At 44.3% G+C, this 57,671-nt stretch carries 38 protein-coding genes, 3 pseudogenes and 1 riboswitch (1 of these 42 running past the window's edge); of the genes and pseudogenes, 27 read left to right on the forward strand and 14 right to left on the reverse strand.

Annotated features, from left to right (window positions below):
* Positions 1-401 precede the first annotated feature (401 nt).
* Positions 402-2,138, reverse strand: coding sequence for an EAL domain-containing response regulator (locus F6K63_RS26025; protein WP_287313490.1), 1,737 nt, complete (start codon positions 2,136-2,138; stop codon positions 402-404).
* A 2,045-nt stretch (positions 2,139-4,183) separates the two neighbouring features.
* On the opposite strand from F6K63_RS26025, the gene F6K63_RS26030 reads away from it, so the two are divergent.
* The 6 genes and pseudogenes from F6K63_RS26030 to F6K63_RS26055 all read left to right on the forward strand — a co-directional run bounded on the left by F6K63_RS26030 (position 4,184) and on the right by F6K63_RS26055 (position 23,563).
* Entirely contained in the window at positions 4,184-6,739 is a 2,556-nt protein-coding gene (locus tag F6K63_RS26030; RefSeq protein WP_008182442.1) for a DUF7925 domain-containing protein, read from the forward strand.
* 1,079 nt (positions 6,740-7,818) lie between these two features.
* Positions 7,819-8,382 (forward strand): DUF11 domain-containing protein, encoded by a 564-nt coding sequence (locus F6K63_RS26035; RefSeq protein ID WP_044492655.1) that lies wholly within the window; start codon positions 7,819-7,821, stop codon positions 8,380-8,382.
* 790 nt (positions 8,383-9,172) lie between these two features.
* Positions 9,173-11,665 carry a hypothetical protein gene (locus tag F6K63_RS26040; protein ID WP_287313491.1) on the forward strand — a complete coding sequence of 831 codons (2,493 nt, stop codon included), beginning with the start codon at positions 9,173-9,175 and terminating at the stop codon, positions 11,663-11,665.
* A 3,029-nt stretch (positions 11,666-14,694) separates the two neighbouring features.
* A pseudogene (locus F6K63_RS38010) lies at positions 14,695-18,156 on the forward strand (TonB-dependent receptor); the annotation flags it as partial.
* Positions 18,157-18,317: 161 nt separating this feature from the next.
* On the forward strand, positions 18,318-20,231 hold the full coding sequence (locus F6K63_RS26050) for a right-handed parallel beta-helix repeat-containing protein (protein ID WP_287313493.1): 1,914 nt from the start codon (positions 18,318-18,320) through the stop codon (positions 20,229-20,231).
* Between the two features lie 584 nt (positions 20,232-20,815).
* On the forward strand, positions 20,816-23,563 hold the full coding sequence (locus F6K63_RS26055) for a DEAD/DEAH box helicase (RefSeq protein ID WP_044492656.1): 2,748 nt from the start codon (positions 20,816-20,818) through the stop codon (positions 23,561-23,563).
* A 12-nt stretch (positions 23,564-23,575) separates the two neighbouring features.
* Here the strand turns inward: F6K63_RS26055 and F6K63_RS26060 are convergent.
* The 3 genes and pseudogenes from F6K63_RS26060 to iscB form a co-directional block, all read right to left on the reverse strand.
* Positions 23,576-23,932, reverse strand: a pseudogene (locus F6K63_RS26060) (RNA-guided endonuclease InsQ/TnpB family protein); the annotation flags it as partial.
* Between the two features lie 115 nt (positions 23,933-24,047).
* Positions 24,048-24,230 (reverse strand): hypothetical protein, encoded by a 183-nt coding sequence (locus F6K63_RS26065; protein ID WP_008182453.1) that lies wholly within the window; start codon positions 24,228-24,230, stop codon positions 24,048-24,050.
* Between the two features lie 1,016 nt (positions 24,231-25,246).
* A pseudogene (iscB, locus tag F6K63_RS26070) lies at positions 25,247-25,855 on the reverse strand (RNA-guided endonuclease IscB); the annotation flags it as partial.
* A 405-nt stretch (positions 25,856-26,260) separates the two neighbouring features.
* On the opposite strand from iscB, the gene F6K63_RS26075 reads away from it, so the two are divergent.
* Both F6K63_RS26075 and F6K63_RS26080 read left to right on the forward strand, forming a co-directional pair.
* A complete protein-coding gene (locus tag F6K63_RS26075; protein ID WP_044492687.1) occupies positions 26,261-27,007 on the forward strand; it encodes a 2-phosphosulfolactate phosphatase family protein in 747 nt (248 codons plus the stop codon).
* A 102-nt stretch (positions 27,008-27,109) separates the two neighbouring features.
* Positions 27,110-27,325: a hypothetical protein gene (locus F6K63_RS26080; protein ID WP_008182463.1), complete on the forward strand. Its 216-nt coding sequence runs from the start codon at positions 27,110-27,112 to the stop codon at positions 27,323-27,325.
* Positions 27,326-27,403: 78 nt separating this feature from the next.
* On the opposite strand, the gene pheS is transcribed toward F6K63_RS26080, so the two are convergent.
* Positions 27,404-28,405, reverse strand: coding sequence for a phenylalanine--tRNA ligase subunit alpha (pheS, locus tag F6K63_RS26085; RefSeq protein WP_324293468.1), 1,002 nt, complete (start codon positions 28,403-28,405; stop codon positions 27,404-27,406).
* Positions 28,406-28,576: 171 nt separating this feature from the next.
* Here pheS and surE point away from each other — a divergent pair, with 171 nt between their 5' ends.
* On the forward strand, positions 28,577-29,389 hold the full coding sequence (gene surE / locus F6K63_RS26090) for a 5'/3'-nucleotidase SurE (protein WP_287313494.1): 813 nt from the start codon (positions 28,577-28,579) through the stop codon (positions 29,387-29,389).
* Positions 29,390-29,707: 318 nt separating this feature from the next.
* Positions 29,708-29,908: a hypothetical protein gene (locus F6K63_RS26095; RefSeq protein WP_287256739.1), complete on the forward strand. Its 201-nt coding sequence runs from the start codon at positions 29,708-29,710 to the stop codon at positions 29,906-29,908.
* Here the strand turns inward: F6K63_RS26095 and F6K63_RS26100 are convergent.
* The 4 genes from F6K63_RS26100 to F6K63_RS26115 form a co-directional block, all read right to left on the reverse strand.
* The gene (locus tag F6K63_RS26100; RefSeq protein ID WP_287256738.1) at positions 29,890-30,495 is read right to left on the reverse strand and encodes an HD-GYP domain-containing protein; all 606 of its coding nucleotides are present in this window, start codon (positions 30,493-30,495) and stop codon (positions 29,890-29,892) included. The two genes, F6K63_RS26095 and F6K63_RS26100, sit on opposite strands and share 19 nt — an antisense overlap.
* Positions 30,496-30,924: 429 nt before the next feature.
* Positions 30,925-32,646: a GTPase HflX gene (gene hflX / locus F6K63_RS26105; protein WP_287313507.1), complete on the reverse strand. Its 1,722-nt coding sequence runs from the start codon at positions 32,644-32,646 to the stop codon at positions 30,925-30,927.
* 97 nt (positions 32,647-32,743) lie between these two features.
* Positions 32,744-34,015, reverse strand: coding sequence for an RNA-guided endonuclease InsQ/TnpB family protein (locus F6K63_RS26110; RefSeq protein ID WP_287313495.1), 1,272 nt, complete (start codon positions 34,013-34,015; stop codon positions 32,744-32,746).
* Between the two features lie 234 nt (positions 34,016-34,249).
* Entirely contained in the window at positions 34,250-35,581 is a 1,332-nt protein-coding gene (locus F6K63_RS26115; RefSeq protein WP_287313496.1) for a molybdopterin molybdotransferase MoeA, read from the reverse strand.
* A 205-nt stretch (positions 35,582-35,786) separates the two neighbouring features.
* Here F6K63_RS26115 and F6K63_RS26120 point away from each other — a divergent pair, with 205 nt between their 5' ends.
* From F6K63_RS26120 to F6K63_RS26160, 9 genes are all read left to right on the forward strand, one after another.
* On the forward strand, positions 35,787-37,178 hold the full coding sequence (locus tag F6K63_RS26120; protein WP_287249995.1) for a Mur ligase family protein: 1,392 nt from the start codon (positions 35,787-35,789) through the stop codon (positions 37,176-37,178).
* A gap of 101 nt (positions 37,179-37,279) precedes the next feature.
* Positions 37,280-38,191: a Uma2 family endonuclease gene (locus F6K63_RS26125; protein ID WP_287313497.1), complete on the forward strand. Its 912-nt coding sequence runs from the start codon at positions 37,280-37,282 to the stop codon at positions 38,189-38,191.
* A gap of 16 nt (positions 38,192-38,207) precedes the next feature.
* On the forward strand, positions 38,208-39,377 hold the full coding sequence (locus F6K63_RS26130) for a DUF58 domain-containing protein (RefSeq protein WP_287313498.1): 1,170 nt from the start codon (positions 38,208-38,210) through the stop codon (positions 39,375-39,377).
* Positions 39,378-39,550: 173 nt separating this feature from the next.
* Positions 39,551-39,949: a ferredoxin thioredoxin reductase catalytic beta subunit gene (locus F6K63_RS26135; RefSeq protein ID WP_071106444.1), complete on the forward strand. Its 399-nt coding sequence runs from the start codon at positions 39,551-39,553 to the stop codon at positions 39,947-39,949.
* A complete protein-coding gene (locus F6K63_RS26140) occupies positions 39,946-40,377 on the forward strand; it encodes a DUF309 domain-containing protein (RefSeq protein ID WP_287313499.1) in 432 nt (143 codons plus the stop codon). The genes F6K63_RS26135 and F6K63_RS26140 overlap by 4 nt, the downstream gene beginning before the upstream one ends.
* 213 nt (positions 40,378-40,590) lie before the next feature.
* Positions 40,591-41,073: an LptA/OstA family protein gene (locus F6K63_RS26145; protein ID WP_287313500.1), complete on the forward strand. Its 483-nt coding sequence runs from the start codon at positions 40,591-40,593 to the stop codon at positions 41,071-41,073.
* A gap of 159 nt (positions 41,074-41,232) precedes the next feature.
* On the forward strand, positions 41,233-41,961 hold the full coding sequence (gene lptB / locus F6K63_RS26150) for an LPS export ABC transporter ATP-binding protein (RefSeq protein ID WP_071106446.1): 729 nt from the start codon (positions 41,233-41,235) through the stop codon (positions 41,959-41,961).
* A gap of 41 nt (positions 41,962-42,002) precedes the next feature.
* Positions 42,003-43,169, forward strand: a complete 1,167-nt coding sequence (locus F6K63_RS26155; RefSeq protein ID WP_008182489.1) for an LptF/LptG family permease — start codon at positions 42,003-42,005, stop codon at positions 43,167-43,169.
* 142 nt (positions 43,170-43,311) lie between these two features.
* Entirely contained in the window at positions 43,312-44,556 is a 1,245-nt protein-coding gene (locus tag F6K63_RS26160; RefSeq protein ID WP_287313501.1) for a hypothetical protein, read from the forward strand.
* 369 nt (positions 44,557-44,925) lie between these two features.
* Here F6K63_RS26160 and F6K63_RS26165 read toward each other — a convergent pair whose 3' ends face one another.
* Positions 44,926-46,350: an NADP-dependent isocitrate dehydrogenase gene (locus F6K63_RS26165; RefSeq protein WP_287313502.1), complete on the reverse strand. Its 1,425-nt coding sequence runs from the start codon at positions 46,348-46,350 to the stop codon at positions 44,926-44,928.
* 681 nt (positions 46,351-47,031) lie between these two features.
* Here F6K63_RS26165 and F6K63_RS26170 point away from each other — a divergent pair.
* The 6 genes from F6K63_RS26170 to F6K63_RS26195 all read left to right on the forward strand — a co-directional run bounded on the left by F6K63_RS26170 (position 47,032) and on the right by F6K63_RS26195 (position 54,082).
* Positions 47,032-47,742, forward strand: a complete 711-nt coding sequence (locus tag F6K63_RS26170; RefSeq protein ID WP_071106451.1) for a response regulator transcription factor — start codon at positions 47,032-47,034, stop codon at positions 47,740-47,742.
* 931 nt (positions 47,743-48,673) lie between these two features.
* Positions 48,674-49,162: an adenylyltransferase/cytidyltransferase family protein gene (locus F6K63_RS26175; RefSeq protein WP_008182497.1), complete on the forward strand. Its 489-nt coding sequence runs from the start codon at positions 48,674-48,676 to the stop codon at positions 49,160-49,162.
* Positions 49,163-49,677: 515 nt separating this feature from the next.
* The gene (locus F6K63_RS26180) at positions 49,678-50,415 is read left to right on the forward strand and encodes a GUN4 domain-containing protein (RefSeq protein ID WP_287313503.1); all 738 of its coding nucleotides are present in this window, start codon (positions 49,678-49,680) and stop codon (positions 50,413-50,415) included.
* A gap of 189 nt (positions 50,416-50,604) precedes the next feature.
* On the forward strand, positions 50,605-52,191 hold the full coding sequence (locus F6K63_RS26185; RefSeq protein WP_287313504.1) for a GAF domain-containing sensor histidine kinase: 1,587 nt from the start codon (positions 50,605-50,607) through the stop codon (positions 52,189-52,191).
* Positions 52,192-52,511: 320 nt separating this feature from the next.
* Positions 52,512-53,894, forward strand: a complete 1,383-nt coding sequence (locus F6K63_RS26190; protein ID WP_008182505.1) for an IctB family putative bicarbonate transporter — start codon at positions 52,512-52,514, stop codon at positions 53,892-53,894.
* Between the two features lie 62 nt (positions 53,895-53,956).
* On the forward strand, positions 53,957-54,082 hold the full coding sequence (locus F6K63_RS26195) for a hypothetical protein (RefSeq protein ID WP_267872018.1): 126 nt from the start codon (positions 53,957-53,959) through the stop codon (positions 54,080-54,082).
* Positions 54,083-54,121: 39 nt separating this feature from the next.
* Here F6K63_RS26195 and smpB read toward each other — a convergent pair whose 3' ends face one another.
* A complete protein-coding gene (smpB, locus tag F6K63_RS26200; RefSeq protein WP_008182507.1) occupies positions 54,122-54,589 on the reverse strand; it encodes an SsrA-binding protein SmpB in 468 nt (155 codons plus the stop codon).
* Positions 54,590-54,729: 140 nt separating this feature from the next.
* Positions 54,730-54,814: riboswitch (Glutamine riboswitch) on the forward strand.
* 35 nt (positions 54,815-54,849) lie between these two features.
* On the opposite strand from smpB, the gene F6K63_RS26205 reads away from it, so the two are divergent.
* Together F6K63_RS26205 and F6K63_RS26210 are read left to right on the forward strand one after the other, a co-directional pair.
* Entirely contained in the window at positions 54,850-55,023 is a 174-nt protein-coding gene (locus tag F6K63_RS26205; RefSeq protein WP_287249983.1) for a DUF4278 domain-containing protein, read from the forward strand.
* A 371-nt stretch (positions 55,024-55,394) separates the two neighbouring features.
* Positions 55,395-55,799 carry a hypothetical protein gene (locus F6K63_RS26210; RefSeq protein WP_287313505.1) on the forward strand — a complete coding sequence of 135 codons (405 nt, stop codon included), beginning with the start codon at positions 55,395-55,397 and terminating at the stop codon, positions 55,797-55,799.
* 41 nt (positions 55,800-55,840) lie between these two features.
* On the opposite strand, the gene F6K63_RS26215 is transcribed toward F6K63_RS26210, so the two are convergent.
* The 3 genes in view from F6K63_RS26215 to F6K63_RS26225 are tightly spaced (at most 45 nt apart) and all read right to left on the reverse strand, a layout consistent with a single transcriptional unit that may run on beyond the window.
* Positions 55,841-57,031: a TRC40/GET3/ArsA family transport-energizing ATPase gene (locus tag F6K63_RS26215; RefSeq protein ID WP_071106457.1), complete on the reverse strand. Its 1,191-nt coding sequence runs from the start codon at positions 57,029-57,031 to the stop codon at positions 55,841-55,843.
* A 38-nt stretch (positions 57,032-57,069) separates the two neighbouring features.
* The gene (locus F6K63_RS26220) at positions 57,070-57,510 is read right to left on the reverse strand and encodes a C6orf136 family protein (RefSeq protein WP_071106458.1); all 441 of its coding nucleotides are present in this window, start codon (positions 57,508-57,510) and stop codon (positions 57,070-57,072) included.
* A gap of 45 nt (positions 57,511-57,555) precedes the next feature.
* On the reverse strand, positions 57,556-57,671 hold the 3' portion of the coding sequence (locus tag F6K63_RS26225; protein WP_071106459.1) for a DUF928 domain-containing protein. The gene runs 700 nt beyond the window's last position; the window shows 116 of its 816 coding nt (coding positions 701-816); its start codon lies beyond the right edge, outside the window; its stop codon occupies positions 57,556-57,558.

Raw genomic sequence — 57,671 nt, forward strand, 5'->3', positions numbered from 1 at the left:
AGGCACGTAAGTGGCTGACTTGCCCAGCATTTAAGGCCGTAGGCCACGCTACGCGAACGGCTTTGTTTATCAGTACATATATTATAGCAATTTTATAATACCCTGTGCAAAATTCATCCCACACCTATGCTACGCATTAGGTGTGGGGCTTCTTTTGCCGGACAGCTAAACCATTGCTAATGGCTATAGCACTTACATTTTAGTTGTTAACATAATCCCTGAGGGAAAAGCTTCCAGGCAAAAGGCAAGAGGCCAAATAAATATAATAAAGTATATAGGGATTTTGGGTAATTTCAAAAAACTGTAACTATTTTTTACAATGAATTGTCAAATCTGATCAGATGTCTTAATAATGACTAACTAATAAAATAATTAAATAATTAAATTAATAAACCAATAAATTATCCCAGAGAAGAGAGTGAAAGCCTTTTACCAGTACTAAGCCATTCTGTGAAGGTTGGAGCCGATAATGGAGGACTGAAGCAATAACCCTGAATTTCATCACACTTATGACCACACAGGAACGCCAGTTGGCTAGCTGTCTCCACCCCTTCCGCTACCACCTTCAAGTTGAGACTGTGAGCCATTTGCAAAATCGCAGTCGTAATGGCTTCGTTTTTTACATCCTCTGTAAGTTGGCAAACGAAAGAACGGTCAATTTTTAACACATCAAAGGGAAATAGTCTCAGATAGCTCAGAGAACAGTAACCGGTTCCAAAATCATCAATCGAGATCTGAATACCAAAGGACTTTAACTCTTTTAAGGTAGCGATCGCATGGTTGGGATTGTCCATGAGGGTACTTTCGGTTAATTCCAATTGCAAATATCTCGGGTCAAGTTCGGTTTCTTCAAGAATTGCTAGGATTGAGTTACTGAGATTGGGTTGATTAAACTGATGTCCCGATAAATTTACAGCGATTTGTACTGGGGACAACCCTTGAGTTTGCCAGAGTTTGGCTTGGGTACAGGCTTTTCGCAGTACCCACTCTCCTAGAGGCACAATCAAACCAGTTTTCTCAGCTAGGGGAATGAATTTAGCTGGAGAGATTGCTCCCAATGCTCGATGATGCCAACGGATTAAGGCTTCTGCTCCCTCGATTTCTCCAGTTCTCAGATTTACTTTGGGCTGATAGTAAACTTGAAGTTCATCCTTTGGCAATGCTTGGCGCAATTGTAATTCTAGCCATAGGGCTTGTTGGGATTTGTCACCAATCGAAGCAATATAAAATTCGTAAGCCTTCTGTCCTTTTTGTCCAGCATTTTCTCTGGCTCCGTTGGCATGGGTGATCAGGGTATTTAGATCAAGAGCATCCCTACCAAAGCAGGCGATGCCGATTCTAGGGGTCAGGACAATCTCATATTCTCCTATAGTAAAGGGTAAGGATAAAGCATCGATCAGTGTTTCCGCCATTTGCCCTATCTCTGTCTGGTTAATTGTAGTAGCTAGCAAGATCACAAATTGATCTATCCCTAACTGAGCCACTGTATCCAAAGGTCCAACCCTACCAAGAAGTCGTTTGGCCACGGCCTGAAGTAACAAATCACCACTAACAGGGCCTAGGGTATTGTTGATCTGGTTGAGTTGGTCAAAGCTTAAAGACAGCACTGGCAGACGACGATAACGTCCCTGTCGTTGGAGCAGTAGTTGATTAAATCGCTCTTCTAGCAAGAGTCGGTTCGGCAAGTTAGTAACCTGGTCATAACGGAGTAGGTAGTTCAGTTGAGCTTGGACTTTTTTCAGTTCAAGATGATGGCGCTTGGTTTGATAAAGTCGTTTTTGTAGTCGAGTAGCGATCGCATCTAGCAATTCTTCGCGCTTAACAGGCTTGATCAGATAATCATCAGCCCCTAACCTCATCACCATACGCCAATCCGACCAGTCAGCTTTGGAGCTGAGGAAAATAAAGGGAATCGCAGCAGTGACGGGATCTTGCTGTAGAGTCTTTAAAACACCATAACCATCTAGCTGAGGTATGATTATATCACAAATAATTAAATCTGGCTGCTGGTTTTGAGCAAGCTTGACCCCACTGTTACCGTTGTCACTACTAATCGTCTCGAACCCTTCTGCTCTGAGCAGCGTGAGTAGCTTCTTCCGAATTATTGGCTCGTCTTCAATTACTAGAATCTTATTCATAGTTCTTTGGACTTAAATCAAGTGTAGTGGACATAGAAGGTGATCTTGAACAAGGTTTTGCGAAGGAACAGGGTAAAGATCTAACCAGGGATTTCAATACTGCAAGGGATCCCCCACAGTCGGATCACAGTAGCGAAACCCGATTTCCTTGGTGTAGCTGAATTTCGGTACGGGTGTCGGCTACTAACTCAGTAGTATTGGGAGGTATGTGACCTAGACTTGGTATCAGTATAGCGGTTTTTAATCTAGTAAGGTACAAGTTTTTGGGTTTTAGGGAGCAGGGACTTCGGAAGAGGGAGGGTGCATCTCATATTTGTAAAAAAGATCTCAAGTGTGGGGCCCGGGCGCGGGGCCCGGGCGCGGGGAGTGTGGGAATTTTCTCCCGAATTTTTGCCTAATTGCAAAACTGAGATGCACCCAAGAGGGAAGAGGGAAGAGGGAAGAGGAACCCACCCCTAACCCCTCCCAGGAGGGGAAGAGGGAAGAGGGAAAAAAATATGTGTACCTCATGAGGATAAAAAGCGCTATGCTGAGGTCAGCAGATACTTCATCATTGTTTTCTGTTGGTAGTTGCTTTCAAATATTAACTGAGTATCTTGGTATCTTAATTCCCTGTGAAATTTTATTTCTTAAAATCAAAAAAAAACCATGCTTGATTTTGATTAATTAGGGTAAATATAGCAGTCGCCAGGGCAGTTATGACATGACAAAAGTCTCAAACCTAAGTAAGCGCAAGAGTTTGACTTCTGGCTTCTGACTTCTGACTTCTGACTTCTGACTTCTGCTATATAATTCCACATTTGTATAAGAGATTACACGTTTAATATTATTCACCAAACCTTCACATTATTACGATTAAATTATTTGATCCTAATTTAATCGTAATAATTATCGTTACCATGGCATTTATTCCACCCTTTTTAAAAAGTAAATATTCTCAGTACCTTATGTCAATAAACATCTCTATACAATTTGTTAAAGCACTTGTAATTAGTTTAATAAAATTCGATTATTATTAATCAGCCGTCAAAATTTATGAGCTATCCATCCGGTTTTTTTTATCAAAACCTATTTTTGTAATAATTGGACTGTAATTTAGCGTAATTTGGCTGAATTGGGTATATAAATAAGATAATAGTCATTCAAATGGCACATTTAAATTGATACTTTTTGATGTAAAGGTTGATTAATAAGCTTTAACACTGAGCAGAGATCCATCATGATTGCCCCGCACCCAAGTTCGGGACGCGGTCAACCGTTAACCCTCAGTCAACCCTCAACATCACCCTGTAACTTTTCCTGTGCCAATTAATTAGATGGTTAACAACTTACTAAGCTTACAAGCGGGTTTATAAACGAGTTGTAAACACCCAGAAGCCCAAAAGTTATTGTATTGCCGGTCTCTTGTCCGCCTGCTCGTTCACCACCTATTTATTATTGCTATATAATTATTTAATTTTAAGTAATTTTTATCCCAATAACTCATAGAGTTAATCATTATAATTTTCCTCACATCTAAAACACTAGATCAGTTATTAATTAATCTATTGTCCCCGAAGCGGGGGATTAGCGCATCAACCGTATGACTAAATAAGTATGAGCATAATCACTTAATTTAGCTTAGATAGGTTATAGTTATTTTACTTATGCCCTTCGATCTAGCTAACATCACCGACATTGACCCTGAAGTCATACCTATAAGTCATACCTATCTGCTGCTGTAACCCCCTTTGCCTAGCTAGTTATAGCAATGACTCCAGTACTATAACCTGCTACTAGAAAAAAAAAGCAACTAAAGGAAATATTTAGTACTTATGGCTGATAGTTTACGACCTATTACGTATTTTTACATATGGACTTCAAAGTGACTACTATAGAAAATCCGTTAAATCTCCAATGCCTAAAGCACCTTAGGTGAGTTTTCCTAGATATGGAAGGCTAGCCTAGCTTGATAACAAGCTACTAGTTAACAACCAGGGTCAGTATCATCCTAGACCCCGGGAGTATTTATATATCTTTGTGTTCTCAATTAGGGAAAATCCTCCATGGCTCAACGAAAGTCAATCAAGCTTCGTCGTAGATACTTACGACCATTAGTCAGTGCTTCCCTCATTCTCGGTAGTTTGTTTCAGCTGGCAGTACCTGTATTTGCGGATGGAACTACTGCTGGTGTACAGATTATTAACCAGTCGGAAGCTACCTATGAAGACCCCAACAATCCAGAGGTTGAAATCAACGCGACCTCAAACACTGTGATCGTTAAGGTGGCTGAAGTTGCTGGTTTGCTGGTTCAACCTGATGGTGTTAATGACGTCAACCTAGGTAGTATTGCTACTGGTGATATCCTGCAATTTGACTTCGTGATTACCAACATTGGTAACGAAGAAACCAATATTGTTATCCCTGGTCTTGATAACATCGCCATCACTGGTTTAGATCCCGATCCTGCTGCTCCTACTCCTATTACAGTGACAGCTGACTTGGATGGGGATGGCACTTTCGAGACAACTATTCCAGGAACTGGTTTGACTACACCCGATCCCATTCCTGCTGATCAGAGCATTAAGGTACGGGTTGAAGGTACGGTGATTGTAGATGAAGCAGGAGCTCCGATTAATGTCCAGTTAGGTGATACCGAACCTAACGACAACAGTCCTGCTACTGATAACCAGCCGGATGCTGATGATGGTTCCAATCCTAACGAGGTTCGTACCCAAGATGCTGATCCTACCGAAGCTCCGGTCAATGGTGAGCGTGAGGGTTCTGCGTTCCAAGAGGTCTTACTCTCTACGGAGATTAAGGAACTAGCAACCATCACTGTTCTCAAGCGAATCATAGGTCCAAATAATATTGAGCTAGTTGATAAGGGTGATAACCCTGAAGATGCTAGCGATGACAAAATTACCTATCGCTTAGACTTCCGGGTTGAGTCCTCTAACCCAGCGATTAATTTCCAAGCTGCAGATCTCGAAGGAACTAGCATTACCCTTGATGGTGCGCCAGTCCAGCGTGTCTTGGTCTCTGATGTCATTCCCGAAGGTACAGTATTTGACCCTGACGCAACGGCTAATCCACCAGCAGGCTGGACAGTGGTCTACTCTGATGATGACCCAGCGGTGACTGGTCGTGACGCCCTGAGCGTAGACTGGTCTATTACCCCGCCAGCTGCTAGTGAGGTTAAGCGCATTGGTTTCATTTTTGACGGTCATATTGATGCAGGAACCTCCACTGAAGGTGATGGCAATGGCTTCACTTTTGGTGTGATTACCAGTGGCTTACCCACTGCTGGTGGTGAAGTCGCTAACATTGCTCAGGCATTTGGTGAAACTGTCGGTGACCCAACGGATGAAGTGGTCTACGATGAATCCGGTGACCAAAATCCCAACAACTACAATGATGATGGTACACCACCCGATGAGACAGGTACCGACTTCAACCCAGCTACAGACCTTGGTATTGCCAATCCCAGTGCTGATGGTGTTGATGAAGACAATAACAATACAGGTGAAGGACCTAAGGGTGAAGACACTGTAGTTACCATTACTGCAGAGATTGAGACTAAGAGTCAAATCCTCAATGGTCCGGAGGATCGACCCAACGCCATTGGTCCAACCAATGACAATGATGACTTCACTAACCAGTCCACAACTATTCCAGCTGGATTAGCTCAGGGTCAGCCCATTCCAGATCCAGGTGAGGTCATCTTCAACAATACTGTTGAGAACCCCAATACTACTAATTTGGATAACGTAACCTTGTTGCCAATTGCCCCTTCACTGGGTACTGCGGCGACTAATGACCCTCAAGTTAATCCTCAATTCACCACTCCAGTAGAGTTTGGACCAAATAACCAGATTCCTGATGGTACTACGGTCAGGATCAGGTACACCCCAGATACAGGTACGCCTCTTGAGGCGACCTACACCTACACTGAAGATGGTGGTTTTACCACTACTGATCCAGCGGTTAATGTTGGTACTCTCACACCAGGTCAGCAATTGGATTACGAGGTAATTGTTGACTTACCTGCTAATACGCCTCAAGTTCAAGGTTACGGGATTCCGATTGTTTCCTTCGTGGACAACAACCCGAACGGAGACTTTGATGTCACTCAGGAAACCGTCTTCAACATCACTGTTGACCGGGTCTACACTGGCTACATGCAGATGGTGAAAGAAGCTCGAATTCTCGATACTGATGGTGTAACAGTGATTGAGGAATTCACCACCGGAACTCCCACAGGTGATCCTGAGGAGGGTGGCCTCACTGAACGAGCTAAGCCTGGTCAGTTTATCGAGTACCGAATCACCTACACCAATATCTCTGAACCACTAGTGGGTGCTGGTAACGTAATTTTGGATGCTAACAACTTCACCATTACTGAGGATGGCGAACAAGCTCCTAACAACTGGGTTACTGTCACCACTCACGAGCAGGGAACTGAGCCATCTCAGGGTACTGTGGAGTACTTTAATAAAACCTTATCCTTTGGAAATAGTGACCCAGCTAGCGGTGAAGAGGTAACTAAGTACGTCAATGAGGTTGGTACTGTTGCTCCTGGGGACAATGGTTCCTTTGTCTTCCGTCGTAAGGTTGACTAATCCTTGATGCTCTGAAGTAGGAAGTATAGCGCTACGCGCAAGGCAAGAGGAATCCCCCCTAACTCATAAGGGTAGGTTTTTAACAAAGACGTGAGCTGTGGGGTGTGGGGTGTGGGGTGTGGGGTGTGGGGTGGGGTGTGGGTTGACCGGGTGTGGGGTGTGGGGTTTGTCGTTCAAAATCATCATTTCTTCGTTGTTTTCCTTTTCCTCTCCCTCTGGGTCGCCCCATGTTTGACCCTAATGTAAAAAACCTACCCCTGTGAGCCTTAAGAAGGGGGGCAGGCAAGAGGCAAAAGTTGACTACAAAAGCGCAGGTGCGCTCTTACCATTAAGAATTAATTCGCCACGGGTCGCACCTTTTTCAGCTTTGATCAATGTCAAACACCTGAATGCTTAGTGCTATATGAAGTAGGGGCGCTGCTGAATTGAAGTATGAATGCGCGATTGTTTAGTTTTCGCCAAGCCCCTGTGGGTTCCCCGAGCGAGCAATCCCTCGCTCGGGGGACGCAAGAGAGTTTTGTTCCCCCCAAGCGAGCAATCCCTCGCTTGGGGGGCTAGGGGGGCAAAATCATACCCAGAATCAGCAACGCCGAAGTAGGAATTATGAAGTAGGAAGTATGAAGTATAGCAGTCGCCAGGGCAGTTAGGACATGACAAAAGTCTCACACCCTTTGTAAGCGATGCAGAGGTGCGACCCGTGGCGAATTTAATTCGCCAACGGAAAGCGCACCTAAGCGGTCTTGGGGGTTTCCCCCACTCGCTATTGCATCAAGAAGCGCAAGAGTTTGACTTCTGACAAATGACTTCTGACAAATGACTTCTGCTATATGAAGTAGGAATTATGACATGATACGTGTAACTCCTGGTTGTTGACCACGTTTTGAGTCAATCTTTAGTGAGCCACTAATCAAGTCATTTCAGGCTACCCTACCGGAACGCTATCCGGCCAACAGCCTTCATACTTCAGCCTTCATACTTCAGCCTCCATACTTCAGCCTTCATACTTCAGCCCCCATACTTCAGTCTTCAAGCTTCAGCGTTCTATAAAATTGTTGTAATTCTCAAGAGGTTTATTGCAAATGAAACGTTCATCAATTCTAGGTCTGGGTGCGATCGCATTCATGGTTGCTGTCCCTTTTGTAGGTAAGACTCCTGTATTAGCTGGTTTACAGGAAGCTGGGGAAGTGATTGTCCAAAACATCATGCGCCCGAAAGTGCAGTTGAAATTAGTGGCTCAGAAGAAGATAGTAGAAGTTGATAGTGAAGGTAAAGAAAATATTACTTGGCAAGCCCTAGAGAACAAAGCCGTTGTCAAACCAGGAGATACCCTTCGTTACACTGTCAAAGGTGAAAATGCTGGGGAAGTGGAAGCTGACAATCTGATGGTTACCCAACCTATTCCTCGCGCTACCATGTATATTCTTGATTCTGCTAGCAACAGCAATGGAGCAACGATAACTTACAGCATTGATAATGGAGAGACTTTTATAGAACAACCTACTATTGAAGTCACCCTTGAAGATGGCACGGTAGAAACTAGACCTGCCCCTGCTTCAGCTTACACTCACGTTCGCTTTGAGTTTCCAGAAGCTCTCGATCCCAAAGCAGTTTTAGAAGCATCTTATGATGTGAATGTTCGCTAGTAATTAGTGATTAGTGATTAGTGATTAGTGATTAGTGATTAGTGATTAGTGATTAGTTGCTAGTTAGTACTTAGAAGTCATTTGTAAATACCAATAAAATCTTGTTAATTACAAATAACTTATAAATCAGGACTCATAAATCGTCAGCATATGCGCTACTTGAGGTGCTACTTGAGGTTCGGTCAGCGGTCAGCGGTCGGTGGTCAGCCGTGAGCTAAAAGCTCACGCTACTTGAGGTGCCGTCAGCTGTTGGCCACAGGCCCAAAGCTGATCGCTGATAGCTTACTAAAAATCCTAACTAATGACTAATCACTTAAGCTTATAATTTTGTTATTTTTAGAACATAATTACAGGTAATTAAATAATTTATTTAGTAGTCACTATTACTCATTCAGTTGTAACAGTTTTTATCTGGCTAAATAAAACTCCGTAGTAATAAATTCATAACCATAAATAATTTAATTATAAGTATTAGGCGTTGGGTATTAGGCGTTAAGTATTATGTAAAATTAAAGCAGTTTACAGCCTCGTTGCTGTAGCCGGTTCGCTTCATAATCAGAAGACTACAGCCTAAAACCTAAAGCCTAGAGCAGAATAATTCTATTTTAAAAAAAAAGCCAGCATAAGTACTGCCTAAAAAGATCAGCGCAACCCGCGCTATTTTTTGATTATTTTTGCCTGATTTTTATAATTTTGCTTAATTTTTATAAAACTTATAAAACCTAAATTTTAATTTTTATAAAAACACCCAATTTCAATCAACAAAAATATCCAGTGATTTACTATCAAAATGTGCAAATCAACCCCTGACTGGAAAAAACGTTTACCAAAGCTGCTAGCAACAGTTTTGATAGGAGGTGTCTTACCAACATCTCCACCAGTACTGTCGCAAACTCAGCCAGCAGAAATTTCAGCAACAACCGGTAAGACACCGCTACAGTGTACAGCTCCTGAAACAGTAGGAGCAACTGTGATCAATCAAGTCACTTATCGGTACCAAATGCCTCGTGGTCCAAGGGGAAGATTCTCTCGACCTAGTGAGTTATTCATTACTGGTACTTCTAGCAAAGTTAAGAGTGAAACCTCTAAACAAGGAACTCTCAATCTGGTATCTCAGGGGATTAAAGATGGGGAAGGCCAGTTGGTGTTTGGCTTAGGTGCTATGACTGATGCCCTGGAGGATGAACTAGTAACCTTGGGCTTTACTTCAGAGGAAGCTAGCAATGCCAGTATCAAAGCAGTAATGAGTTTTGCTAATTCATCCACTGACACTACCGCTGATCAAGTCATCACTGCTGCCAAAACCGCTATTGAGGAAGCAATACCGAATAAAGCTGCCGTCTTAAATGGGGAGAATAGTCAGGCCGATCAAGTCATGGCTCTAGTCTTTACTGGACTAGCTCAACAGGGCTTAGAATCCATTGGTATTGCTGAAGCCGATGCCACAACTGCCCAAAATACCGCAGCTGGTTTAATCCCAACTGACTTGAGTAGTACTACTTTTACCGATATTCGCCAGCAAGCATTTGATGAAGCGCTCAATGCTATCCCTGAACAACAACAACTCCTGATCCAAGCTAAAGACTCTCTTGAGCAAGACCTAGTAAACATTCAGTCTGGTCAAGGGTCGCGGGTGCAATCGGGAGATATTGTGAGTTTCCGTTATGCCTTGCTTAACACCGGAGATGCAGCGATTGAGATACAAACTCCCCAAGCCAGCGTTATTGCTCAAAGTGGCTTAGTCGGTTCAGCTTCGATTGGCAATGTTACTGTTGAGGGTTTGGAGGAAACCCCGGAAACACTGAAAATCGAGCCTGGGCAGGAGGTGGTGCTGAATGTGCAAGTGGCACTTAACGCTGCTGCTGAAGACAATGATCAGCAAACTATAGCCTTAGGGTTTAGCAGTAATTGTGGTCAAGACAATACCTCCCAAGAAACAGCACAACAGACCATAGCTACTATAGCTCCTACACCTGACCCCAGGTTGGAACTGATTGACCCGTTTGGAGAAATCCGGGGTTGTAACAATGAACTGTTGGATGACTATACCGGATTTAGCGTTGGCTTATTTGAACCAGACCCCAATGACCCCACAGGATTCTTGAGTGCTGTAGAACTGACCACCACTGAAGTTCCCGATGACCCCAATAACACCATTCCGGAAGGGATTGAACCTAATACTACCAATGCCAATCCCTTTTTCCTTAACAATGACGACAATGAAAACCGAGGTAGATACAGCTTTCTGTTTGATCGAGACCGAGGTCAGTTAGAGCAAGGTCGAAGCTACATTTTGGTGGTTAATCCACCCGATAATAGCAACTTCCTACAACGGCGCATTCGCTTGACCATCAATAATGTTGATGAAGCCCAAGGTATAGTTTCCTATACTGCTACGTCTTTAGATGGTCTACCGATTACTACGGATGCCAATCCCACAGAGGTACAGGGTGAATTCCTGATTCGGAATGCCAAACGGGAAGGTCTGGTTTTGGGATTGTTGAATGTAGATACGGGTATTTGTGACCTTGAATCGATTCGGATTACCAAGAGCGCAGACCGAGCTACCGCTGAACCAGGAGATACTATCATCTACCGCCTCTCTTTGCGCAATCTAGCCCGTAGTGCTGTGGTTGACATTGTAGTGACTGACGACTTACCCCTAGGATTCACATTGGTTGAAGATTCTCTCCGGGGCGAGTTACAGCAAGAATCAATGGAGATTGAAACCACACGAGATGGGGCAAGAATTACTTTCAGGGTAGCAGAGCCAATTCCAGAAGGTGGAGTATTGAACATTGCTTATGGGGTGCAAGTCACCCCAGATGGCATCCGGGGTGACGGGGAGAACTCAGCAATTGTTGCTGCGGAACGGGATGACAACGGCTGGGATATCAAAGATGGTCCAGTGGTTCATCGAGTACGAATTGATCCCGGCATTATTTCCGATTGCGGCACTTTACTAGGTCGAGTATTTGTAGACAAAAACTTTGATGGTCATCAGCAACCAGGAGAACCGGGCGTTCCTAATGCGGTGATCTTTATGGAAAACGGTAACCGAATTACCACTGATGCCAATGGTCTGTTCTCGGTTAAGAACGTTCTACCGGGATACCACACTGGAGCTTTAGACCTGACTAGCCTTCCAGGTTACACCCTAGCTCCCAATACCCATTTCAATGAGGGCAACAGCCAATCCCGACTCGTGCGTTTAGAACCTGGTGGTATGGCACGCATGAACTTTGCAGTCACTCCGACCTTCAACGAAGAGGATCAGCAATGAAATTAACTAACAATTATAACACATCTTGTAAACTACAGCTAATGGGAGCGATCGCTGGTAGCGTCACCATGGTGCTGTATCCTGCGATCGCTGAAGCTGAATCAACCCAAGCAGCAGAGGATAAATTACCAGTCATTGACCTGAAGCCAAGTCAACTACCTAGCCTTGATCTCAAACAAGAACCGATCCTCAGCTTCAATCCCGGTCTGGTTCCCTCCCTAAACCAAAATGAGCAATCAACAACAATTGCTCTGAGACAGTCTTCCAGTTTTAACATCAACGATGGACAATTTCCTAGGTTTGATGTGAGGTCAGATCAAGTCCCTAGACTGAACTTGAAACGAGAACCTATCGTTAGTTTCAACTCGACTCTGACTCCCTCACCAATCCAACAGACAGAGCCATCCTCAGACATCGCCCTTGCACCTGTAGTGGACTTGAGTACAAGTCGGCTACCTAGTTTTGACCTACTGCCTGGTCAACTACCTCAGCTAAATTCACCAAAAGCTCTACTTGCTAATCTAGACCTGAAACAACAGCAAAGGGTTAGTCTCAATCGTGTTAATACTGAAGCTAGACAAACTATACCGATCGCAGCAACTAGCTCAGATACTGAAATTACAATCGCACCTGATATCGATATCCAAGTCGGAGACTTACCTGAGTTTGCGGTTAATGGTGAATTACCTAACTTAGATTTAAGTAACGCTCAATTAGACCACCTTCAACTGCGTACGCAACAAACTGTTAGTCTCAATCCTACGGTTAATAATGAAGCTAGACAAACTATACCGATTCCAGAAACTCAGTTAGACCAAGAGATTGCTTATGCACCTGATATCGATATCCAAGTCGGAGACTTACCTGAGTTTGCGGTTAATGGTGAATTACCTAACTTAGATTTAAGTAACGCTCAATTGGACAACCTTCAACTGCGTACGCAACAAACTGTTAGTCTCAATCCTACGGTTAATAATGAAGCTAGACAAACTATACCGATTCCAGAAACTCAGTTAGACCAAGAGATTGCTTATGCACCTGGTATCGATATCCAAGTCGGAGACTTACCTGAGTTTGCGGTTAATGGTGAGCAATTACCTAACTTAGATTTAAGTAACGCTCAATTGGACAACCTTCAACTGCGTTCGCGTAGCGTGACCTACGGTCAATCGCAGCAAAGGGTTAGTCTCAATCCTACGGTTAATCCTCAAGCAGGAGAAACTATACCGAACGCGGAAAGTCAGTCACCTCAAGACATTGCTTATGCACCTGGTATCGATATCCAAGTCGGAGAATTACCTAACTTTGAGCTCAATGGTGAGCAATTCCCTAACTTAGATTTAACTAACGATAAATTGGACAACCTTCAACTGCGTTCGCGTAGCGTGACCTACGGTCAATCGCAGCAAAGGGTTAGTCTCAATCCTACGGTTAATCCTCAAGCAGGAGAAACTATACCGAACGCGGAAAGTCAGTCACCTCAAGACATTGCTTATGCACCTGGTATCGATATCCAAGTCGGAGAATTACCTAACTTTGAGCTCAATGGTGAGCAATTCCCTAACTTAGATTTAACTAACGCTCAATTGGACAACCTTCAACTGCGTTCGCGTAGCGTGACCTACGGTCAATCGCAGCAAAGGGTTAGTCTCAATCCTACGGTTAATCCATTAGCTAGACAAACTATACCGTACCCAGAAACTCAGTTAGACCAAGACATTGCTTATGCACCTGATATTGATATCCAAGTTGGAGACTTACCTGAGTTTACTGTTAATGGTGAGCAATTCCCTAACCTAGATTTAACTAACGATAAATTAGACAACCTTCAACTGCGTACGCAGCAAACCGTTAGTCTCAATCGTGTTAATACTGAAGCTAGACAAACTATACCGTACCCAGAAACTCAGTCAAATCAAGAGATTGCTTACGCACCTGATATCGATATCCAAGTCGGAGACTTACCTGAGTTTGCTGTTAATGGTGAGCAATTCCCTAACTTAGATTTAACTAACGATAAATTAGACAACCTTCAACTGCGTACGCAGCAAACCGTTAGTCTCAATCGTGTTAATACTGAAGCTAGACAAACTATACCGTACCCAGAAACTCAGTCATATCAAGAGATTGCTTACGCACCTGATATTGATATCCAAGTTGGAGACTTACCTGAGTTTGCTGTTAATGGTGAGCAATTCCCTAACCTAGATTTAACTAACGATAAATTAGACAACCTTCAACTGCGTACGCAGCAAACCGTTAGTCTCAATCGTGTTAATACTGAAGCTAGACAAACTATACCGTACCCAGAAACTCAGTCAAATCAAGAGATTGCTTACGCACCTGATATTGATATCCAAGTTGGAGACTTACCTGAGTTTACTGTTAATGGTGAGCAATTCCCTAACCTAGATTTAACTAACGATAAATTAGACAATCTGGAGTTGCCATCCCAGCAAAGCATTAGTCTCAATCGTGTTAATCCTGAAGGTAGACAAACTATACCGTACCCAGAAACTCAGTCATATCAAGAGATTGCTTACGCACCTGATATTGATATCCAAGTTGGAGACTTACCTGAGTTTGCTGTTAATAGTGAATTACCTAACCTAGATTTAAATCAAGCTCAATTAGACAAGCTGGAGGTGCGTTCGCGTAGCGTGACCTACGGTCAATCGCAACAAACCGTTAGTTTCAATCCTACTGTTAATCCTGAACCAATCCAGCAGATAGAAGCATCACCAGAAGTAATTGAACCGAGTCAAGAGCAACTAATCAGCTTTAACCTAAGACAGGAGCAACTAGCAAGCTTTGACCTAACACAGGAACAACTCTTAAGCCTGGATTTGACACAGCGGGCATCACTTAACCTTGACCTAAAACCAGTTGAACTTCCAACCATTGCTTTTGCAGAATTGGGAGAAGAGTACCAAGACACTCTCGAAATCGCCAACTACTGGATACGGCAAAGAAGACGCAACCGCCGACAAAGACGCCAACAACCCAGAAGAGAATCGACTCCATCTTCTAGCTCTAAACCCAAATCATCCTATTTAAAAGTACTTGCCCCTACTTCGGATAAGGTATTAGATATTCCAGCAACTAGTATTATTTTACAATATGCTTTGGGAGCTGAGGTGGAACTTCGGGTCAATGGCAAACTGGTAGACCCCTCCTTCATTGGACGCACAGAAACAGATACACTAACTAATCTTATAACTCGGACTTGGTATGGTATTGTCCTTAGGGAAGGGGAAAACACGATCACTGCCACTATCGATGGGTCAGATAACGTAATTTCTATACCGGTACAAGTAAGGGGAACACCCGATAAACTGGTTGTGGAAACGCGCGAGGCTCGTATCCCAGCGGATGGACGTTCTCTAGCAACGGTTCAGGGTCGGTTATTGGATAAATTCGGTAATGTCTCTCACCGCGATACCATTGTTACCTTATACGCCAGTGACGGTGAGTTCGTTGGTGTAGACCAAAACCCAGACCACCCGGGATTTCAGGTAGAAGCTCGAAAGGGGCAATTTACTACTGAACTGCGCTCAGGCTTAGACGCTAAAACCATTCGGATTAGTGCTGCTACTAGTGATTTAGAAGCCTTTACCCAAATGCAGTTTGACACTGCACTGCGCCCGAGTTTAATCACCGGTGTGATCGATATGCGTTTGGGAACTGAAGGGACAGACTTTTTCAAGAGCTTTCGGGACTTTTTACCAGAAGATGAAGATGATGACACTAAATTTGACATCCGATCCGCTGCTTTCTTCACCGGAAGCCTTGGGAATTGGTTAATCACTGGGTCATTTAATACTGACCATGCTTTGAACAAAGGCTGTGATTGTAATGACAGTAATCGGTTATTTCGCGAGTACCAATCCTCTGAACAAGACTATCCCGTTTACGGTGATAGTTCGACAGTGGATGTAACCACTCCTTCTATAGATAATCTCTATCTGAGGCTAGAACGCTCTGGTACAAAAGTAGGAATAGAAGCGGACTATTTGATGTGGGGGGATTACAACACTGACGAGTTTTCTAGACGCTCTCAGCTATTTACCTCCACGAGGCGCAAACTCCACGGCTTCAAGACTAACTACAACTTTGGTAAGTTTCAAATTACTGGATTGTTCGCCAATAACGTGGAAGGCTTCCAGCGGGATACGATTGCCCCTGATGGTACTAGTGGTTTTTACTTTCTTTCCCGGCGACTATTGGTTGCTGGTTCAGAAGAGGTTTACATCGAGTTAGAAGAACTACAGCGACCTGGTACTGTAATTAAACGAGAACGTCTCAGTCGGGTCAGTGACTATGAAATTGACTATGACCGTGGCACTTTATTGTTCAACCAACCAATGTTACGTACTGACTTGGATCAGGAAGGACGAGTCTTAGTGCGACGGATTGTTGTTACCTATCAATTTGATGGGGATAGCGAAGATACTAATATTTACGCAGGTCGGTTTCAATACAACTTTTCTCGGGAACTTAATCAAGAGAGTTGGCTCGGCGCTAGCTATCTGCGGGAAAATCAGGGAGCTAGAGACTTTGAACTTTATGGTGTGGATGCTTTGTTCTCCTTCGGGGAGGATGTTCAATTAATCACAGAATACGCTCACTCTACCAATGATTCTGACGAATTAGGCTTAGTAAGCGGTTCAGCCTACCGCGTCCAACTAGACGCTAAATTTGGTGATGGTTTCTCCGGTAAGGCTTATTTGCGCTCCACTGAAACCGGCTTTGCCAATAACGCTACCGTTAGCTTTGTTCCTGGTCAAACCCGTTATGGTGCTCAGTTTCTGGCCAAACTGACTGATACGACTAATTTTCGGGTACAGGTAGACCGGGAAACTAACCGAGGTATAGCCCCCCGAGTTGTTACTAGCTTTGGTGATTTATTCGACCCCCGTACCGAACCCCAGGCTGGTAATCGAGTGGATAATTCCCTGACTACTGTAATTGCAGGGATTAAGCAACGTATTGGTCCGGGTAGCCTCCAACTCGACTGGGTATTTCGCGATCGCGAAGACCGTAAAGATGACTCTAGAAGTCGTACATCCAATCAGTTGCGATCGCGTTTTAAGATGCCCTTAACTGATAACCTCACTTTCCAGGCTCTCAATGAACTAACCCTATCCAGCGAAACCGATTCAGTGTATTCAGACCGGACTGCGATCGGATTAGACTGGCGAGTGTATCGAGGAATTACCATCAATATCGGACAACAATGGTTTACCCGAGGGCAATTTGAGGGCCAGGAAATTACCCATCTTGGTATCAGTGGCGATTACAATCTTGGCTCTGATACCACCATCTCTGGACGTTACTCTATTGTCGGGGGATTAGATGAGATGACCGGTCAGGGCGCTATCGGATTGAAGCACGGCTGGACGATTTTCCCTGGTATGCGACTAAACCTTGCTTATGAGCGGGTATTAGGTAACTTCCTTGGAGAAAATGCTGCTGCTGATCAGTTCAGTCAACCCTACGCTTTTGGTCAAGGAGCCTCTGCCCTTGGATTTGAGAGTGGAGAAAGCTACAGTATCGGATTTGAATACACTGACAGTCCTGATTTCAAAGCGAGCTTCAAATGGGAGCATCGTTCTTCTAATCGTGGCAACAACACTGTAATCACTGGTGCCGCCTCTGGGAAATTGTCTCCTGCGATAACTGCTTTGTTTAGTTATCGGCAGGCGAATGGTGCTAATCAAAGGCTTAGGAGCCGATTAGGAAATTCGATCAATCTCAGGGTAGGTGTTGCTTACCGCAATCCCGAGAGCGATAACTTTAACGCTTTAATGCGCTATGAATTTCGCCAGAATCCCGCTACTATTCCCGACACGATTTTATTGGGCAGTGGTAGTGGTTATAACGAACATCTATTTTCCGGCGAAATGATATATGCTCCCAACTGGCGATGGGAATTCTACGGTAAATATGCTTTGCGTTATAGTAAATCCTATTTATCCAATGATTTAATCGGAGATAGCACCATTCATCTCGGTCAACTCAGAGCATCCTATCGTTTAGGCTACAACTGGGATATAGTCGGTGAAGGTCGCTTTATCTCTCAACCTTCAGCAGACTACTTTGAAAATGGCTTCCTGATTGAAACTGGCTACTACCTGAGTCCGAGTCTGCGCCTTGCGGCTGGATACGCTTTTGGTAATATTGACGACTACGACTTCCGTGGCTCTCGTTCCGCCAGTGGTCCGTATTTAGGACTTACTGTCAAACTTGATGGGCTGATTGGTAATCTATTTGGCGGCTTTGGCAATCAAAAGGTAGCACCACCCCAGCAGCAGGAATCTCAAACTGAATCGATTGTTGAAGATAACCAAAACCAAGACAATCCCAAGAAAACTAACCAACCTGTGGTTGAAGAAGGGCTAGAAGACAACAGCAAACCCCTTTCTAACGACAAATCCGAAGACGACAACACACAAGCAATAAGAATAGAAAAAAATAGTGTGTTCCGGTAATTGATGATTGGTGATTTGAGTATAACAACCAATTAATGAGTTTTTTACTATTATTAATTACCAGAAATATCTAGTTTATCTTTAACTATAAATGGTGTCAGACCATAAACCAGTAAAAAATTACTATTTATCAGTATATTCATCTTTAAAAGGAAGCAGCTATGACTCCAAATATAATTACTTCGGATTTAAAGTCAGAAGTCTACCTCAAACTCTCAAAAAAAAATCCTTACTATTCTAGTTTAATTTCAGGTTGTATTAATAAAAAAGAAAACCCTAGACTTATCAAAACAAACCAGTATATACCTAGTTTATTATCAACCCTAGACTCAAAAGAGTTCATCCATACTGTTACCGTTTGCCTTTTGCCTTTTGCCTTTTGCCTTTTGCCTTTTGCCTTGATTAAGCCAGCCCTAGCCCAACCAAAACCATCACCCCTAAAAGTAGTCGTCAATAGCAACCAAGATGGTTCAGTAAAACCAGACAATAACTTAACCCTGAGGGAAGCTATTAACCTGATCAACGGCACATTAACCCTAGACCAACTTAGTCCCACAGAAAAAGCTCAAGTAGAATCCCTAAGTTCCCCAGCACGGTCAAAAATAGAGTTTAATTTACCTGGCCAGCAAACCACTATTCGTTTGGTAGAACACTTGCCGCCCATCGCGACTGCTGGAGTAATCGTAGATGGCACTACCCAACCTGGCTATAACCGAGATCAATCAGCTACTGCTGAGATTGAAATCCCGATTCCATTGGTGGCAATTACTCCAGCGGAAACAGTAGAAATTTTTCAAGGTTTGACAATTATTAATGATGATGTTATTATAAAAGGTTTAAGTATATATGGATTTAACGGTGAGCACCAAGCAACTGTCATCTCAACACCAGCAGACATATTGATTTCCCATCGGCTGCCACCCGACTACGACAGTAAATTTTACAAGAGTCAGTTTGCTGCCGACAAACCTCCCCAATCGGTGATTATAGAAAACACTTGGCTAGGTATACCCCCCGATGAGAGTATGCCATCAACCATGTCAGCTTTTGGGGTATGGGTGTTTAACGGGACAGGAGTTACGATCCGGCGTAATCGAATTGCTTATCACGACGGTAGCGGGATTATTACCTCCAAGCAGGCGAGGGATCTAACGATTACCGAGAATATCATCGTTGGTAACGGGATGGCTGGGATGCCAGATGCTATTCGTCTAGATGGTACTATCGACAACACCACTATTGACTCTAACTTAATTTGCGGCAACGACGGCAGCGCTGTGTACCTATTTAAACCTATGGGTGCTGTCAGCATTCGGAATAACCAAATTAAGTATAATGGACACCGTTTACGTCGGGCTGCCATATATTTGATGGGAGATGACCATCAAGTCATTGGTAACCAAATCACTCACCAAGCAGGACCAGGAGTGGTGGTTGCTGCTTATCCAGAAAGCGATCGCAATATCATCCAAGATAATCAATTTGCGGCTCTAGAAGGGCTGAGCATTGACCTAGTAACTAGAAACCACACCGGAGCAAGGCATTATCAAGTGGGTGATGGACCAAACCCCAAGCGAGACTCTCCTAACCGTAGGCGAGACACTGGCAATAATGCTGTGAATACACCTCGGTGGTTAGCGGTAGAGTTTTTTCAACGGGATGGTCAGGTCAGTTTGGATGGGTTAGCTGACCCTGGTTCTGAGGTAGATATCTATGTTGTAGACCAGGTTTCCCCAAAAACCCCTGGTTATGGTGCCTTGAGCAAAAAGATTGCTACAGCCGAAGCAGATCAAGAAGGGAAGTTTGGGATTAGTCTTAGTAATGTCCAGCCTGGGGATTACTTGAGTGCGATCGCAACTCACCCAGACTACGGTACCTCGGAACCAGCTGTGACTGTGGTAGTGCGTTCTCTTGATGATCCAGGGAATAGTATCGAGACCCGGTCAGCAACAACTCTACCGAACACAGCAAAGCCCCAGTGTACCAGCCGTCCAGTGGCCAGGGTTCCGGTACAACCACAGTCCCCACAAATACCTGAACCGATACTTTTTAGCTACCAAAGTCTACCAAGATAGACCAAGGCTCGCCAATGCAAGATGCAATAGCATCCAGGGGGTATCTCCCAAAGCTCTCGGGAATATCCCGCGAGCGCCATAAAAATGTCAAAAAAGTTTAACACCGGGATGTAACCGCAACTATTAAAGCCTTGGTTTTCGGCTTTAATTTAAGTTACATAATAATCCCTGTCGGTGTTACCCTAATTTAAGTCTAACAAATAATAAGAGTTTTTGGTAGACTCTGCGACATTTTATCTAGCTGTTTACTAACCCTGAATATCAATGGTCATGAAGGTTTGGACGTTATCTTGATAGAACAGGAGGAAGACTTACAAGTAGAGTAGGATACGGATTTCTATGGATAATCCCCGATCGGAATAGTTTTTGGGAATAGCCTCAAACCCTTGTTCTACAACACTTCAAGTTTGTCTCGCCCTTTGTTATAGTAAACAACTACCTATAAATACACCAGGGGTATCTTGAGTAAAATGGTGTACACCCTCTCAATTAATTAACTAACATACAATCAAGATATACAACCAATGGACTACGTAATTACAAGCAACACCTAACGATCATATACCTTATTGGAAAAACCTTGTGTGAATATTGCTACTTCATCAGTAGACCTTGACCCGAACAACCTATTTCCCTTTGAACTCGATGAGTTCCAAAAACAGGCAATTGAGGCTCTCAATCATAGTCAGTCAGTAGTTGTCTGTGCTCCGACTGGTTCTGGGAAAACCCTGATTGGAGAATATACCATTTATCGTGCTTTGTCTCAAGGGGGACGTGTTTTCTACACCACCCCCCTCAAAGCGCTCTCCAACCAGAAACTAAGGGATTTTCGGGCAAAATTTGGCGCAGACAAAGTCGGTCTAGTTACCGGTGATTCCTCGGTCAACCGGGAAGCTTCTGTCTTAGTGATGACTACGGAAATCTTCCGTAATATGCTCTATGGTACCCCAATTGGTCAAGTGGGAGCCTCTATGCTAGGGGTTGAGGCGGTCATCCTAGACGAATGTCACTACATGAATGACCGACAACGAGGCACGGTTTGGGAAGAATCAATTATCTATTGTCCGCCAGATATCCAAATTGTTGCCCTCTCTGCCACTGTTGCCAATTCTGACCAGCTGACCGACTGGCTCAATCAAGTTCATGGCTCCACTCAGCTAATTTACTCTGACTTCCGACCTGTTCCCCTAGAGTTTTACTTTGCCCATCCCAAGGGAATTGTCTCCCTGCTGAATGACGACCAAACCAAGATTAACAACTCCCTCAAAACCAGGCGTCCTAAAAGCAAGGACAAACATGGACGTCCGGAGGGCCCCAGCATTAGCTCTGTGGTGAGCAAACTAAAAAAACGGGAGATGTTACCAGCTATTTACTTTATCTTTAGCCGCCGAGGCTGTGATAAGGCAGTAGATGAGATGGGTCCAATATCCCTGGTCAATGAACAAGAAGCAGCTCGACTCAAGAAACGGATTGATGAATTTATCACTAAGAATCCAGAAGCAGCTCGAACCAAACAAATTGACCCCCTCTACCGAGGTATAGCTGCCCATCATGCTGGAATTTTACCTGCTTGGAAAGGTCTAGTAGAAGAACTATTCCAACAAGGACTAGTGAAGGTGGTATTTGCGACAGAAACCCTAGCAGCAGGAATTAATATGCCTGCTCGTACCACGGTTATTTCCAGTCTATCTAAGCGTACTGACCGAGGACACCGGCTACTCACTGCCTCTGAATTTTTGCAGATGGCTGGACGAGCAGGACGGCGAGGGATGGATACCAATGGCTATGTGGTGACCGTGCAAACCCCCTTTGAAGGGGCTAAGGAGGCGGCTTATCTAGCAACTGCTGGTGCTGATCCCCTAGTTAGTCAGTTTACCCCTACCTATGGTATGGTACTGAATTTGTTGCAAACTCACTCTCTGCCTCAAGCCAAGGAGTTAGTTGAACGCAGCTTTGCTCAGTACCTAGCTACTTTGTACCTAAAACCTCAACAACAGGCAATTACTGAACTGACTGCGGAACTGACCAGAATTGATTTTCAACTGGCACCGGTAGATGTGGCAGTAATGGAAGGCTATCAAAAACTGAAGGAACACCTGAAAGTAGAGCGCCGCATTCTTAAAGACCTGCAACACCAAGCAGAGGTATCTGTTTCTAAAGCCGTATCCCAAGTGTTACAACAGGTGGAATCGGGAGCCATTCTCTATCTCAAGGGCAAGCATGTGCCAGTGTCTTCTCCTGTTCCAGCTGTTTTAGTGTCTAAACAAAAGGGTTCCGGTCAATTCCCCTATCTGGTGTGCTTAAGTGCTGCTAACCGATGGTATGTGGCAACAACTGCTGATGTGATGGGGTTAGATGGCTTTCCTGAAGTGGCCGATGACCAAGTATCCAATGGCTCTACGGAAGATTACTCAACCGGCTCAACTCAAGGTGAATCCTCTGACATTATCACTCTTCGATACCTTGATATTGGAACTCTCCAGCCTCTAGAGGGACTTGAGATTAAGCCAGGTCAAGTCAAAGGCGGAAATGAAGATACTGAAGCCTTGGCTAACCAAGTCCCCACTATTGCTCAACTCTGGGTTGCTCCAGAAGTGAGGGAGCAACAAGGTGTTGTTGCTGATCTAGAGGGTCAAATGGAAACCCATGCTCTTCGTCAGTGGGGTAATCCCTCTCAACTGATCAAACGCCACAAAAAACGGTTGTTTTTGCAGGAGCAAATTAACCAACGTCAAACTAAATTCCGAGAATACCAGGCTCAGCATTGGCACGAATTTCTGAACCTGATTGAAATTTTAAAGGAATCTGGCTCTTTGGAGGACTTAACTCCCACTGTTCTGGGGCAAGTGGCTGCTTCGGTTCGGGGAGAAAATGAGTTGTGGCTAGCTTTAGCCATGCTGTCGGGAGAATTAGATGACTTAGACCCCCACCAACTGGCAGCAGCTTGCTCTGCTATAGTTACCGAAACCCCTAGACCGGATAGTTGGACAAACTATAAACCAAGTGAGGAAGTGCTAGAAGCATTGGGAAACCTCAGGAGGATTCGGCGTCAAGTATTTCAGCTACAGCGTCGATATCATGTCGCCTTACCGGTTTGGTCAGAGGATAGGTTAATTGGTCTAATAGAACAGTGGTCATTAGGCAAATCCTGGCGGGAGCTATGCGGAAATAGCAGTTTAGATGAAGGGGATGTGGTGCGAATCTTACGTCGAACCTTAGATATATTATCCCAAATTCCCCATGTGTTGCCTCTACCAGAGTCTTTAAAAGCTAATGCGATTCGTGCTGCTCAGTTACTTGACCGCTTTCCGGTTAATGAGCGAGTCAATTGACACTCCCCGCGCCTATTGAAGCGGGGATTCTTCGCTCAACGATTCGACTTGCTGAACCTGGCCGGAACCAAGAACAGTAGAGGTTAAATCTCCCGAAGTGTTCGGATCGATGATCCAGGTTCCGGTGTGCCCCACCGTACCCAAGGCTTTTTTCAGGATGTTGACTGCGGCGTTGTGGTCTCGGTCTAATTTACAACCACATTTGCAGACGTGAGTCCTAGTTGATAGCGACTTCTTGACTACCTCGCCGCATTCTGAGCAATTTTGACTCGTATAGGCAGGATTCACTGCAACCGTGACTCTACCAAACTTCTTGCCAAAATGCTCTAACCATTTCCTAAACTGATACCAACCTGCATTGTTAATAGCTGAGGGGGCGACGAAATAAGCTAAAACGCAGACTCTATAAGTAATCTAGCCCTTAGACCTCGTTGATAATACTTTCGCTTATTAGGATTTAATTTCATTAATTCGGTTACTAATTCTAGACAAACATCCTTGATTGCTGATTCTCGACTACGATCTCCAAGATAAAATCCAACAATTTCTTTAGTTTCTTGTTCGCGTAGCGTGGCCAACGGCCATCGTTCGCGTAGCGTGGCCAACGGCCAATGGCCAACCAAATCCATTGTTTATTATCTTTTTTTGTCTTGATGCAGTCGCTCATGGTTTGAAGTTACCGTAAGACAGGCTCGCCTTAATCAATGGAGGCGCGCTTTCCTATGGCGAATTAAATTACGGGGTCGCGCCTCAAGTTTTAACCCTTTTTTGCATAACCTACCAACCATAAAGGCTCAACGTAATCAGGTTTCGTCTCCGGGGGAACCCCCAAGACCGCGCTGCATCGCTTTAACAAAAGACCACATTTCATCACATTCAGCGGTGCGACCCCGGTCGGGAAACCCGACCTAGGGAACGCGCACCAAGAGAATGGACATCTTACATGCACGGTTTTTCTGAAACCTTTATTTTTCGGGGGGTTTCCGCATATTTCTTATTAACATAATTCTGGAGCCATGTTTTTGAAACTCCAACTGTTCGAGCAATACCGGCTTGCATATATTTTCTCAAGTAATAGGTAATCGATTCTCTTTTTGATCGACAAGGATATCGTTTTTTTTGTCGGATTTTTTACAAACTGTCTCTTACAGTTTTTGCGGTGCGACCCCGGTCGGGTTCCCCGAAAAGCGTGAATGCGCACCAAGAGAAACAGAGATATTTTTGCTTTTTATTATGAGTGCTTCCATGTCTTGATGCAGTCGCTCATGGGGGAAACCACGCCAGTTGCTCATGGGGGGAACCCCCAAGACCGCACTGGCTCCCCAAGACCGTAATGGTGCGTTTGACCCGTAATTAAATTCGCCACGGGTCGCACCTCTGCATCGCTTTTTCACTGTTCGCTCACAATTGCAGTAAGGGCAATTGGGTCGCGTTATTAAATCTGAGACTGTATTCATTCTTACGATGGTGTATTGATAACTTGATAACGTTTTTTATAACAAAAGTTTAGCAGTTTTTTAAAGATTTTTTAATTAAGATTTATTATTTAAACAATAAAAGCTACTAATTAATGATATCAAAATTACTATTTTTCCATAAAAAAATGCATTATTTAAGGTCAATATAATATTCTATCACTACTTATTTATCACTACCGGACTGCTTACCACAATAAGTGCATTATCTCCCCCATTTTTCAAGTAAGTACTCCCTAACTTCATAACCAGCTAGTTCCCCTTGCTGGTACTCAGTGCCATTGATTTCAGGATTTTGCATCTTTTGGGTGTCAAACTTGACTTTTTCGACCCAAATCTCATTGACAGGACAAAATTTAATTAGTCGTTTTACCCAAGTTTCAATAGTCAACACCCTGTGCTCTAGGCTAGGTGAAAGCCATCCCTCTGGACATCTACGGTTAAGAAATCGTGGCTTTCTGTATCGGGTATGACGGTTACGTCTTCCACGTCTTGCAGCTCTTCTAGACTCTAGTTTTTTCTTGATTAATCCTCCTCTGTGTTCTAATTCCATACCCTAAATAACTTGGTTGTTTTGAACTAGGGCAAATCCAGTTACCTTACTACCAGGGTCAATCTTTATTTGACAAGATGAGATAACTGGATTATCGTTCGCGCAGCGTCGGCTTTGCCGAATCGCAGTCTTTAAGATGATCGTGAAAGGATACATCCTGAAAACCGCAGCTTTACCTTTGTCTAACAACCGGCGTGCTTTCTTCGGGTAAATTGGGTTTAGTGGTTGTTTGTTTGTGTCAATAACAAATACATAATTTGGCATTTTTAGTGCATCTCAATTTGGTAATGTGTTCCGGACTTCGTCCCGCTACGCGAACGACAATGTTATAATGGCTTGTTAGGCTAACCACACATTTTGCCTTTCCTTAGTAGCTAGCGATAGAGCCGGGAGCTGGAGGTCACCCCCGGGGATCCTGACCAAACCAACGTAGGAAATCAATCCTGAGTCTGCATCTTCGCGGTTGTAATCCGGGAAATTGCCGGGAATTACCAGGCTTTAACGAAGAGGCACCTTGATTTAACCGACTAACTAATATACTATAATTTGTGGCTGTCGTGCCCGATAAATTGGGATGCCATTAGGCTGACTGGTTTAATCTTCAAGATTAATGAGGCTGGTTATGTCAACGAAAATTTCAGCAGTCCAAAAAACAACTATATCCAAGCCGTGAAGCTATCTATCTACCACACCCCGGAAGAAACTCCCACAGACACCTTGCCAGACTGTGCGATCGCAATTGATGTCCTGCGAGCCACGACTACCATGGCTACAGCTTTGAATGCTGGTGCTGAAGCCGTTCAAGTGTTCAGTGATATTGACCAGTTAATGGAAATCAGTGAACAATGGCCCACTGACAAACGGCTAAGAGCTGGGGAAAGGGGTGGTAAAATGGTAGAGGGCTGTGATCTGGGTAACTCGCCCTTGATTTGCACACCTGAGCGAGTACAGGGCAGGAGACTATTCATCAGTACCACCAACGGTACCCGTGCCTTACAGCGTGTCCAAAATTCCCCGGTAGTCCTAGCCGCCGCCTTAGTGAATCGTGTGGCAGCGGTGGAGTATTTACTGACCCACAAACCAGATAGTATTTGGCTAGTGGGGTCAGGTTGGGAAGGAGCCTACTCCCTAGAAGACACGGTTTGTGCTGGGGCGATTAGTCAAAGACTTATGGAAGAAACCGGAGACTCAGTGGATGACATTGCTGGTAATGATGAAGTAATTGGTGCGATCGCACTTTACTCCCAGTGGCAAGATAAATTACTAGAGATGTTCTATCACGCTAGTCACGGAAAACGCCTGCTGCGGCTGAATGGTCATGAAGATTTAAAGTATTGCGCTCAAACTGATGTATTAGACGCTTTACCGATTCAGAAAGAACCAGGAGTTTTGGTTAAAAACCCAGTTAACAGGTAAAATCTAGCAGATAACGAGAGCTTTTTTCTGTTTTAATTTGGGTACGGCATTATTTTTGATTTTTCAGCTAACCTCTAATGTGTTGGAATTTAATGTTTTGGCATGAGCTCACCAGAATTTAATTCTCTTAGCGAATTTTTTCAAGGACTAAGTGAACAAGACTTAGCTCAACGATTAGGAGTAGCACCAGCAACACTCCAAGAATTAAGAGATCAACCTGATTTTAAGCAGTGGAGTCAGGATAAAGACCCAGAATCAGTTTCGTGGCGATATCAGAAGGATAAGCAACGCTATATAGCAAACTTATCCTTTGGATAAGTTTGGTTTACTTTGTCATGGTTTGTTTTGATTAATAATTTATAGTTTCGTCGAATCTACCAGTAACGCTAATCAACACTAAAACTGCTTCAAAAAGCGCAGATCACTGTTGTACAAGCGACGAATATCATCAATCTGGTGCAGCACCATGGCAAAACGTTCTACTCCAAAACCAGCAGCAAAACCTGTATAAATTTCAGGATCATAGCCTACAGCCTTGAGTACATTGGGGTCAACCATCCCGCAACCCATCACTTCTAACCATTTCCCCTTCCACTGCACATCCACCTCTGCTGAAGGTTCAGTGAAAGGAAAATAACTGGCACGGAAACGCACTTCTAACTCTTCCCCAAACATTGCCTCCAAAAATTCCCTAAGGGTACCTTTGAGGTCGGTAAAGGTTATCCCTTCATCCACTGCCAACAGTTCTATCTGATGGAACACTGCCGAGTGGGTAGCATCTACCGTATCCCGTCGATAAACTCGACCAGGTGCCACAATCCGAATCGGTGGCTCATGGTTTTCCATGTAGCGAATCTGTACCGAAGAGGTATGGGTACGCAGCAAATTACCATCCGGCAAGTAGAAGGTATCTTGCATATCCCGCGCCGGATGGTCAGGGGGAGTATTAAGGGCCTCAAAGTTATAGTAATCTGTCTCCATCTCTGGGCCAGTAGCAATGGTGTAGCCTAAACCAACAAAAATATCTAATGCCCGATCAATGGTGCTATTGAGAGGGTGAATGCGACCTTGGGGACGATATACCCCTGGCATAGTCACATCCAGGGTTTCTGAGCGCAATTTTGCCTGAATTTCAGCTGCTTTCAGGTCTTGGAGCCTCTGCTCTAGGTTATGCTGGAGGGTTTCTTTGACAACATTTGCGATCGCACCAATCTTAGGTCGGTCTGCTGGTGCTAACTTACCCATTCCCCGCAATATCTGAGACAGTTGCCCTTTCTTGCCTAGGTAATTAATGCGCAACTGTTCCAATTGTTCCAAGGTATCAGTAGAAGCGATCGCAATGGTTGCTTCTTCTTTGAGTGTAGCTAGTTGGGTCTCAATCTCGTTGAGGCTTGTCATCAGTAATTTTAGGTTAGTAAGAGAAGAACCGGAAACCCCTGTCATTTATGCAGGACTGTTTCATTTTACTGAAAAAATGGTCAGGTGAGTGGGGTAGATGGTCTTAGAATATATCAATTTCAGATTAGAATCGAACAGCGACTTTTATCTTTAGCTGTAGCCTCATATCCTATGGAATTGCTGATCAGCAACGATGATGGTATCTTCGCCCTTGGTGTACGTACCCTTGCCAACACCCTCGCTGAAGCGGGGCACAATGTTACCGTAGTATGTCCTGACCGAGAGCGCTCAGCAACTGGTCACGGTTTGACCCTTCATGAGCCCATCCGTGCTGAAGTTATAGATAACATCTTCCATCCCAAGGTTACTGCTTGGTCTTGTTCTGGAACCCCTTCAGACTGTGTAAAGCTGGCTTTGTGGGCATTAATGGATAGCGCACCAGATTTAGTGCTTTCTGGGATTAACCACGGCTCTAACCTGGGTACGGATGTCCTCTACTCTGGCACTGTCTCAGCTGCTATGGAAGGGTTAATCGGAGGGATTCCCAGCATTGCCTTCAGTCTAGTCACCTACACCTCAAAGGAGTTTCAAGTAGCGGCTTCATTTGCGAAAACTCTCCTAAATCAGCTGTCAGAGCAACCTTTACCAAAAACAACATTACTCAATGTCAACGTGCCACCTGTTAAGGTCTCAGACATAGCTGGTATTGCCATCACCCGTCAAGGAATTCGTCGTTACATCGAGAATTTTGAGAAACGAGTTGATCCCCGAGGCAAAATCTATTACTGGTTAGCTGGTGAAGTTATTGAGGATGTTGAACAACCCGATCATATTCACTTACCTCAAGATATCCCTACTGATGTTCAGGCAATTCGCGACAACTACATTAGCATCACCCCTTTACAATATAACCTAACTGATACTGCTAGGGTGTATCACTTGCAACAGTTGAAACTGTCTCAGGATGAAGGATGTTCGCCCTAGGCGTCCCTTTTAGGGTAGGATCAAGGATGAAAGATGAAGGATAAGGAATAAAGTTTTGAAAAATTTTTCTTAATTTCTATTGACAAATTAGCAACTTTACTGTTTTTACACAGAAATGCAAATGACCGTTTAACCCTCAAAAATAAGGTAAAAAGCTCCCATGCTGCGACAACTTTAGTCAGCGGATTTATATAACCCTTAAAATAGGTATTGATGAGATGCTTGGTAATTGTAAGACCTGTTGGCAATAGCTTAAGAAATAAAAAGGTGAAACCAACTAGTAAACTCTTTTTTTATTAAACTTTAAACCTTGGCCTTTTGGCCTTTTGGCCACGCTACGCGAACGGCCACGCTACGCGAACAACTTTAAACCTTGGCCTTTTGGCCTTTTGGCCACGCTACGCGAACGGCCACGCTACGCGAACAATTTTAAACCTTGGCCTTTTGGCCTTTTGGCCACGCTACGCGAACGGCCACGCTACGCGAACAACCTTTAACCTTCAACCACCGCCTCGATAGTACAGTTCAAGAAAACGAAAAAACTTTTCACAGAGTTCTGGATCTCTTGCACCAAGGTTTATTTCTTTGGTAATTTCTGCTACCGCCTGTTTCCAGTAGGGGCGAATGCCTGGGGGGTCACTACGGTTACGATATAGCCGCTTGCTGATGATAGCATCTGCCGCATTCACCAGCTGAAAGACCTGAACAATGTAAGGAATTTTTTCACCACGCAACCCATCCGGATAACCAGTGCCATTCAGCCTCTCTTGGTGGGTACGCACTAAGAATGCAAACTCCTTCAAGAGCGGATGCTGGTTACAAATCAGTTCTGAAACTTCAGGATACTCCTTAACTTTTGTCCACTCCTTTTCTGTCAGCGGTCCTGTTTTGAACAGGATCTGATCGGGAATGCTAATTTTCCCTAAACCGTGGCAATAGCACAAAAAAACCAGCTGACGCATTGCTTCTGGCTCTAAGTTTAACCAGCGCCCAAAATGCATACACATAGTTCGCAGACGATAGCACCTTAAGCCAATCGGGACGTTGCGAGCCAACTGGATTTGTTCAAGGAAATTTAGGATATCGGCGTCCCCAGAACGAAGCATCAAACTTTGAAGTTGCTTTTGGTTTTAACAATTAAATTATCCCTATCTATTAGCTGACACTTGTGAATTTTTTATGAAGCTAATCCAGTTTATTAAGTCATTATATCATAATTTTAGTCCTCTAGAAGTAGTAAGAGACGTTGGTAAAATCGACTCCTAGCAAGAAATAAAACTGCAAAAATCACTACTTGTTTAGAACTAGCGAACTCCCGATTTTGGGGAATTTTTTATGAGAGGATATCTCCCAAGTTTTTTGATACTGAATTTTGCCCCCCTAGCCCCCCTAGCGAGCAATCCCTCGCTTGGGGGGAACAAGAATCCATTTGCTGGTAAAAGTCCCCCAAGCGAGCAATCCCTCGCTTGGGGGACCAATGGGGGCTTTGATGTAGCAAATGAGACTTCTCAGACAACCTCTGAAGCTGATTCACTTTATTGAGTTGCGATCGCATAGTGAACTAACTCAACTAGTTTCTGACGCAATGTCTCCAGTCCAAAACGTTTACTAGCAGAAATAAACACTCCTTGAGGAAATTCTTCTTTCGCTAACCCTAGGGTATCACTGTCTACTTGGTCAATTTTATTAAATGCCACTAAAATCGGTCCTGGTGTAATGGGCATATCCCTTAGAATTCCCATTACAGAACGAATGTGACTAGCCCACGCTGAATGGGATAAATCCACTACGTGCAGCAAAGCATCTGCTTCTGTTACTTCTTCGAGGGTAGCCCGAAATGAATCTACTAAGGGTGGGGGCAACTCGTGAATAAACCCTACCGTATCGATCAATAGCATAGCGCTAGATTTACCCGTTACTGAGTCAACAATAGGTAAGCGTCGGGTGGTGGGGTCAAGAGTAGCAAATAACTGGTCAGCGGTATAAACCTCAGCATTGGTTAGGGTATTCAACAGGGTAGATTTGCCGGCATTTGTATAACCAACGACCGCCACTGTCGGAACGTCCTGTTGCTGACGCCGCTGCCTTAACCTTGACCGATGAGCCTGTAATTGGTTTACTTCTTGTTGAAGTCGGGCAATTCGACGCTGAATGGAGCGACGTTCGGTTTCCAGTTTGGTTTCACCCGGACCACGAGTACCAATGCCACCTCCTAACCGGGACATTGCCTGACCCCGACCAGTAAGGCGAGGCAACATATATTCTAGTTGTGCCAGTTCCACCTGCAATTTACCAGCACGGGATTGAGCTCTTTGGGCGAAAATATCGAGAATCACTTCAGTACGGTCTACAACCCGAACACCAATTTGGGATTCTAGGTTGCGAGCTTGTGCTGGTGATAGTTCACGGTCAAATACTACCAGATTAGCGGCTAGAGTTTGGGTAGTCAGGGCAATTTCCTCTACCTTACCGCTACCAACTACTGTTTGGGGATGGGGATGCGATCGCTTTTGCTGGATTACCCCTAATACTTCTCCACCAGCGGTTTCCACCAACCGCCCAATTTCTGCTAAGCCATCTTCAAATCGCTCTGGGCTGATTTTTTCAGTCATTAATCCTATAATCAGCACCCTATCTTGGTCAACATCGACTTGCTGAGCCACAAATTGCCTTCGAAACTCAGCTTCTAGCTCTTCGACCAATTCCTGGAAATCCTGCTTGGTCAGAATATCCAGACTCATGGGTGATGATACACTCCAATTTAGGAGTTGAGAGTCTACCTGATTGTTTCCTTCTGAGTTACTAGGAGGGAGTAAATGTGCGAGATAGGTTTCTTTGATATAACCTGTTGCTCCACCACCCCGCCTTATCATACCTGAGCCAGTAATCGTAAGTACCACCAATGCATCCAATCGCTGAATTGCCATAGCCGTGAGGGTAGATTCTCTGGGGATTTCTGATTTGAGCTGAGTGGCGATACAGCGAATCCCGCACAATCGTTCAGCACCGTAACGGGGCAATTCCAGGGGAGGAATTTTGGTCTGAGTAGGGGTACCTACAGCCACACGAATCACTTGTCCCCGCCGATTGATGTAGGTGCATAGGGGCTGTTGGATGTCTGTGCTAATGGCCGCAACACGTTGAGCAAACTCCGGCGTAGTCAAGTTATCGCTGGGTAAGCGTTGGTGATACAACCGTTTGAGTTGCTTGAGCTGGCTAGGCTTAAGACCTTGAAGATTACCGTAGATAGTATCGATAGGCGCTACTGACCAGTAACCTGGTTTCCAAGACTACTCTATCTATTGTGACATCCTCCCGACGCTGACCTGACGGTACAGCGCGGGCTTCCAAACCTCACAGTTTGGCATTCCTAGTTTTTCTCTTGCGAGGTTTTGCCTCTGACCTAGACGGAGTTTCCTCCGTCCCCGGCAGACCGACTGCATAGGCGTTTTCTATTCCCCAGAGTCCCTGGGTACTCAGTTGTTCTAGACCACGCAGCCGGATTACTTCTGATGCTGCATGATCTCTGTCCGTCTCGTATCCACATTCACCACATCTATGCATCCTTTCGGAGAGTTCTTTCTTGCCCGTATGTGTTCCACATTTAGGACAAGTTTGAGATGTTCGATCAGGGTTGACACGGGCAAAATAAACTTGATGTTTTTTCGCCACCCATTCGAGCAAGTTGAGGAACTGACCGAAAGCTGCATCTTGAGTGTGTTTTCTCAACATCCCTCTGGACATAGCTTTCAAGTTCAAATCCTCAACCAACACTATCCCAATACCCTCCTTGGTACAAAGATGGTTAGCCAGTTTGAACTGCCAATCTTTCCGAACATTTGCAATGTGATTGTGGAATCTGGCAACCTGCTTCCTTACCTTCTGGCGGTTTTTAGAACCCTTTTTCGTTCTGGCATACTTGCGTTGCAGTAATTCCAACTCGCGGTACAAGGATGTCAAGAATCGGGGTCTAGCAATAAACTCTCTATCCGAGGTTGTCAAAAACTTCTCCAAACCCAAATCGATACCTATAGCTTCTCCGTGAGGTTGAGCTATAGGTATCGATACCTCAGACTTGATCGTGAGTACTACTTCCCACCTATCTGCCTTCCTTAACACCCTTACTTGCTTGACCACAAACCCTTCTGGAATGGGTCGGTGCAAGTTGATGGGCATTTTGCCTACCTTGGGCAGCGCAATCTGCCAACCTGTAATCGGGTTGGTTTTGAATTGAGGAAACAGCATGGACTTCATTTGTCCAAACTTCTTGAAGCGAGGAAAGCCAAACCCTCTGTGTTGGAAATAATTCCAAGCATCGTGCAATCTGCGAATTGTAGTTTGCAGAACTTGAGAGGGAGCTTCTGCGAGTAATGGGAATTCTTTCTTGGCCTGGGGAAGTGCGTTTTGCTGGTTGTAGTAGGTAGGAAAAGGCTTGTCAGCTGGAATGATGTATTCTCGTTCGAGGGAACAATAGTCCAAACTACACTTACGCGAATTCACCCAATCCTTGATTTCCCGCAAGGCGTAGTTGTAAACCTTGCGAGATATTTCCAGCCAATGCAGCATTGTTTGCTCTTGGATGGCGTCGGGGTAAAGTCGGTAGCAATAGTTCATGGTCAGAGTCATACTAATATTTCTAACACAGAATTATTGGTCTATAGACCTATATCTGTTGCAGATTTTACCGGGATTGACCGGATAAAATCTGCTTGAGGGATCCATGTATCCCTCAAACTCCCCATCAGTTAAGACTTACCGAGTGAAACCAAAAATCCTGCTTTTGGCAGGGTATAGGATGATGGGGTGGGTACAGGATATCTAGGAACAGCAAGTCTGATTTTTGAATTTGATCAGCCCAAGCTATAACGTCAGGTTAGGGTGAAGAGTAGTTACACCTTCCCCTACCTGTAAAACTAATACCGATTCACCAGCCCGAATCAAGGTTTTACCGATTGGCACCACCGCTAGACCATTGGTGTGAGCAAGATTAATCAAATTACCAGAACTATGACTACCGCTGGCCAAATGAAATTTGTGGGTACCAGCTGCATCTAAACACAGTTGTCCCCACAGGTAAGTTTCCCGGCGTCCACCGGCATGTAAGTCATCAGATGCGATCGCTTTGACAAAAACTGGTTTCGAGACTTCCTCCGGTAAACCAGATAGTTTTAACAGTGCTGGTTTAACAAACCGCCAACAACTGACTAGTGCTGAAACGGGATTCCCAGGTAGACCAAAGTACAGTACTGGACGTTTTAAACACGAGGGAGTACTAGAAAGGTCACTGTCTTCTGGGGAATTAGGCAAGGGGGAGGTAAAAGTAGCAACAGTTAGGGGTTTACCGGGTTTAACCGCAACGGAGTGGATGTGAATCTCTGCTCCGAGCTGGGCTAAGATTTTGTCTACATAGTCATAATCCCCCACTGATACACCGCCAGTAGATAGAACCATATCTGCTTCGGATATAGCGTTTGCGATCGCATTTTTTAGATCGTCTGGCTGATCGCGCACAATCCCCATAGGTATGGGTACTCCCCCCAAGAGGGAGACAAAGGTACCCAAGGCATACTGATTAGAATCCACAATTTGACCAGGTTTTAGGGGTTGGTCAGGGGTTACTAGCTCGTTGCCAGTGGAAAAAATTGCCACCCGAGGACGCCGATACACTGTCAGTTGGTTACACTGAGCTGCAGCTAAGACGGCAATTTCTGGAGCACCAAGCCTAATTCCTGGTTTCATAAGACTGGTTTGGGCTTGGTAAAAAGATGCCCGATGACGGACAAAGGCTTGGGGTTGGGGAGCCTCCAAAATCATCACCTGATTGTCCTGGAGCTTGGTGTTTTCTTGCATCACCACCGTATCAGCTCCTTTTGGCATACAACCTCCAGTAAAAATCCGTGACGCTTGTCCCGGTTTGACTTCAGATTGGGGTTGATATCCAGCAGGGATTTCTTCGACAATAGTTAAAACTACTGGTTGTTCGCGATTGCAGGATTGGACATCGCTATAACGCACGGCATACCCATCCATGGCTGAATTATCCCAGTGCGGAAAATCTAAGTTACTGGTCACTGTTGCTGCCAGAATTCTATTAGTAGCAGCGGATAGCTCTACCACCTGTGTTTCCAGCCGTGGGTCAAAGGGTTGAACCAAATTGAGAATGATTGACTCTGCTTCTTGAACTGGTAGCATTGCCTATTAAGTATCAAAGATGAACGATGTAGCACTATTGTATGAAGGACAAAGTGAAGGACTTGCGCTGTGGTGGGCGTGAAATCTTCCCTAATTATCCTCTTAATCAATGGTAGGTTTTAGCTTTCATCGGAAATTTCGATTCTGATTCGTTCATCTTCTGTTCCGACTCTTTCATCCACGAACAACTTTTAGCTTTCATCCCGTGACTAGATCAATTATCGATAGATTACGATTAGGGTTATCCGTAGGCATTGCCAAAACCGTCACCGCTCTGGTTCGGTTATTAAACCTAGGGGCAGCAAGTGTTCTGCCTGGAGCAATTGCCCGTCGTCTCCAGCCTCAAGTCCTGCCGTTACTATTAGCTCAGGTCAGACAAGGTGTCATTCTAATTGTTGGTACTAACGGTAAAACTACCACCTCTTTACTCCTGTGCACTATCCTTGAGAGCCAAGGTTGGCGAGTGGCTCACAATGGGACTGGGGCAAATTTGATTAATGGCTTAGTGACCGCACTCCTAGTTAATACCAATGGGATTGGTCAGTTGGATGCTGACTACGCCCTTTTGGAAGTGGATGAAAATGTGCTGCCCTTGGTATTGCTTGATTGTCAGCCTAAATTTATTTTGGGCTTAAACCTGTTTCGTGACCAGCTCGATCGTTATGGGGAAGTGGATACTATTAGCCGTCGCTGGCAAAATGCGATCGCTCCCTTACCGGAGGAAACCGTTGTGGTCTTAAACGGCGATGACCCTACCCTTTCTTACCTGGGTCAACAGTTACCCCAGAGAGTCCTTTTCTTTGGGTTAAGTGAGCCAGATGTCTATCTTGATGAAATTCCCCATGCTGTTGACTCAATTTACTGCCCCAGTTGTGGACATCCCCTGGACTATGAGGGTGTTTATCTGTCCCATCTAGGAGACTATCACTGTCCTCAATGTGGCTTTAGTAAACCTCAACTCGCAGTCAATAGTAGCCAGTGGCCACAAATATTAATTGGTATCTATAACAAATACAATACATTGGCAGCGGGATTACTAGCCATAGAGATGGGAATTGACCGGGATACCATCTACAACAGTATTAAAACCTTCCGCGCTGCCTTTGGACGAGCAGAAGAATTAGTTGTGGATGGGAAGCAGGTTCGGATTCTGTTATCCAAAAATCCAGTAGGGATGAATGAAACGATTCGAGCTGTTAATGACTTGCAAAAACAAGGTGGAGCATCCACTAAGCTAGTGGTACTCAATGACCGAACCCCTGATGGCACAGATGTGTCTTGGATTTGGGATGTGGATACAGAAAAATTAGTGAACTCAGGGGGAACTGTGGTAGTCAGTGGCGATCGCGTTTATGATATGGCACTCCGTCTAGAATACAGCCAGAATCAAGACCAGAGTCAAGACCAGAATCAAGACCAGAATCAAGACCAGAATCAAGACCAGACTAATTGCGAATTGATTATTAAAGAAGATTTAGCAGAAGCGATCGCTACCGCTTTGGAACAAACTCCAGATCATGAAACCCTTCATATTTTGCCTACTTATTCTGCCATGTTGGAAGTGCGGGGACTTTTGACTGGGCGCAAAATTTTGTAGGTATTTTTAAGGGAGATAATTGGAAAGTTTATTAAGTCCTGACTCATTAAAAATTCTGCCAAAATAAATCTATACCCCCAGTAGGAGCCGATGAAGAAACCATGACTCAAAGTATTGACCGGGTTGTTTTACCTCCTCCTTTCCCAGATCACACCCAACTACCAGAATCAGATGGAAGTTTTGTGAAAAATTTTCAGGAACACCCCCAAAGCATCTTACTCACAGATTCCATTGGACCAGTTTTACAGCAAATTCATCCCGATGGACACTATGCCATTGGACAAGACTGTGGTATCTATTGGCGAGAAACTGACCCACCCGAAAAAGGAGCAGAAGCTCCTGACTGGTTTTATGTTCCCAACGTTCCGCCTAAGTTAGATGGTGAAATTCGCCGTTCCTACGTTATATGGCGAGAATATATCGCTCCTTTAATTGCTCTTGAATTTGCCAGTGGGAACGGGGAAGAAGAACGAGACCAAACTCCTCTATCCCGAAGTGAGCAAGGCAAAGTCACTAAACCAGGCAAATTTTGGGTTTATGAACAGATTATACGCATTGCCTATTACGGCATCTATGAAATCAAAACCGGTAACTTGGAGGTCTATGAATTCCTTAAAGGTTTCTATCACAAAATGAAGCCCAACCAGCGAGGTCATTATCCCATTGAACCATTAGGAATCGAATTGGGACTGTGGCAGGGAACCTATCAAAATCAAAACCAACTCTGGTTAAGGTGGTGGGATAACCAAGGTAATCTATTGCTGATTGGTAATGAGCGGGCGGAAGTAGAACGTGCACGAGCTCAAAAAGCTGAACAGGAGCGACAACAAGAGGCTGAAGCACGATTCATAGCTGAACAGGAGCGACAACAAGAGGCTGAAGCACGATTCATAGCTGAACAGGCAATCTTCGAGGCTGTGCCCCGTTTCCTGAAGATGGGACTAACAGTGGAACAGGTAGCAGAAGCCCTTAGCTTGAGTGTAGAACAGGTACGAGAACAAGTTAAGGGTTGAATAACTGTAAAAAGTCATGAGCGTTATCAAACAAACCACCGAATGGTTAGAAACCAACTGGGTTAATCCCGCCTATGGAGGTTTGCTTTTAGCAGGAATTGCCATTTGTTTCTTTGGCGCTGCCACCAATACCATGGCAGGATGGCTCTATGTGATCAGTGCGATTATTTTTGCCCTACTGGTAATTGCCGCTATCTTGCCAGTGCGATCGCTTCAGCATCTATCAGTACGCCGACGTCCGATCTCACCGGTCAGTGTCGGAGACCAGTTAACCATTGAACTAGAAATAGAAAACCCCACCCTCGGACCTCAAACCCTATTACAAATTCAGGATATGCTCCCACCAGAACTCGGAGCAATGACCAAAACACCAGTAGCTAGCATTCCAGCCCAAAGTGTCCATCGCTGGGTTTATTACCATCCCACCGCCAAACGAGGAGTCTATCGGTGGCACCAGGTACAATTGAGAACTGCCACACCCTTGGGATTATTTTGGTGCCGTCGCCGTCGATATGTTAGCGCTAGGGCAGTAGTTTATCCCACTGTACTTCCCCTTACTCGCTGTCCCCTAGTGGATGAAATTGGTAAAGAGGACAGTATGCAAGTCCAAAGCGATCACAAATCTCAATCACTTAGCCAAGACCTTACCAAAGCACTACGACCTTACCGAGTTGGTGACCCTACCCGTCTGATTCACTGGCGCACCAGTGCTCGTTACGGTGAATTACTGGTACGGGAGTTAGAAGTATTGACTGGTTCTCAAGAAATTATCATCTGCCTCGATAGCTCCAGTCAATGGCATCCGGAAAACTTTGAACAAGCCGTTATTGCTGCTGCTTCTATGTACTCCTATGCTTGTCGGACTCAGCCAAATGTCAAATTCTGGACATCGAGAACAGGTTTATTGCACGGTAACTCAGTAGTGTTAGAAGCCCTTGCTGCGACCAAAGCCGGAATTGATGGGAAAGCCGAAGAGCAACTCTACCTACCCCCCTACCTACCCTTGATCTGGCTGACTCAAAATCCTGTTAGTCTTAACTCCCTACCTCCTGGGAGTCGTTGCTTACTGTGGCCAAAAGATGTATCCGTGGGGAAGCCAGTCCAACAACTTAAGCGCGATAGTTTGGGCATTGTAATTAATACGACTGAGCCCCTAAAACACCAGTTACAGCAACCGATCCGATAGCAAATAAGCTGTGGAACGCAACGGATTCGTAACGGATGTATACGGCAGCTTAAGACCAATTCAAGCCATCAAACAATTATCTTAAACTATGGCAAGGATCAACAACTATCCGATTTACCTGTAAGACAGTACGATACAATGCTAAAAACTCTTTCACAACTCAATTTTACTAAATGACTACATCACCAATAGCTAATCAAGCCAGTGATAGTAAAGCGGAGGGAGCTAATCAAGCCAGTGATAGTAAACTGGAGGCGATGCAAAACTTTGCTCAGACTTATGCTCAGCGTACTGACACTTACTTCTGTGTTGACCCAAGCGTAACGGCTGTGGTGATTGAGGGACTTGCCAAACATAAAGAAGAACTCGGTGCTCCCTTATGCCCTTGCCGCCATTATGAAGACAAAGAAGCAGAGGTGAAAGCTACTTTCTGGAATTGCCCTTGTGTCCCCATGCGGGAACGCAAGGAGTGCCACTGTATGTTATTTTTGACTCCGGATAACGATTTTGCGGGTGATAAGCAAGAAATTTCCCTAGACGAAATTAAAGCTGCGCGAGATAGCATGGCATGACAGCCATAGTACTACCTGAAGAATTTTGGCAGGGTGTCGATCAATTTAATCAGCAAGAGTTTTACGCTTGTCACGACACCCTTGAAGCTTTATGGATAGAAGCAGTTGAGCCGCAAAAGCGATTTTATCAAGGTATTTTACAAATATCTGTTGCCTGCTACCACCTAGGTAATCTAAACTGGCGTGGTGCAGTGGTTTTACTCGGTGAAGGGATCGGACGTCTCAGTAACTATCAACCAGACTATGGGGGGATTGATGTCACTGAGCTACTATCTCAAAGTGTTAATCTCCTACAGGCATTGCAAAATGTCGGCTCAGAGCAAGTTGCTGATTTTGTTAGACAGTTAGAGGCGGCTGACAGCAATGATGTTGTAGTTGGTGGCGAAGGGGTTAGGGGTTTTCCAAAACTCAAGGGAGTTGATGGTTAACCATTAACTTGTTAACCATTAACTTGTTAACCATTAGTTGTTAGCACATGCTTTGAAAGGATGAGAAACTTTGTTGCTGCCTAGTCGTCAAAACTAAAACACGTGCCTTAGAGCAAAAAGCCCATTTTCATTCCCAAGCTATGGCTGGATTTGCTTAAACTAGTAGGCAGAACAGCTTATTGGTATTCGAGATCAGTCATCACACACAACAGCATGAAGTCCGACCTTAAATATACTAACCGATTAAGGCATAATCTAGGTCTAAGATTATTCTTGCCAGTTACCTTGGTAGGTACGATCGCATTACCAACTTTCCTTAACATCCCCCAAGCACAAGCCCAAAATAAACCATCAGCAGCTGATGGAAGTGCCTTGACGGTTCGCTCTGATGTCCAGGAAGCTAACTCCAAAACTGGCGTAGTCACAGCCCGTGGCAATGTCCAAATTAACTATCCCGCTCGCCAAATACAAGCAACTGCAGCCCAAGCCCAATACTTCAGCCGTGAGCGCCGTCTGGTTCTCAATGGTAATGTTTTTGTGTTGCAGGAGGGCAATAGTATTCAGGGTGAAACCATTACCTATTTAATTGATGAAGGACGCTTTGTAGCCCTGCCTCAACAGAACCAACAGGTAGAATCAATTTACATCGTTACTGACTCAGACAGCACCACATCACCTGCTCCAGGGCTTCCCTAACTAAATCAACCCCTACCATCAGCCATTATGGCTTAAAAACTACATCTTAATTGATAGAATAGCCTGCAACCACTCCTGGTCATTTCCTGGTCATTGGTCAATTAGCAAGGATATAAGGATTATGGACTATTGACTAATGACTGATTCAAGGTGCTATCCGTGAAAATACTATTAGATAATATCCATAAGTCCTATGGCAGGCGAAGTGTTGTAAGTCGCGTTAATCTTTCCGTTGCCCAAGGGGAAGTTGTAGGGTTGCTTGGTCCTAATGGTGCTGGTAAAACTACAACCTTCTACATTGCCACTGGTCTAGAAAAACCCAATCTAGGTACAGTTTGGCTAGATGATCAAGATATCACTGCCATGCCGATCAATCGGCGAGCCCAGCTAGGTATTGGTTACCTGGCTCAGGAAGCGAGTATCTTCCGCCACCTTAGTGTTCGGGACAATATTCAATTAGTCTTAGAACAAACTGGTGTGCCTCGTGGCGAGTGGCGATTAAGAATGCATTACTTACTCCAAGAGTTTCGCTTGGAAAAAGTCGCCAATACCTTAGGTAATCAAGTCTCTGGAGGAGAGAGACGTCGAACAGAACTCGCAAGAGCGTTAGCTGTTGGTTCACTTGGACCGAAGTTCTTATTCTTGGATGAGCCATTTGCTGGTGTCGATCCCATTGCTGTGTCAGAGATTCAAAAAATTATGGCTCGATTACGCGATCGCCAAATGGGAATTCTGGTGACTGACCACAATGTAAGAGAAACCCTAGCGATTACTGACCGCGCCTACATTATGCGAGAAGGACAAATCCTGGCTGCCGGAAGTGCTGAAGAGCTTTATGATAATCCTTTAGTACGTAAGTATTACTTAGGGACAGGGTTTCAACGATAAAAAAAGCTATTAAAAAAAATTAATTTAGTGATTAGCACATCATGAAATTTGGTAAATCCAAGTCCATCATTGCACTAATGCCTGGCTTATCAGTGATGGATCGGTACATTGTATTTGAGCTAATCCCACCACTGCTGTTTGGTATAGGTGCTTTTTCATCACTGGGCGTAGCTATTGGAACCCTATTTGAGTTGGTTCGCAAAGTTACTGAAGCAGGATTACCACTGGGAATTGCACTTCAAGTGCTACTGTTGCAGATACCCCAGTTTATTTCCTATGCTTTACCAATGTCTATGCTCCTAGCTGCTCTGATGGCATACTCTCGCCTCAGCAGCGATAGTGAGTTGATTGCCATGCGCAGCTTTGGGGTAAGCATCTACCGACTCGTAATACCTGCTGTAGTGGTGAGTTTGCTCGTTACAAGTCTGACATTTGTATTTAATGAATTAGTGGTTCCTGCGGCTAACTACCAGTCCAAAATCACTTTAGACAAAGCGCTCAAAAAAGAGAGACCATCCTTTCAGGAAAGGAACATATTTTATCCCGAATATCAAAAAGTAAAGCTACCCAATGGCAAAAAAGTAAACAAAATTAAGCGTTGGTTCTACGCCGAGCAATTTGATGGTAAGCAGATGAGAGGCTTGACAATTTTAGACTTTTCTCAGACCGGTCTGGAACAAATTGTTACCTCTGAGTCTGCCGTTTGGAACCCCACTGAAAATCTATGGGATTTTTTAGATGGGACTATTTATATTATATCTCCCGATGCTTCTTACCGCAATATCCTCAGATTTCAAAAACAAAAGCTACAACTTCCTAGAACACCTTTGGATTTGGCAAAAAAAAATCGTGACTATGGTGAAATGAACATTGCTCAGTCTCTAGAGCGTTTGGAGGTATTACGCCATAGTGGTAATGCTAAAAAAATCCGTAAACTTAGGATCAGAATTCAACAAAAAATTTCTTTTCCCTTTGTTTGTCTAGTTTTTGGTTTAGTGGGAGCTTCCTTGGGAACTCGTCCTCAACGTACAGGTAAAGCAACCAGTTTCGGGATTAGTGTTTTAGTAATTTTTTCTTACTACTTATTAGGGTTTATAACGAATGCCCTAGGTCTAGTTAACATTTTCTCTCCTTTGATGGCAGCCTGGTTGCCTAATTTATTTGGACTAGGTGCGGGAGGATTGTTGTTATATAGGGCTGCCCGATAGATAGGCCCGATAGATAGGTAGTTATTGTTGCTAATTGTAAATTGCTAATTGTAAATTGCTAATTGTAAACCTGAATCCTTTGATTAGAGGCTAGCATCAAGTTACAGCGAAGCTGAAATGTCTAACATCGTTGAAACCTGCCATGTCTTCTCGTAATCAACCTCCTGCTTACCTCCGCTATTGGAAAGCTCAACTACAACCTTTGGGACGACCAGCATTTTGGGGAGCAGCTGTCTTGTTATCCCTAATGTTGTGGTTTGTCCGGGAATACTGGAACCGTCCAGAATTGTTAAGGGCAATTGGGATCAATCAAGTGGCTGACACTGATACTCCCACCGTTGAACCAACCCTGTCTTCTGAAGATGATGAACTAGCAGCAACGTTGGCTGATATTGATAATTCTGCCGTGCTATTAGCAGAGCTCGAAGCCCTAAGTGCTATATCAGTACCACCACAGCAAACCAATAAAGCCAGAAAGTCTAAAACCAAAAATTCGGAAGGGTTATTTACTCAAGTTATTCAGCAGACAAAAGCTAACTCCCAAGCAACATCACCTTTACTAACGCCAAACGTCCAACCTCAGCAGTCCTCAAAAGCCAGAAATCCGTTTGTTACATCTACAAACGATTTGTTTAATATCCCTCCTGTTCCTGGGACTGGCTTACTGACCAATCCTAACTCTGTTAATCAGAGATCTTTATCCTCAAGCACACTGAACCAGACTAATTCTGTATTGGGGTTGGGTTCCTTCAATTCCCCCTACACTAATCCAGCCGAGTTACCAGTCAGCCCTTTACAGGAAGCCTTGAATAGGCTTAATGCTGCTAAGTCTAATACCGGTAATAGCAAAGCTCAACTACCCGCTAACATATTGCCTTCAAACATCTCCTATGGAAACAGGGGAGTTCTCGAACAACGGAACTCAGGAACTCAGGAAATTAAAGCTAGGGGGGGAATACCGTTGAGTGCAACTGGCAATCAAGCATTACCGACTCCCTCCTATCCAGGACAAATTACCTATCCTGGGGTAACAACACCAGGTGTAACCGGCAACAGGAATTTCTCGACCACACCCACAACAGCTCCTTATCCAGGACAAATTAATTATCCTGGAGTCAATCTACCTCGAACAAGGAACGATAGAACTTTTCCGACAACACCTACAGTTCCTCTCAATTCCAACACCTACTCTAGTCCATTCCGGCAAGCTACCGGTGTACCAACGGCAGCACCGCTTACACCAGTAGCACCGCAAGGAACTAGTAAATTGGGGCAATTTTCTACCCAGTCTACTAGTCAAAATCAGTTTTTCAATCAGCCTCAGTTAAAGTCTAAGCTTGAACCAAGTCAGCTAAGGCGACGTGACATACTCCCGAAGCTGCCCTAACGGGACAGCGCGGGCTTCTTACCAACTCCAGTTATTGCCGAGGATACAAGGGTAAGCTTTATTAACGACACGGTCAGAAGTTACCGTAAGGATAGGGTCGCCTTTATGGTTGGTCGGCTATGCAGAAAAGGGTTAAAACTTATTGATTAAGGCGACCCTATCTATCGGTTTCGTCTCCGGGATGCCCCGACCCGCCGGAAAAATACAAAAAAAAGTTCTATTTTCAGTTGGTAGGTGGCGATTAGCTCTTAATTTGTTTTCCCTACCATTATTAATATATCACATTGGCATTTCGACGTTCCGACCCTTGCCCCGCGCTTCCCATAGGACACTTACCCTCAGAAGGTAAAGTGCGGGGCTTCTCGCGGTTTAGCTAAAATATTTAATGATTGCCTCAGCAAACTCAGAACACTTCAACGGAGGTTCTACGGGTGGAGTCATCATCCGGGCTAGGTCATAAGTAACTTCCCGGTTAGCGATCGCATCTGATATCCCCTTCTTAATCAAATCAGCAGCTTCTTGCCAACCCATATACTCTAGCATCATCACTCCTGATAAAATCACAGAGCCTGGATTTACCCGGTCTAGACCCGCGTGTTTGGGAGCTGTGCCATGGGTGGCTTCAAAAATCGCACAGGTGTCACCAATATTCGCTCCTGGACCCATACCTAATCCACCAACCATAGCAGCAGCAGCATCGGATAGGTAATCACCATTGAGATTCATCGTGGCCAAAATAGAGTATTCAGCTGGTCGAGTCTGGATTTGTTGGAAAATGCTGTCGGCAATCCGGTCATTTACCATCACTTTATCTTGCCATTGACCTTGCCCATGAGTGTCCCAGATAGAATTAAGGACATTTTCCACTTCCTGGACCACTTTCGACTGTTTTTCTGGGGTCAAGGCATCATAACCCGGTTCAATGGCGCGAGCATTCTCTTCCAGGGTAATGTCAGGATTTTGCTCTTTGTTGCTGAGAATCCAAGATTCCCGTTCAGTTATACATTCTGCTCGAAACTCTGTGGTTGCTAGTTCATAACCCCAGTCCCGGAACGCGCCTTCGGTGTACTTCATAATATTCCCCTTATGTACCAAAGTCACCATCTGCTTAGACTTAGGTAGCCTCAGGGCATGTTGGATGGCGCGGCGCACTAAACGCTGGGAGCCAGTTTTACTGATGGGTTTAATGCCAATACCAGCATCTAAGGGAATCTGTTTTTTGCCATGTTCTGGAGTCGCTGGGATTAGATCCTGATTGAGTAAAGTAATCAATTTTTCAGCAACTTCACTTCCTTTGGGCCATTCAATACCTAAGTAGATATCTTCTGTATTCTCCCGATAGACAATTACATCCAGTTTCTCTGGAGTTTTGTGGGGAGAGGGGGTTCCTGGGTAGTACTTACAGGGACGCACACAGGCGTAGAGGTCATTAATTTGCCGCAGGGCAACATTGAGAGAGCGCATACCACCACCCACAGGAGTTGTCAAGGGTCCTTTGATAGCAATGCCGTATTCTTTGATGGCATTTAGGGTGTCTTGGGGTAAATACTGATAAGTACCGTACTTTTCGCAAGCTTCGTCACCGGCGTAGATTTTAAACCAGCTGATGCTGCGCTTGGCACCATAGGCGCATTGGACCGCTGCATCAATTACCTTCTGGGCAGCTGGCCAGATATCAACGCCAGTACCATCTCCGCGAATAAACGGAATAATTGGGTTGTCAGGAACAATGGGTTGACCATCCTTGTAGGTAATGGCAGAACCAGTCTGGCAAGGGGAAATTTGCTCGTACATAAAGTAGTTTTAATGAATGTCAGATGGAAGTTGGCAATAGACCTATAGTCAGAAAACTACCAGATCTACTGCACTGGGCTTGAGACATTAAGCTTTTTTGCTGATTAACCCCAGGTAAATGGTAGTTGACGTAAGGTCTATCCATAGGGGGATGGCAAAAACTATACTATAGTTAAGCTTCTCATTAAGATAATTACTACTTGACAGGGCAAGAGTGACAGAAAGAGCAGGTAGTTGTTGAGCTTTCTTCCCGAAAATTCCCATTTCTGGGTATTAGCATGAGTGAACGTAGTTCAAGTTCAAAGCTTTGATGAAGTTATTACACCATGGCTCAACTGTTTGAAATCAGCCTTTATGCTGAAATAGGGGTTCTATAGCTTAAGTTCTCCTGTAATAGGAAGGTGTTCAACTGTTTTACCACAGCAAGCCAAGGCTGCTTTGTGCAGCGCCATCGCTCCTAAAAAATTGCTTGGGTGATGTGTCAATAGTTAGGGCTTCAACACCGAAACTTACAGTGTTATTAGCATAGATGCTGCCTATGGTCAATCGAATTCCGATCAAAAGATATGGTGTATTGTTTGTCTCAGTTGGCCTTTCATAGACTTCCAGCCAGATGGCAGCAGCATCAATTCATGACCAATTGGCAGGAGTGTTTGTAGAAAAGGTGGCTCCAGAAAGAATATGAAAAAGATTTTAGTTGTTGACGATGATAAAACCCTGCTAACTCTTTTGAAGCGCTACCTGGAACATCGAGGATACCAGGTAGAACAAGTGTGTTCGGGAACTGAAGCCTTGGAAGCTTGTGTCAAAAATCCACCGGATCTGGTAGTTTCTGATGTACTGATGCCGGAGATGGATGGGCTAGAGTTTTGCCGTCGTCTGAGAAACATTCCCAATGGTAGGCTGATGCCATTTATTTTTTTGTCTAGCAAAGCAGAATTAGAAGACCGTATTAATGGTCATTCTATGGGAGCAGATGATTATTTAACTAAACCAGTTGCTCCGAGAGAATTAGAGGCAAAAATCGAAGCACTGCTAGAGCGCTCCCACCGTATCCATGCTGAAATTGTTCGGTTGATGCAGCAAGCTACTGCTATAGCTCCTGGCCATCTAGCTAACCAATTCTCAACATCAGCAGCTGCTGAGAATTCTAAGACTTTGGCTCAGGTAGGGGCAAAACCTAAACCTCTACCCTTGACACCAGCAGAAGAACGAGTATTTTGGCAAGTTATTCAGGGGTTAACCAACAAAGAAATAAGCGATCGCCTATTTATCAGCCCTCGTACTGTGCAGACTCACCTCAGTAGCATACTCCATAAGTTGAAACTACATAATCGTAGCCAATTGGTGCGCTTTGCCTATGAGCAGGGATACAAACGTCCCAAGGAGTAGACATGAAAGTAATTTTCCCTCAAACGGCGAAATCGGGTTTATTGGTCAATCTTCAATTGTGACGGAGCTGCCTTGTATTTATACTTCCCACAGAAATCAACTGAGCTTTTATTTAACTATCAGCTATCACCCATCTGCCAATTTCCTAACTGCTGACCTAGACAAGCTAACCCCTCAGAGTTTAACTTATCAGCTTTCAACTTCTTCCGCAACCAGTCTCCGGTCTACCGGACGGTCGGTGGTGAGAGGTCAGATGAACTGAAGTAAAATCGCCGCCAAAATGGGTTATCGATTTTGAGCAAAAGTTTGAGCCTATGTGTACTAGGGCTGCCCTTTTCCGTGAACGGAAAATTCAACGAATTGCGGACAGGGTTTTCCGGAACTTCAGATAAGTCTTTTTTAGTATATAACTGGAGCCGAAATCAGCTAAGGCACTTTTGCTTCGCTCAAACCCTTGAGCCAGTAGGCAGTGTTAGCTAGCAATCGGAACATCGAAGCACTGGGGATCTCAGAGAATCCCCTCGGTTATAGAAAAAATATTCTGGTGTGGTGGAATCGTTAACTCGAATCGCGCTTGCTCCCCTTTTTCAAAGAAGTAAGGAGAGGATGTAAGCGGCGAACGAAGAATGAGTGAGCAATTTTTTGGATATGTTTTCAGAATCCGATTTACATCGCCTGTATAATAGTATTGGTTCCTGAACTGGCCTACTAACTAAAAGCCAACAGTTACCATATATCAGAGCTTGGTAAATCTGTCAAACCCCCTGACCCTCTTGGTAAAAAATCCAATCAACATCGTAGACGGCAAATTAGAAATCAGCTCCTTCGGGGCGAGGGAGCTAGCCTTGGTAGTAGAGAAACCTACTACCGAAGTAAGTCCTTTTAACTCAGAACTCTCTGGCTGACTCACTCAGAACTATTTTCAAGTTAGATGACTGGAATTTACACTGCAGATGAATTACAACAGCTGATCACCCAGGAGTCAGAGCGATGGCGACCACTGGTATTTACTAATGGGTGTTTTGATCTACTACACATTGGTCATGTCCGTTACTTAAAGATTGCCAAATCCTTGGGTTCGTCTCTAGTGGTCGGGCTAAATAGTGATCAATCAGTAAACCGCATTAAACCATCACAGCCAGGATATCCTTCCCGACCACTGGTTCCTGAAATACAGAGGGCAGAAATTCTGGCAACTCTCAAACCCGTAGATGGGGTAGTGATTTTTGCTGAAACCACAGCTAATCGTTTAATTGAAGCACTGCAACCAGAGGTGTACGTTAAAGGGGGTGACTACACTTTATCCACTTTACCAGAAGCCAAAATTGTTCAATCCTACGGGGGGCGGATTGAGTTAGTCCAGGTTGAATTTCCTACCTCCACTACTCAAATCATTAACCGCATTCTTCAGGCTCGATAAGCAGGTGAGAATAGAGAATGGTTGAAATTTGGTAAGTTGTTGTGCTTGTAAATTGATTATTTGTCAATTTTGGAAAAAACTTTTTATACCCTCGGATGTTGTCTCTCCCTCACCGGTATCTCCCTATCTACTTCAGTATAGGCTGGCTTACATTAGGCATGATAGCACGCTTACATTAGGTACTAAGCACGCTTAAACACTTACACGCTTAACTATTAACCATTAACCAAAGCCAACACCTAACCCATAACCCCTAACAATTAACCTGCAAGTTAATTGTTCCACCAGGTTATGAGTGAAGCACCGCTACAGACAATTGACGGACTAGGCTCGGTGAAATTTTGGCACAAGTTCTTGATCGTAAAAGGTTTAAGCTTAGACAATTATAAGCTTTAAGGTTGTATACAAGCGGTTCCTTGCCGTAGTCTAGGTTAAAAGCATCAACTTGCTTGACTCTCGACTTTAAAACCTATCACATTCAATCTTCTTGAGTGCAACCTCAAACCCTACCCTTCATGAGCGATCAAACGGCCCGGTTACCAGCAGAAGTCTCTAACACAGTTGCCGAACTCCAGCGCCAGCTAAAGTCTAGTTCTGAAAAAAAACAACAGGCTTTGATTCAGGAACTTGCCAACACTGGCACTGCCGGGTTAGACGTGTTAATGGAATTTTTACAGGAGCAACATGCCAACCCGACTATCCTCAGTGCTGGTTTTGCCTATCAAGCCCTCCATCAAGCCAATATGCCCAAAACCAATGAATTTTTGCAAACCTATTTTCCTACTGGGGTTGTACCCCTACGTTCTGAAGCAGGCATTGATTACACACCCGTGCAACAGCTGTTAGTTAAACAAGATTTTCTCGCAGCTGACCGTCTTACTCTCGAAAAACTCTGTGAGTTAGCAGGAGCTGCTGCTGTACAGAGAAGATGGCTGTATTTTTCTGAAGTAGACAATTTCCCGATTACAGATTTGCAAACTATTGATATCTTGTGGGTTATTCACTCTCAAGGCAAATTTGGATTTTCTGTGCAGCGGGAGCTTTGGTTGTCTTTGGGTAAAAACTGGGAAAAACTTTGGCCAAAAATTGGTTGGAAAACTGGCAATCGCTGGACCCGATATCCCCATGAGTTTATCTGGGATCTCAGTGCACCAAAAGGTCATTTGCCTCTTTCGAATCAGCTCAGAGGTGTTCGGGTATTTTCCTCTTTGCTTTCTCATCCAGCTTGGTCTACTCAGACATCACTCCCATAAGCGGTCAGGAACGAAACAACCGCAAAAATGCTTCTGATACCAAAAAAAATGGCATTATTTAAGCATTTATTTTCCTGAGAATTTGTTTACTTCACTACTCTATCTGGGAACCTTAAGTGTTGTGGGTAGCACTACAGTAGCCAGTGGACTGTGGTGCTACCAAAGGTAACCATGGGGAATGGGTTGGTTATGGCAAAAGAAAATCAACTTTTTTGTACTTTGGATGGTTTGACTGCTAAAGAACGGGAAAAAAAACGACTGAAAACTCTTCGGGATTTAGGTCTACTCGAAGCAGAAACAGTACCAGTTTTCGACGAGGCAACTCAGACTACTGCCAGATTTTTAGATGTGCCTATCTGCATTTTGGGCTTTATGGTACAAACGCAACAGCACATCAAATCAGCTGTGGGATTATCTAGAATCGGGCTAATGAATCGAGTGGCACAGTCCCGTCAGTTGCCCCGTAGTGAATGCTTTTGTAGCTATGTAGTAGATAGTCATCAAATGTTGGCGATTAATGATACAGTCGCCAACCCTGTCTTTGCTAGTAGTGTACTGGTTCACCACTACGGTATCCGTTCTTACTTAGGTGCACCACTGTTAACTGCTGACGGAGAGTGTTTAGGTACCCTAGCAGTTATGGATTTAGTACCTCGCAATTTTACCACCAAAGATTATGAGTTTTTGGCAATTACCGCTCGCTGGAGTCTCAGTGAATTTGAGCGGAATCATTTTTTGAAAAAAGAGCGTGACCGCTTTGTTAACTGGCTAACTAACTCTTCAACAGAGCCTCAGCACTCTCAGGAAGTCGAGTCTGATCGCCAAACTTCTAGCCCTAGGAATGTCTCTCTAGATGGGATAGCTGGTTTTAACTCAGTTCACACCATTAAGTACAAATTACTAACTCAGCTGACACAGGAATTGCGCACACCTCTAACATCGATTATGGGAATGGCTAGTGTATTAAGTCGCCAAGTTTATGGGTCTTTGACTGATAAACAAAAAGAATATCTAGAAATTGTTTATTGCAGTGGTCGTCAGCTGGTCTTGATGGTTGATGAAATTCTTTGCTTGGGGATTTTTGATGAAAACAGCGAACAACTAAATTTAACTGCTGTAGATATTGAAATGCTCTGTCAACAAGCAATGAACAATTTAGCACAGATAGCCCAGCAACATCGACAAAAGTTGCATCTATCTGTAGAGCCAGGTAATCGCATCTGGTTTCTGGATAAAGAAAAGGTACGACAAATGCTATATTACCTCATATTCAGTGTGATTTACTCGGCTGAGGCAGGGGGTGAAGTACGCATCCATGTCTCTCGAAAAACTGATTTGGAGAGGGCTAATGTCGTGTCTTTGAAAATCGCGGTTTGGGTTTCTCACCCCTGGCTCGGAGATGGTCTACCTCAGATGTACGGACAAATTTATGAGTTACCGTTACAATCCCCCTCAGCAGCAGCAGCGGTTGCTAATGCTTTAGAAACCCCATTCATCACTGAAGCACTGGGAATAAGTGAACTACCTTCGAGTTCAAACTTCCTCTGTGACAATCAGTTTTTATCCAGTTCTTTTGATCCAGAAACTACTAGTTGGGGTTCTGAATCGGAAAAAAGACCTCAGAATAGTGAATCTCGTGAAAGTTTAGGGCTATTACTAAGCTGCCATTTAGCTAAACGCCATAGAGGAAAAATTTCTGTTCAAGGTTTGCCAGAGTTAGGGTATCGGTACGTGATTACTTTACCGCAATTAGAGTCTCCTGATCAAAACTGTTAAACCACTGTTCCGATTCATTGACTCATATGTTAAACTAATCTAGGCAACGGTACTGTCAAGGTGATCTAGCCATCAGACCTAGACCGTATTTATCAAAAAAACTCATAAATAGAAGACTAACGGCTGATAAAGGTTGCTCAGTTAATAAATTATTTAATTTTGCTTAGTCTTTCTGAAGTGGTCGATAGCAAAAGTGCTAAAGACCCCCTGAGAACGCCAGCTTTTCGGGAAGCGTCGAAAAGTTTTTTAGTATTTGGTGAAGGAATCCTGATATAAAATCAAAGATTATAGATGAGGTGGGTTCAAATAAAAAATAGACAATGAATTCAGCATGGGCTAAGTTTACTCTTTCAAATTTACAGCTGTATCGGTGGCGAGGCACTAGCTATTTGTATCGCCTGGTAGGACTCCTAGATGCTTGGCGTCAGAGTAGCTTGCTCCTACAGTGGTCTGACCCAATAGGAGCGATGATAGTTGCTCTGGTGTTAAGTTTAGCTCCTTTTGTTTCCAATGCTCTAGTAGGCATCTTGTTAATTGCAAGTGCAGGGTTATGGGTATTGCTAACCTTATCCGATGATATAGGAAAGCCGAAGGTAAGCCCCATTCATCTGTTAGTTTTTTTGTACTGGAGTGTTGCCACTATAGCCACCGCACTCTCTCCGGTGAAAGGGGCTGCCTCTAGTGGTTTGGTAAAATTAACCCTTTATTTGTTCTTTTTTGCCCTGATGGCAAGGGTATTACGTTCTCGTCCCCTTCGTAGCTGGATTATTACCCTCTTTCTCCATATCTCACTAATTGTCAGTATTTACGGCTTGCGGCAGTGGTTTTTTGGGGCTGAAGCATTAGCTACCTGGGTAGACCCCACTTCAGCAGCAGCAAAACTGACGCGGGTTTATAGTTATCTGGGCAACCCGAATTTACTAGCTGGTTATCTGATCCCAGCAGTAGCATTGAGTTTGGCAGCAGTATTTGTCTGGCAGGGTTTGCTCCCCAAAGCCTTAGCACTGACGATGGTAGTCGTGAATTCAATTTGTCTAGTGCTAACCTTTAGTCGGGGTGGATGGATTGGTTTTGTTGTTTGTATTTTCGTCTTCTTGATCCTGCTGGTGTATTGGTACAGTGTGCAGTTGCCCCCTAAATTACGCCCTTGGGCAATGCCAGCACTATTAAGCAGTTGTGCTGGGGTGATGCTTCTCGCCGTCATGTTTGTTCCAGCTATACGCGATCGCATTGCTAGTATTTTTGTTGGTCGGGAAGATAGTAGTAACAACTTCCGCATGAATGTTTGGTCTGCGGTGATGGACATGATTCGTGACCGACCCATCATTGGCATTGGTCCAGGTAACAACGCCTTCAACAAAATCTATCCCCTTTTCCAACGCCCCAAATATACCGCCCTCAGTGCCTATTCCATTTTCCTAGAAACTGCCGTAGAAATGGGTTTGATCGGGATGTTATGTTTCCTTTGGTTGCTGATAGTCACCTTCAACCAAGGCATGCAACAACTGAGTCGTCTGAGAAATTTAGCGAACCGTCAGGGATTTTGGCTGATGGGAGCCATTGCCACCATGTCAGGAATGCTCGCCCATGGTCTGGTAGATACCGTTTGGTACCGTCCTCAAGTGCAGACCCTATGGTGGCTAGTCGTCGCCATTATTGCCAGTTTCTATGTCAATCCAAATTCTGACCCGTCAAAAGTTTAAAGTTTGCAGGTTGCTTTGCAGGTTGCAGGTTACAAGTTACCAAGTTACAGGTTGCTAGTTTTGTGCTGACCAAACAACCTTCAACCTACCCTACGGGAACGCCAAGAGCGAACAACCTTCAACCTTCAACCTACCAACCTTCAACCTTCAACCTTCAACCTTCAACCTTCAACCTACCAACCAACTAACCAACCTTGGCCTTTCGGCCACGCGATCGCGTTCAACCTTCAATAACGTTTAATAGCCCTTGCCATATCTCGCTGATCCTGACGCCTCTTGATCGTCTCCCGCTTATCATGGAGCTTTTTCCCTCTGCCCAAACCAATGCTGACTTTAACCAAGCCGCGCTTCAAATAAATCTTTAAGGGGACAAGGGTTAAACCTTGCTGTTCTAATTTACCGGTGAGCTTATTGATTTCCTTACGGTGCAGCAGTAGTTTTCGGCTGCGACGGGGGTCATGATTAAAATATTCGTTGATATTTTGGTACGGAGAGATATGGACATTGAGCAGCCAGGCTTCCCCACCACGAATCAACCCATAGCCATCCCGCAAGTTGACCTTGCCAACTCGGATAGACTTCACCTCCGTTCCCTTTAACTCAATCCCAGCCTCGTAAGTCTCTAAAATTTCGTAGCGGAAACGAGCTTGTCGATTATCACTAATAACTTTATAACTTTCACCTTTATCACTCATAGTGTTGCCACTCCCACAGGCTTGCAGTTATCTAACTCTAGCGCCTGAGGTTAGAACTGGCGACAACGCGAAACTATTAACTTTTATGAAGATATTGACATTTACCTGAAAAACGGTAAAAATAGATACAGAAACATAAAATCGTTCATCTCTTCATGAATTAACCATAGGTGAGCAAGCTTCATGGAGAGACGGAAGTAAGGATGAATCCTGAAGGAACGCGCCTCTTATCACTACACTCACATTATGAGGCGAAGACTATGAAACTTTCTTATCGCGGTGTTAGCTACCAACACCATCCTTGCGAAGTTTCCACCACAGCAGTTGACTTTGCTGGCAAGTACCGGGGACTGAATTACCGATTGGGTAGTGCCCATCCTTTAACACTTGTGCAAGACAAAGTCAACCTCAAATATCGTGGCGTTTCTTATTAACTCAATATAACTAAGTATTCTAGCCTATAAACAAGGTGTATCTAAACTCATAGCCAGTAGTGGCGATATGCCCTAGGCATGTGCCCTATAACCAATCACTCTCTTGGTGCGGGTTCCCTACTGCTTTGAACAAGCGCGGGGTTCCACCCCATGTTTCATTTGGCTTCCTGATGGGGTGACAACCCAGTTGGATAGATAAGTAATAGATGCACCCTGACTAATTCCCTCAGCTAAGAGCAGAGTATATCCTCTGTAAGTGGCTGAGGTTTTTTTGTGTTGATATCAGTTTTTACAAAAGATTTATGATATAAATATTTATAATAGTTAACATTAAATAACAATAGACTACCTAGAGGCAGGAAAAATTAACTATGGGACTCTTTGGCAATTTGTTCAACTCTCAGACCAAGTACGTTGATCAGGACAGCCAGGACATGGCACAATCCAGAGAAGCTAACCGCTCTCAAGAGTATTTCTTGGACACAGATCAAGCCAAGACCATGGGAAACATTGACTACATGCGCACCCCTGTTAAGGTCAAGAAATCCTTTCCCAAGACCAAGACTGCTGTTTTAAGCGGTGAAGTGGTAGAGCAGACCTCCGCTACGGATAAAGTCACCCTTTCCCAAAATCAGACACCTATGGCCACTTCTGAGACTGCTTCCCAGTCTGGAACTAAATTAGAACAAAACGGTCAGGTAAGCTCTCAACCCCGTCGCCCTGACTCAAGCCTGGATCCGTTCCTCAAAATGGCTCAGGAGCTCAGAAAGGGTTAATTTACTGCTGTGTAGATTGACTCCAACTCTACAGGGCTTGATCAGATATTAACTGCACCAGCGGCAAATTTGATTTTGAGATAATCCTCTTCCATCTTGGCTCCTGAAGGTTTCAGGGCAGCTAAAGCTTGGGGGAGGACTAAATTGCGGCGATGGTTACCAATGCGAACATTCAATTCATCTCCTGTTTGAGTAAGCTGTATTTTGTCTTTGGGGATACCAGGTAGGTACAGTTCTAGGCTGTACTCATTTTTATGCTGTATTACTCTAATGGTGTTTTCTTGGTAATACACTTGAGTGGGATCTTCTGAACCATACAGAGTTTCTTTGAGACGCTCCAACGCTTCAATACCGCACATCTCTTGGGAATAGAGGGGAACTTCTTTAATGGGTAAAGGCCGGAAATTGTCGTGAATTTCTTGGCGATACTGTTGCTGATTTTCTTTCCAGCGTTGGAAAAATGGGTCAGTTACTTGGTCAGGAATGATCCGATTCGCAACAACTAGATCAGTGGCAACGTTGTATAGGCTTAAGTAAGCATGAGCTCGTAAGGACTCCTTAATCACCATTCTCTCAGGATTAGTAACCAGACGCACTGATGTTTGTTGGTTGTCAGTCAGTACCTTCTCTAGGGCTTCAATTTGTTCATAAAACTCATAGGGAGCATCCATGACCTCTTTATCTGGTAAAGAAAAGCCAGCAATGGGTTTGAATAACGGTTCAACCAAAGGTCTCAGAGCAACTGACATACTTTGTAGTGGCTTATAAAAACGGCGCATATACCAGCCACTGACTTCTGGTAAGCTCAGTAACCGTAACGCAGTACCAGTAGGAGCTGAGTCAATAACCAGAACATCGTACTCGTCTTCATCGTAGTGACGTTTCATGCGGACGAGACCAAAAATTTCATCCATACCAGGAAGAACGGCTAATTCTTCTGCCTGTACCCCATCTAAGCCCCTCGCTTGCAGCACTTGGGTAATGTAACGCTTAACCGCTCCCCAGTTTCCTTCCAATTCCATCAGAGCGTCAAGTTCTGCTCCCCAAAGGTTCGGGCGGACTAATCGGGGGTCGTGACTGAGTTCAATATCAAAACTATCTGCTAGGGAGTGAGCTGGGTCAGTACTCAGAACTAGGGTTTTGTAGCCTAACTCGGCACAACGCAAGCCAGTAGCAGCGGCTACAGAGGTTTTTCCTACTCCTCCTTTACCGGTCATCAAAATTACGCGCATGGTATGCTCCAGCTGTTCTGAGAAAAGTTTACATTTATTTACTTTACATTACTGTACAAAAGCTGCTTAAGTACGTCCAGGCGTGAACAGTCCCAATAATCTATATGAGAAACAATTAATCCCTCAGCATTTAGCTTTAACTCGCTCCAGCCAGGAATAGTCATTCGCGGTTTCCAGGGTAATGGCGTAGTCCAGCTCAGAGTCCAGCGGGTTCTAATTGTATCTCCTGAGTGGGAAATGTGTTGCAAATCTAGATGGGGCTCAAGGAACCAGCGATTGATAAAGGCAATCATTTGTTTGTAACGCTCAAGCCCGCGAAACTGGTTGAGGGGGTCTTTAAAATAGACGTCTGAGGCGTAGATGCTATAAGTTTGGTCAGCTGGGAACCTTTGATAGTCTTGTTCGATAATTTGGGCTATGGACTGACGAATCTCTTGTTGGTCAGGGTCTTCTGTGTTATTATACCGATTTGTATTCATACGTTGTATTCATACAGGTATTAATAACCTAATATATTTCGTTATTTAGTTGTTAGTCCTACTGGCTTGTTCAAACAAGGGTTTTTTGGCAATTGGATCTAACCCGACCGAAGTCAGCAGTTTGTGCAAAGCTTCTTTCAAGTTCTCGTCATTGGGGCTCT

Origin of the sequence: Moorena sp. SIO1G6, assembly GCF_010672795.1 — a bacterium.
GTDB classification, from domain to species: Bacteria; Cyanobacteriota; Cyanobacteriia; order Cyanobacteriales; family Coleofasciculaceae; genus Moorena; species Moorena producens.

Coding starts and splice junctions, on each gene's coding strand:
- F6K63_RS26205 (WP_287249983.1), top strand. CDS start 54,850: ATGAAACTTTCTTATCGCGGTGTTAGCTACCAACACCATCCTTGCGAA.
- F6K63_RS26145 (WP_287313500.1), top strand. CDS start 40,591: ATGAAGTCCGACCTTAAATATACTAACCGATTAAGGCATAATCTAGGT.
- F6K63_RS26180 (WP_287313503.1), top strand. CDS start 49,678: ATGAGCGATCAAACGGCCCGGTTACCAGCAGAAGTCTCTAACACAGTT.
- F6K63_RS26110 (WP_287313495.1), bottom strand. CDS start 34,015: ATGACTCTGACCATGAACTATTGCTACCGACTTTACCCCGACGCCATC.
- F6K63_RS26175 (WP_008182497.1), top strand. CDS start 48,674: ATGACTGGAATTTACACTGCAGATGAATTACAACAGCTGATCACCCAG.
- F6K63_RS26155 (WP_008182489.1), top strand. CDS start 42,003: ATGAAATTTGGTAAATCCAAGTCCATCATTGCACTAATGCCTGGCTTA.
- F6K63_RS26100 (WP_287256738.1), bottom strand. CDS start 30,495: ATGCTTCGTTCTGGGGACGCCGATATCCTAAATTTCCTTGAACAAATC.
- F6K63_RS26125 (WP_287313497.1), top strand. CDS start 37,280: ATGACTCAAAGTATTGACCGGGTTGTTTTACCTCCTCCTTTCCCAGAT.
- F6K63_RS26030 (WP_008182442.1), top strand. CDS start 4,184: ATGGCTCAACGAAAGTCAATCAAGCTTCGTCGTAGATACTTACGACCA.
- F6K63_RS26140 (WP_287313499.1), top strand. CDS start 39,946: ATGACAGCCATAGTACTACCTGAAGAATTTTGGCAGGGTGTCGATCAA.
- F6K63_RS26185 (WP_287313504.1), top strand. CDS start 50,605: ATGGCAAAAGAAAATCAACTTTTTTGTACTTTGGATGGTTTGACTGCT.
- F6K63_RS26050 (WP_287313493.1), top strand. CDS start 18,318: ATGACTCCAAATATAATTACTTCGGATTTAAAGTCAGAAGTCTACCTC.
- F6K63_RS26135 (WP_071106444.1), top strand. CDS start 39,551: ATGACTACATCACCAATAGCTAATCAAGCCAGTGATAGTAAAGCGGAG.
- F6K63_RS26025 (WP_287313490.1), bottom strand. CDS start 2,138: ATGAATAAGATTCTAGTAATTGAAGACGAGCCAATAATTCGGAAGAAG.
- F6K63_RS26160 (WP_287313501.1), top strand. CDS start 43,312: ATGTCTTCTCGTAATCAACCTCCTGCTTACCTCCGCTATTGGAAAGCT.
- F6K63_RS26065 (WP_008182453.1), bottom strand. CDS start 24,230: ATGAGCGACTGCATCAAGACAAAAAAAGATAATAAACAATGGATTTGG.
- F6K63_RS26115 (WP_287313496.1), bottom strand. CDS start 35,581: ATGCTACCAGTTCAAGAAGCAGAGTCAATCATTCTCAATTTGGTTCAA.
- F6K63_RS26190 (WP_008182505.1), top strand. CDS start 52,512: ATGAATTCAGCATGGGCTAAGTTTACTCTTTCAAATTTACAGCTGTAT.
- F6K63_RS26210 (WP_287313505.1), top strand. CDS start 55,395: ATGGGACTCTTTGGCAATTTGTTCAACTCTCAGACCAAGTACGTTGAT.
- pheS (WP_324293468.1), bottom strand. CDS start 28,405: ATGACAAGCCTCAACGAGATTGAGACCCAACTAGCTACACTCAAAGAA.
- F6K63_RS26040 (WP_287313491.1), top strand. CDS start 9,173: ATGTGCAAATCAACCCCTGACTGGAAAAAACGTTTACCAAAGCTGCTA.
- surE (WP_287313494.1), top strand. CDS start 28,577: ATGGAATTGCTGATCAGCAACGATGATGGTATCTTCGCCCTTGGTGTA.
- F6K63_RS26035 (WP_044492655.1), top strand. CDS start 7,819: ATGAAACGTTCATCAATTCTAGGTCTGGGTGCGATCGCATTCATGGTT.
- F6K63_RS26170 (WP_071106451.1), top strand. CDS start 47,032: ATGAAAAAGATTTTAGTTGTTGACGATGATAAAACCCTGCTAACTCTT.
- F6K63_RS26165 (WP_287313502.1), bottom strand. CDS start 46,350: ATGTACGAGCAAATTTCCCCTTGCCAGACTGGTTCTGCCATTACCTAC.
- F6K63_RS26080 (WP_008182463.1), top strand. CDS start 27,110: ATGAGCTCACCAGAATTTAATTCTCTTAGCGAATTTTTTCAAGGACTA.
- smpB (WP_008182507.1), bottom strand. CDS start 54,589: ATGAGTGATAAAGGTGAAAGTTATAAAGTTATTAGTGATAATCGACAA.
- F6K63_RS26220 (WP_071106458.1), bottom strand. CDS start 57,510: ATGAATACAAATCGGTATAATAACACAGAAGACCCTGACCAACAAGAG.
- F6K63_RS26130 (WP_287313498.1), top strand. CDS start 38,208: ATGAGCGTTATCAAACAAACCACCGAATGGTTAGAAACCAACTGGGTT.
- F6K63_RS26215 (WP_071106457.1), bottom strand. CDS start 57,031: ATGCGCGTAATTTTGATGACCGGTAAAGGAGGAGTAGGAAAAACCTCT.